Here is a 56,975-nt window from a genome sequence, read left to right as displayed (position 1 = left end):
AACAGCGCGCCACGGCCGCGGCGGCGTACGCCACCGTCGTTCAGTTCCACAGAAGCCCCCCCGGGCGTACACGCGTGCGATGCACGCGGACTCGCATTATGTCGAGACGACACAGCGGCTTCACAACGAAATTTGCCGACGCCTGCGTGACGTACGACACAGCCGGAGGGCAGAGGTGCCACCGGTACGGGTGCGGTGCGGCTCCGGGACGGCTGTGCGGCTCCGGGACGGCTGCGCCTACGCTGGCCGGATGGCGAAGAAGCTCGTGATCAAGGTGACGGCGGGCGCCGACGCGCCCGAGCGGTGCTCGCAGGCGTTCACGGTGGCGGCGGTCGCGGTGGCCAGCGGCGTGGAGGTCTCGCTCTGGCTGACCGGTGAGTCCGCGTGGTTCGCGCTGCCCGGCCGCGCGGCGGAGTTCGAGCTGCCGCACGCGGCGCCGCTGCCGGATCTGATCGACGCGGTGCTCGCCGCCGGGCAGGTCACCTTGTGCTCGCAGTGCGCGGCCCGCCGTGACATCAGGGAACAGGACGTCATCGCGGGCGTACGGATCGCGGGCGCGCAGCTCTTCGTCAGCGAGATCATGCCGGACGGCGTGCAGGCGCTGGTCTACTGAAGGCGCGGGCGCTACGGCGGACCGCCGCGGTCCAGCTCGTCCCACCACCGGTCGGACTCCGGGTCGCCGGACGAACCGTAGCTCTGGCGCTCGGACCGCGCCGGGGTCATCCTCCGGTGCTCCTCCATCGAGGTCGCGCCCGGCGGGGGCGGGTCATCGCGCTCTTTCCCGGTCGGCTTGCGCTCCTCGGGCCGCAGCGGCTCCTCGTCCCACCACCGGTCCTCAGGGCCCTTCCGGTTCGCCACGATCGCCGCGACCGGCGGGATCACCATCGCCACCAGGCACATCGCGATGGCCGCCGGCACCGACCAGATGCGGACAACCGACCACGCCATGACGAACAGCACCACGCAGGTGCCCATCATGGCGAAATACCAGTGACGGCGACGCGCGTTCACCCTTCAACGGTACGTCCGCCACGCCGGATCAGCACCCGCCGCGCACCCCCCGCCGGACGGAGTCCCGGAACAGCGAAGGGCCGCGCCCCCTTGCGCGGGGTGCGGCCCTTCACGGCGGGGTCAGACCGCGATGGCGACCTCGGACGGGGCGCCCTGCTGGGCGACGACGGTGCGGTCGACGGTGGCGCCGGGGACGAGGGCGCGGAGCGTCCAGGTACCGGGGGCCGCGAAGAAACGGAACTGCCCGGTCGCGGAGACCGGCACCTCGGCGGTGAACTCGCCGCCGCCGTCGAGCAGCCGGACGTAACCGGTGACCGGCTCGCCGTCGCGGGTCACCGATCCCTGGATGATCGTCTCTTTCGCCACGTCAACTCCTGCCAGATCGGGCCCACCGGCCTTGGCTCCACACATAACGTTCAGTCCTCCGGGGTCAGTTGGAGCCGAGCTCGATCGGAACGCCGACCAGCGAGCCGTATTCGGTCCACGAGCCGTCGTAGTTCTTGACGTTGGCCTGGCCGAGCAGCTCGTGCAGCACGAACCAGGTGAGCGCGGAGCGCTCGCCGATGCGGCAGTACGCGATGGTGTCCTTGGCCAGATCGACCTGCTCCTCGGCGTACAGCGCCGTCAGCTCGTCGTCCGACTTGAAGGTGCCGTCGTCGTTGGCGTTCTTCGACCACGGGATGTTGCGGGCGCTCGGCACGTGGCCGGGGCGCTGCGACTGCTCCTGCGGGAGGTGCGCCGGGGCGAGCAGCTTGCCGGAGAACTCGTCGGGCGAGCGGACGTCGACCAGGTTCAGCGAACCGATCGCGGCCACGACGTCGTCGCGGTAGGCGCGGATCGAGGTGTCCTGCTCCTTGGCCTTGTACGTGGTCGCGGGGCGCTCGGGCACGTCCACGGCCAGGTCGCGGGAGTCCAGCTCCCACTTCTTGCGGCCGCCGTCGAGCAGCTTCACGGAGTCGTGGCCGTACAGCTTGAAGTACCAGTAGGCGTAGGAGGCGAACCAGTTGTTGTTGCCGCCGTAGAGCACCACGGTGTCGTCGTTGGCGATGCCCTTGGCGGACAGCAGCGCCTCGAAGCCGGCCTGGTCCACGAAGTCGCGGCGGACCGGGTCCTGGAGGTCGGTCTTCCAGTCGATGCGGACGGCGTTCTTGATGTGGTTCTTGTCGTAGGCCGAGGTGTCCTCGTCGACCTCGACAATGACCACCTTGGGGTCGTCGATGTGGGCCTCGACCCAGTCGGCGTCCACCAGGACGTCACTGCGGCTCATCTTGTTTCTCCTCCGGGGCAGTACGGATGTGCGGTGCGCGACGGGCGCGCGGGGCTTGCGAGGGATACGCGATGCGCGTGATGCGCGGGGATTCGCCTGGCAGGCAGGGGAGGCAGGCTGCGCCGGGGGCCGTTACGGCCGGCATCGGCACGGAGGAACCGCCACCCCTAGGGCATGCGACAGAGCATGGCGGCGACGCGGCACAGGTCGACTGCCCGCCGCTTCGTGAGATCCGCCTGTCGCTTCATGGTCCCGATCGTAGGGATATCAACCCGTAGGTGTCACCGTCGTGTCATATACCGAGACAAGATTGTCCGCATGGCGGAATCACCATGCCACGCAACCCGTGTCTCGGCCCGTCCGGCGGCCTGCCGACGGCGTACGAGCGGCTTAATACCCCATGCCGGACCGTTCCGAACCACCCGATCGGGCGATACGGTCACCCCGCCCACCTGCGGAGGACTGCGGTACGGACACCGCCGTCTCAGTTGGCGAGAACGACGTTCTTGCCGCCCGCCGCCACCGACAGCCCGTCCGGCGTGCTGGTCACGGACGTCAGCGCGATCCCGGAGGGCAGGTGGGTGAGCTGCCGGGTGAAGTCGATCTGCTGCCGCACCTGGTCCTCCAGGCCCAGCTCGGTGAACGCCTTCGGCAGCTCGGCCGCCTGGAGGCCGATCTCGTCGGCGCCGCGCACCGTCACCTCGCTGAGCACGCTCAGCCTCGCGCCCATGAACTCGCCGGTGATCTTGACCAGCGCGCCGCCGTCCTTGCTCTTGGCGTCGCCCGCCGACGAGACCGTGATCCCGGTGGGCGCGGCCTTCGTCAGGTCCTCGTAGGTGAGGAAGGCGATGCCGTCGGCGGTGTCCGCGACCGCCCGCCGGTAGCTGTCGGAGAGCCGTACGCCGTGCAGGTCGGCGTGGAAGGAGTCGATCCGCAGGGTCTGCTCGCCGTTGCCCGCCGCGATGTCCTTCGCGGAGATCTTGACCTCGTCCAGCTTGCCGCCGGCGGCCTGGGTGAGGAACGGGAAGCCTTCGATGGACACCTTGGGCTTGGTGGTCAGGCCCTCGGTGAGCGCGGCGCGGTCGGCGGCCTTGTTCTGCGCCACCGACACCGTGATCCGGTCGGCCGCGACGAAGAGGCCGCCGAGGATCACCAGGACGATCAGAACTGTCCGCGCCACTCGCATGTGCTGTCGCTCCCCGCTCGTTCCCCGCTGATCTCCCCTCAGCCCTGACGGCGGGGCAGACCCGACGGTTCCCCGCGCGGCCAACCGTTACCGCGGCTCAATCCGCCCTTCACACGGTGCGCACGTGACCTGTGCGCCGCCTGTGCGAACAATTCACCGCCCACGGGGACGGACCACCGCCCAGGCAGACGGACCACCGCCCAGGCAGACGGATCACCGCCCGCGCGGACGGATCACCGCGCGGGCGGATCGAGCCGGTGGTCGCCGTCAGCCCGTGAGGACGCGGCCGAGGATGTAGACGGCCGGGGCCGCGGCGGTCAGCGGCAGCGCCACACCCGCGGTGAAGTGCACGAAGCGGGACGGGAAGTCGTAGCTGGCGACCCGCAGGCCGATCAGCGCGCAGACACCGCAGGCCGCGGCGAGCATGACGGCGTCCCCGCCGCTCATCCCGGTGGCCGGTCCGGTGGCGAAGCCGGTGGCCGCGGCGGCCAGCAGCGCCACGACGACGGAGGCGGCGCCCGGCAGCGGCAGGGCGCGGACGAGGGCCGCCAGGGCCACCGCGACGGCGCCGACCACGACCGGATCGGACCCGGCGTCGGAGGCCGCGGTGGCGAGGTAGCCCGCCGCGACGACCGTGAGCAGCGTGGACGCGGAGGTCGCCGTCAGCGAGGACATGCGTTCGTCGGCCGAGCCGTGGTGCCGCAGTTGCAGGACGAGCACGAGGAGCAGCCATACGCCGAGGGTGCCGATCAGCACCGCGGGGCCGTGGTCGTCACCGGCGATCAGCAGGCCGATGTCGGCGGTCACGCCGGACAGGAACGCCAGCGCGATGCCCTGCCGGGCGGGCCACATGCCGTTGAGCCGGAACCATCCGGCCGCCGTCACCGCCTGGAGCACCACCAGCAGCACCGCGAGGCCCGGCTTGCCGAGCGCCGCGCCGCCCGCCATCAGCAGGCCGAGCGCCGCCGTCAGCGCCGCGGGCTCCAGCCCGGGGGCGATGATCGGTGAGCCGGTCCTGACCGGTGCCTGCGGCTGCCCCTGGGCCTGGGACTGGCCCTGGCCCTGGCCCTGGTCGCCGTGCCTGCCCGGCGTCTGCTGCGGCAGGCTCTCGACCACCGGCAGCACGGCGGTCTGCTCGACCCCGCCCGCCTGCGGGTGCGGGTGCGCCGCCCCCTGGGCCCAGTCCGCGCCTCCCGCGTGCCCGCCCCACGCGTCCCCGGGCGTCGGCGGCGCGTACGGCGCCCCCGGCTCCGAGTACGGCGGCATGGGCCCGGCCAGCGGCTCCGGCACGTACGTCCGGCCCCCGTCCGGGTAGTCCCCGTATTCGCGCGCGCCATACCCCTCGTCGTGGCCGCCGACCGGATAGACCCCGGCCCCCTGACCGGCGTGCCGGCCGCCGCCGTCCTGACCGTCACCGGCGTACGCGCCACCGGGCGCCGCGTACCCCTGGCCCGCGTATCCCTGACCCGCGTATCCCTGGCCCGCGGGCCCGCCGGGTGCCTGGCCGCCGTACGAACCGCCGCCGGTTCCGCCGTACCCGGCGTCCTGGCCCGCGCCGTGGCCGCCGCCCGGATACGCGGTCCCGCCGTTGTCCCCGGGCGCTCCGTACCCCGCGGCCGGGTAGCCCTCGGGCGCCTGGCCGCCGTACGGGCCCCCGTGGGTGCCGTACCCGGAGTCGTGTCCCTCGGGTGCGTAGGAGCCGGGCGGGTAGGAGCCGGGGCCGTGGCCCTCGGCCGGGTACGTGCCGGGGAGCTGACCGCCGTAGCCGGGGTCGTAGCCACCGCCGGTACTCGCGCCACCCGGGGCTCGGTGCCTGGCGTGGTTCGGGTCGGACGGGGAGCGGCCGTCGTGGTCGCCCTGGGCGGTGTCCGGGTCCGCGGGCCGCCGGCCGGATTCGTCGCCGGGCTGGAAGCCGTGCCATTCGTTGGTCATGTCATCCTCCCGCGAACGGTGGGAGGACCTCCACCGTGCCGCCGTCGGCCAGTACGACCGAAGTGTGGTCCCGGGTGCCGACGGGGTTGCCGTCGACGAGGTAGGAGCTGCGCAGCAGGACGCGGGCGAACTCCGGGCGCTGGGCGTGCCGTTCGCGTGCGGCGGCCAGGGCGTCGGCGAGGGTCGCCGCGCGGTACGGCTCCTCCGCCGTGCCCGCGGCGGCCTTGGCGGCGGCCCAGTAGCGGATCGTGCCCGCCGCCGGGCGCGCGGCCGTGTCGGGTGCGGCCATCGCGGCTCCGTCCTTCGTTCTGTCCTGTGCTCGCCGTACGTGTCACTCGCCGTACGTGTCACTCGCCGTGCGTGTCTGACGTGTGGTGCGGCGTCCATCATGGCCCGTCCACGTCACCTCGCGGGAACGCGGCCCGTCAGCCAGTCGCCGATCCGGCGCAGCAGCGCGTCGTCCGCGGCGTTCTCCGCGTGGCCGAAACCGGGTTCGATCCACAGCTCCGCCCGGTCCCGCCCGGCCGCGTCGGCCAGCGAGAGCGGGTGGTCCAGCGGGAAGTAGCCGTCCCGGTCGCCGTGCACGATGAGCAGCGGGATGTCCGGGTCGATCAGCGGGACGGCCTCGACCGGGGAGAGCGGCACCGGGTCCCAGTCCGCCGCGCGGATGCGGGTCTTCAGGCCGAGCCGCGAGACCAGGCGGCCCGCCGGGCGGGTGATCGCCCAGTGCACGCGGCGCATGGGCGCGGTGCCGCGGTAGTACCAGCGGGCGGGCGAGCTGACGGAGACGACCGCGTCCACACGCGCCGGTGAATGCGCCGTCGTGCGCCCGTCACGCGCCGGGCGCACGACCCCCCGCCCGTCCACCCGCGCGTTCCGTCGTACGTCGCCACGTACGCCGTCCACGCCTGCGTCGTTGCCGCGTACGTCGTGGGGCCCCGCCGCCGAGCACACCGCCGCGTGCACCGTCTGTCCCGCCGCGTGCCGCAGGACCACGGAGCCGCCCATGGAGAAGCCGACGGTGGCCACCCGCCGGCAGCCGAGGCGGCGGGCCCAGGAGACGGCCGCGTCGAGGTCGAGCACTTCGAGATCGCCGACCGTGGACAGGCCGCCGGACCGCCCGTGACCGCGGAAGGAGAAGGTCACGACACCGGCCGAACCGCCGAGGACACGGGCCGCCCTGCGCACCGCGGGCCGCTCCAGCGCACCGGTGAATCCATGGGCCACGACGATCGCCAATTCGCGCTCTTCGGCCATCGATTCGCGCACTTCGGCCGCCGATTCACCCCTCGAATCGGCGGCCGATTCACGGGTCGTTTCGACGCGCCGGACATCACCTGTCCGGTCCGCCGTATCGACCGCCGATTCCGTGTCCGCGGGCCGGTGTTCCGCCTCGATCCGTACGCCGTCGGCCGTCAGGAGCGTTCTCCGCCCAGCGGCATTACCGTCGCCGGAAGTGATCGGTGCTACACGGAAACGCTGGTCATCGGTCTCGGCAGGGCTGTCCATGTGGGCTATTCTTCCGTGCAAGAGGACCTGGGCAATGTCGCCCCCGGGTCCTTTCGTGCTTTCCGGCACGAGGTACGTCCTCGCAGGGACCGAGGAGGGTTCGGAAATGAGCAAGCGCACCGCGTGCGGAAACCGCGCACAGCCACGAGCACACCGACGAAACGTCCGGACGACCGACGGGAGCTGCCGGTGAGTTCTCTCCTGCTTCTGACCAATGCCCTCCAGCCCTCCACCGAAGTGCTGCCCGCGCTCGGGCTGCTGCTGCACAGCGTCCGCGTGGCGCCCGCCGAGGGCCCGGCCCTGGTGGACACCCCGGGCGCCGACGTGATCCTGATCGACGGCCGCCGCGATCTGCCGCAGGTGCGCAGCCTGTGTCAGCTCCTGCGCTCGACCGGGCCCGGCTGCCCGCTGATGCTGGTCGTCACCGAGGGCGGACTCGCCGCGGTGACCGCGGACTGGGGGATCGACGACGTGCTGCTGGACACCGCGGGTCCCGCCGAGGTGGAGGCCCGGCTGCGGCTGGCCATGGGCCGCCAGCAGATCACCACGGACGACAGCCCGATGGAGATCCGCAACGGCGACCTGTCGGTCGACGAGGCCACGTACAGCGCGAAGCTCAAGGGCCGGGTTCTGGACCTGACCTTCAAGGAGTTCGAGCTGCTGAAGTACCTGGCGCAGCACCCGGGCCGGGTCTTCACCCGCGCCCAGCTCCTCCAGGAGGTGTGGGGCTACGACTACTTCGGCGGCACCCGCACGGTGGACGTGCACGTACGGCGGCTGCGCGCCAAGCTCGGCGTGGAGCACGAGTCGCTGATCGGCACCGTCCGCAATGTCGGCTACCGCTTCGTGACCCCGGAGAAGGTCGAGCGGGCCGCCGAGGAGGCCGCCAGGAGCGAGGCCGCGCAGGGCCGCGGGCCGCAGCGTTCCGACGAGCCCGCGGACGTCCCCGTCGAGCGGCTGAAATCCGCCGAACAGACCGTATGACGAGCCATGTGACGACTGGATAGACACGCGTAGACTGCGCGACGTGCCCAAGGTGACGCGTGACGACGTGGCAAGGCTGGCGGGGACGTCCACCGCGGTCGTCAGCTACGTCATCAACAACGGACCCCGGCCGGTAGCCCCGGCCACCCGCGAGCGCGTGCTCGCGGCCATCAAGCAGCTCGGCTACCGCCCGGACCGTGTGGCCCAGGCGATGGCGAGCCGCCGTACCGACCTCATCGGTCTGATCGTGCCCGACGCGCGCCAGCCGTTCTTCGCGGAGATGGCGCACGCGGTGGAACAGGCCGCGTCGGACCGCGGGAAGATGGTGCTGGTCGGGAACTCCGACTACCTCGACGAACGCGAGGTGCACTACCTGCGGGCCTTCCTCGGCATGCGGGTCTCCGGGCTGATCCTGATCAGCCAGGGCCCCAGCGAGAACGCGGCGACCGAGATCGACGCCTGGGACGCGCGTGTGGTGCTGCTGCACGAGCGGCCCGAGGCGATCGACGACATCGCCGTGGTCACCGACGACATCGGCGGCGCGCAGCTCGCCACCCGCCACCTGCTGGAGCACGGGCACGCGTACGTGGCCTGCCTCGGCGGCATGGAGAAGACGCCGGTGATCGGCGACCCCGTCACCGACCACGTGGTCGGCTGGCAGCGGGCCATGCAGGAGGCGGGGCGGTCCACGGAGGGCCGCCTTTTCCAGGCCCCGTACAACCGGTACGACGCGTACGAGGTCGCGCTGGGCCTGCTGGCCGGGCCCGACCGGCCGCCGGCCATCTTCTGCGCCACCGACGACCAGGCGATCGGCGTGCTGCGCGCCGCGCGTGAGCTGCGGATCGACGTGCCGGAACAGCTCGCGGTCGCCGGGTTCGACGACGTGAAGGAAGCCGCGCTCGCCGATCCGCCGCTGACCACGGTCGCCTCCGACCGGCAGGCGATGGCCAGGGCGGCGGTGGACGCGGTGCTCGACGACTCGCTGCGGGTGCCGGGCGCCCGGCGCGAGCGGCTGCGGCAGTTCCCCTCCCGGCTCGTGGTGCGGGGGTCGTGCGGCTGCCACGGGTAGCCGCGGGAGCCGGGGCGCACGGCCGCCGCGCGTAGCCGTACGCGCGGCGGTGCACGGGCGGCGGTGTACGGGCGGTCGCGGGCGGGCCGCGGTGTACGGGCGGTCGCGGGCGGTCGGGACCGGGGGTTCCCGATCTTGTTTATATGGGGCATACCCACTTCTGCCGGGCTTCTCAGCGAGTGCTCAGGAAGCTCTCATCTTCCGGGCACAGAGTCATTGTCATGACCGAGAGCAGCCGCACCGGCGGCGAACACCAGAACCCGGACGAACCGCAGCTTCCGCTCTACTTCGGCGATGAGGCCCCCCAGGTCTCCGAGCCGGAGGCCCCGCAGTACCGCCAGGCCCCCGACTACGACGCCCCCTCCGCGACCGGCTTCCCGCCGCCGCCCCCGTACGACCCCGCCACGCCCGCCGTCGCCGGGGCGTCGCCCGCTCCCCGCCGCAAGGCCCGCAAGCCCGTCGCGCTGTTCGCCGCCGTCGCGCTCGCGGCCGGTGTGATCGGCGGCGGCGCGGGAGCCCTGATCGGCAACGCGACGCACGACAACGCCACGACGACGACGGCCAGTTCGGCGGTCAACGCGAGCGTCGTGAACGGCAGCGTCAGCAGCGTGGCCAAGGCGGTCAGCCCCAGCGTCGTCGAGATCAACGCGACGTCCGGCGCGGGCAAGTCCACCGGCGCCGGTGTCATCATCACCAGCGGCGGCGAGATCATCACCAACAACCACGTGGTCGCCGGATCGACCTCGGTGTCCGTGACGTACAGCAACGGCAAGACGGCCACCGCGACGGTGGTCGGCACCGACTCCGCCAAGGACCTCGCGCTGATCAAGGTGCAGGGTGCCAGCGGACTGCCCGCGGCCACGCTCGGCGACTCCTCGAACATCGCCGTCGGCGACTCGGTGGTGGCCATCGGCTCCCCCGAGGGCCTGACCGGCACCGTCACCAGCGGCATCGTGTCCTCGCTCAACCGCGACGTGACCGTGTCCACCGACGAGAACCAGGGCCAAGGCCAGGGCGGCCAGGGCAACGGCCAGTGGCCGTTCTCCTTCGGCGGCAACCAGTACAACGGCGACACCGGCAACTCCACCACCACGTACAAGGCGATCCAGACCGACGCCTCGCTCAACCCGGGCAACTCCGGCGGCGCCCTGATCAACATGAGCGGCCAGATCATCGGCATCAACTCCGCGATGTACTCGGACGCGTCCTCCTCGGGCAGCAGCTCCGGCAGCGTCGGCCTCGGCTTCGCGATCCCGATCAACACCGTGAAGTCCGACCTCGCGAGCCTGCGCGCGGGCGGCACCAGCGGCAGCGGCAGCCGCACGACCGACAACAACGGCAGCAGCAGCGGCAACGGCAACGGAAGCAGCACCGGCGGTAACAGCAGCGGCGGCTTCGGCGGCTTCTGAGCCGACGGGACCGCGGGCACGCGGAACCGCTGAGGGGCCGCCCTCGCCTCTCGGCCTCACCCGACCCTCCGCATCACCGACTCTCCGCCTACCCAACCGTCCGTCCCCCCGCCCCTCCGGAAAGAACGGCACCACCCCGAACCACCCTGGGAGAACGCCATGAGCAGCAGCACCCTCACCGTCAGCGCCAACCGGCTGCGCCGCGCCCTCAGTGCCGCCGTCTCCTGGAGTCCGCACAGCGCGGCCGTCGCCACCGGGCCCGCCGATCTCGACCTGCCGCTCGCCCACATCGCCGCCGGCGCGGCCCGCGACGCGGCGGCGGACCGGGCCGTCCGGCGGGAGTCGGCCCCGCGCCCCGCCGAGGTCTCCGCCTCCGCGAAACCCGTGAGCCGCGCGCACCGCGGGACCGCACGACGCGGGACGCGCGCCGTGCGACGCTGAGAGAGTTCCGGCACCATTCCGATGTCCATCAGTGAGGTACCCGACACCATGAGCCCCGGCGACAGCGGCGAGGCCCCCGCCCGCATCCTGATCGTGGACGACGAGCCCGCCGTACGGGAGGCCCTGCGCCGCAGCCTCGCCTTCGAGGGGTACGACACCGCCCTGGCCGCGGACGGGCTCGCCGCCCTCGACCAGGCGGAGGCGTACCGCCCCGACGCGATCGTGCTCGACGTCCTCATGCCGCGCATGGACGGCCTCACCACGGCGCGGCGGCTGCGCGCCACCGGAGTGACCACCCCGATCCTCATGCTCACCGCGCGGGACACCGTCGGCGACCGCGTCACCGGCCTCGACGCTGGCGCCGACGACTACCTCGTCAAGCCCTTCGAGCTGGACGAGCTGCTGGCCCGGCTCAGAGCCCTGCTGCGGCGCAGTTCCTACGCCACCGTCGGCCACGAAGGCGACGGTGGCGGCCACGCGCTCACCTTCGCCGATCTGCGGATGGACACCACCACCCGCGAGGTCACCAGGGACGGGCGCCCGGTCGAGCTGACCCGGACCGAGTACACCCTGCTGGAGCTCTTCCTCACCCACCCGCGCCAGGTCCTCACCCGCGAGCAGATCCTCAAGTCCGTCTGGGGCTTCGACTTCGAGCCCTCGTCCAACTCCCTCGACGTCTACGTCATGTACCTGCGGCGCAAGACCGAGGCGGGCGGCATGCGACGGCTCGTCCACACGGTACGAGGAGTGGGGTACGTCCTGCGCGCCCCGGACGGCGGCCACGCGTGAAGCGGCTCCCCCTGAGGTCCCGGCTCACCATCCTCACCGCGGCGGCGGTGGCCGTGGCGGTGGCGGTGGTGTCGCTGGTCTGCTGGCTGCTGGTGCGCGACCAGCTCATGAGCGAGCTGGACAAGTCGCTGCGCCAGCCGGACATCGTGCCGGTACAGCAGATCTCGCGCACGCTCAACACCCAGGGCTGCCAGTCGAGCGTTCCGGCGATGAACAGCACGCAGGGCGCCAACGGCGGCTCCGTCGGCTTCATCACCACCAACACCCTGGCCCAGGTGGTGCTCTCCGACGGCACGCCCTGCTGGGTGCAGGGCCGTACGACCATCCCCGTCGGCCCCGCCGACCACGCGGTCGCGGACGGCCAGCGGCGCGACGCCCTCCACACGGTGACCGCGCCCAACGGCCAGAAGCTGCGCGTCTACACCTCACAGGCACGGATCAATCTCCAGCCGGCGGCGATTTCCGTGGCCCGGCCGCTGAGCGATGTCGACCGCCCGCTGACCACCCTGGCCTGGGTCCTGCTGGCCGTCGCCGGGATCGGCGTGGTCGGCGCGGCGAGCGCGGGGCTGTGGATCGCGCGGACGGGGCTGCGGCCGGTGGACCGGCTGACCGAGACCGTCGAGCACATCGCCCGCACCGAGGATCTGAACGTCAACATCCCGGTGGAGGGCGAGGACGAGATCGCCCGGCTGAGCGCGTCGTTCAACGCGATGACGGCCGCGCTGGCGTCGTCGCGCGACCGGCAGCAGCAGCTCATCGCGGACGCGGGGCACGAACTGCGCACGCCGCTCACGTCGTTGCGGACCAACATCGAGCTGTTGGAGCGCAGTGAGGCCACCGGCCGGGCGATCCCGCCGGAGGACCGGAAGGCGCTGATGGCGTCGGTGAAAGCGCAGATGACCGAACTGGCCTCGCTGATCGGCGACTTGCAGGAGCTGTCCCGGCCGGACGCCGTACCGACCCTTGAGGTGGTGGCGCTGCACGAGAGCGCGGAGACGGCGCTGGAACGGGCGCGGCTGCGCGGGCCCGACCTGAAGATCAGCGCGGAGCTGGCGCCCTGGTATGTGCGGGCGGAGCCCGCCGCGTTGGAGCGGGCGATCGTCAATCTGCTGGACAACGCGGTGAAGTTCAGCCCGCCCGGCGGCGGGATCGAGGTGCGGCTGGCCGACGGGCAGCTCACCGTACGCGATCACGGGCCGGGCATCCCGGAGGACGAACTGCCGCATGTCTTCGAGCGGTTCTGGCGGTCGCCGTCGGCGCGGTCGCTGCCGGGCAGCGGGCTCGGGCTGTCGATCGTGGCGCGCACGGTGCAGCAGTCGGGCGGCGAGGTCGCGCTGACCCGGGCGCCGGGGGGCGGCACGCTCGCCGCCCTCCGGCTGCCGGGAGCGCCGACCGCGCCGCCCGAGGGGCCCGCCGTGTCGTCCGGCGGCTCGACCGTATTCGCCGGTTTCGACGAATGACCGTGCTCTGAGCCCTACTTGATGACGGTGACCCGGTCGGCGGCGGGCGGGGCGAGGGGCGCCGCGGCCGTGGAGTGGGCGGTCAGGTAGGTGGCGAAGGCGGCCAGGTCGTCGCCGCCGATCAGCAGGGACGTGCCCTGGGCGAGGACGGGGAAGCCGTCGCCGCCGCCGGTCAGGAAGTTGTTCATCGCGACGCGGTAGCTGGCGGCCGGGTCGATCGGGGCGCCGTTGAGCTTGACGGAGTCGGCGACGACGCGCGCCGCGCCGGACTTGGTCAGGTCGAGCGTGTAGGTGAGCCCGGCCGAGATCTGGAGGATCTTCGTCGCCGCCTCGTTCGGCCCGCTGACCTGCTGCTGGAGCGCGGTCACGAGCTGCGCGCCGGTCAGCGTCTCCAGGTTCACGGTGTTGCTGAACGGCTGTACGGCGAAGCCCTCGGCGTAGGTGACGACGCCGTCGCCCTCGTTGCCGGAGGCCGCGTAGACCAGGTCGGTGCGGATGCCGCCGGGGTTCATGAACGCGATCTGCGTGGTCGGGTCGAGGGTCTTGGCGTATTCGAGCTGCGCGTCGGCGATGAGGTCGCCCAGCGGCGTCTCGTTGGTGCCGGTGCGGGCGATGTCGCCGCTGATCCAGCCGACGGTGCGGTTGGCGATCGGGGCGGCCAGCGCGTTCCAGCGGGTGATCAGCGAGGTCATGTCGGCGGCCTTGGGCTGGACGCGGTCCACGACGTGGTTGCTGCCCTTGACCGAGGTGCGCACGATGTCGCCGGTGCGCTTGTCGACCTTCATGTCCAGCTCGGTGTAGAGCCGCCCGAAGGACGAGGCGCTGGTGACCAGCCGGGGCTTGCCCGCGGGGTCGGGGATGGTGCAGACGTACGCGTTGTGGGTGTGGCCGGTGACCAGCGCGTCGACATCCGGCGAGATCTTCTTCGCGATGTCCACGATCGGGCCGGAGATGCCGGTGCCGGGACCGCCGCTGTCGCAGTCGTAGTTGTAGTTGCCGGAGACCGGGAAGCCGCCCTCGTGGATCAGCGCGACGACCGACTTGACGCCCCGCTTGCGCAGTTCGGCCGTGTACTTGTTGACCGTCTCGGCCTCGTCGAGGAACTTCAGGCCCTTCACACCGGACGCGGTGACGATGTTCGGGGTGCCCTTGAGGGTGACGCCGATGAAGCCGACGCGGACGCCCTTGACGTTCTTGATCGTGTACGGGGCGAGCAGCGGGCGGCCGGTCTTCTCGTTGACGACGTTCGCCGACAGGATCGGGTAGTCGGCGCCCTTGAACTTCTTGCCCTTCTCGTAGCAGCCCTCGACCGGGTGGCAGCCGCCGTTCTGGAGACGGAGCAGTTCGTCCTTGCCCTCGTCGAACTCGTGGTTGCCGACGCCGGTGACGTCGAGGCCGATCTTGTTCATCGCCTCGACGGTGGGCTCGTCGTGGAAGAGGCCGGACAGCAGCGGGCTCGCGCCGACCAGGTCGCCCGCGGCGACGGTCAGCGAACGGTCGTGGCCCTTGCGGGCGTTGCGCAGGCTGGTCGCCAGGTACTCGACGCCACCGGCGTCGATGGTCTTGACGGTGCCGTCGGCCTGCTGCTCGGTGACGCGGCCGGAGGAGCCGGCCGGGGGCTCCAGATTGCCGTGGAAGTCGTTGATCGTCAGCAACTGGAGGTCGACCGTGTTGCCGGACTGCCCGTGGCCCGGCTTTCCGGGGTGGCCGGGCCGGTCGTGGCCGCCACCGTGCTGGGCGGGCCCGGCCGCGACAAGCGCGCCGACGGCCACGAGCCCGACGGCCGCGACGGAGATTCTGCGCGTCAGAGACATGGATCCCCTCGGATCAAGGACTGGCGTCGGCTGGGGTCAGCCGCCGTCAGATGAAGTCAACAACTGGTCAAATACGGGTCACGCGGAGGGCAGCATAGAGTCAACGCGCGTAGCGCGGCAGGGGGGCGGGGGTTAAGACCCGGTTACCGCCCGGTGGGCCGGGATCGTCCGGGTGAGGTCCGGTGGCGCGATGTCGCCGTATCGGGTCTCACGATGCGAAACGAACTGTCTCAAACTGCGGAGCAGCCGCCATAGTTGGATGCACCACCCACTCACCGAGGAGGTGCTTCCGACGTGCGTCGTTGGATCATGCTGGCGCTGGGAACGGCCGCGCAGACCGCGGCCTGCGCCTTCGTGTACGGGGTCCCGTATCTGGCCGACGAGCTGCGCGGACAGCAGGGGCTGAGCCTCACGCGGGTCGGTTTCCTGGTGGCGTGCCCGACCGCGGGTCTGGTGCTCGCGCTCTACCTGTGGGGCGCGGCGGCCGACCGGTGGGGCGAGCGGGTGGTGATCGCGCTCGGCCTCGGCATCGCGGCCGGCGCTCTCGGCGGGGCCGCCTGGGCCGCGCACGGCATGGTCGCGCTCGGCGCGCTGCTGGTGCTGGCGGGCGCGTCCGGCGCCTCGGTCTACTCGGCCAGCGGACGCCTGGTGATGGGCTGGTTCTCCGCCGAGGAGCGCGGGCTGGCCATGGGCATCCGGCAGACCTCCACCCCGCTCGGTATGGGCGTGGCCGCCCTCGCCATGCCGCCGCTGGCCGCCGCGCACGGGCTGCGCGGCGCCTTCGGCTTCCTCGCCGCGATCTGCGCCGTCATCGCCGTGCTGATCGCGGTCTTCGCCGCCGACCCGGCGCGCGCCGAGGCCGCCGCGGCGGGCCCCGCGCCGAACCCGTACCGCGGCTCGCGGCTGCTGCCCCGCATCCACGGGTCGGCCGCGCTGCTGGTGATCCCGCAGTTCACCGCGGGGGCCTTCGCGCTGGTGCTGCTGGTTGACGTACGCGGCTGGTCGCCGGTGCACGCCGGGCAGCTCATCGCCGTCGCCCAAGGTCTGGGCGCGGTGTCCCGCATCCTGGTCGGCCGCTGGTCGGACCGGGTCGGCGACCGGCTGCGGCCGATGCGGCAGCTCGCCGTCCTGACCGCCGCCGTGGTGGCCGCCACCGCCGTGAGCACCGCCTTCCCCTCCCCGCTGACCCCCGTGCTGCTGGTCGCCGCCATCGCGATCACCTCAAGCACCAACGGCCTGTCCTTCACCTCCACCGCCGAGCACGCGGGCCCCGCCTGGTCGGGTCGCGCCCTCGGGGTCCACAACACCGGCCAGAATCTGACCGCCGCCGTCGTCCCGCCGGTCATGGCCGCCGTCATCTCGGCCACCGCCTACTGGCCCGGCTTCGCCCTCGCCGCCGCCACGACCTGCGTCTCCGCCGTCCTCATCCCGATCCCCCGCCGCGCCGCCCCCGCCGACGCCGAGGCCGCCCGCCGTACGGTCTCGGCCTGACCGACGTCCTCGGCTCCGCGGGCACCCGCCGCCGCCGATGCCGGGGGCACTCGCCGTACGATCTCCGCATGACCGACGCGCGGATCGAGGCCCTGACAGAACTGCCCGCTGACACCGCCGAAGCGGTGCTCGGCCTGATCGGGGCGGCGACCGCCGCGGACGGGCAGCCCGCCGTCTCCGAGAGCGGACGGCTCCATGTGCGCGGCGGCGCGCGCGAGGGCGTACGGCACCTGCTGCTGTGGACGCCGGGACACGACGGGGCCGAGGGGGCCGACGGGGCAGGGGCCGACCTCACCGGATACGCGCAGATCGACGGCTCGGACCCGGTCGAGGCGCCCTCCGCCGAACTCGTCGTCCACCCCGCGCGGCGCTCCCGCGGCCACGGCCGCACCCTGGCCGCGGCCCTTCTGGACGCCACCGGCAGGCGCGTACGCGTCTGGGCCCACGGCGGGCACCCCGCCGCCCGGCACCTCGCCGTCCAGCTCGGCCTCAAGCTCTTCCGCGAGCTGCGGCAGATGCGGCGGCCCCTGACCCCGGACGCCGCCGACCTCCCCGAGCCGCGGCTGCCCGACGGCATCACCGTCCGCACCTTCGTCCCCGGGCGCGACGACGCCGCGTGGCTCGCCGTCAACGCCGCCGCCTTCGCCCACCACCCCGAGCAGGGCTCCCTCACCCAGCGCGACCTCTCCGACCGCCTCGCCGAGCCCTGGTTCGACCCCGCCGGCTTCTTCCTCGCCTTCCGCGGCGACGACCTCGTCGGCTTCCACTGGACCAAAGTCCACCCCGAAGGGCTCGGCGAGGTCTACGTCGTCGGCGTCCTCCCCGCCGAGCAGGGTTCCGGCCTCGGCCGCGCCCTCACCGCCGTCGGGCTCCGCCACCTCGCCCGTGACCGCCGCCTTCCCGCCGCCCTGCTCTACGTCGACGCCGACAATCCCGCCGCCCTCTCCGTCTACGAACGCCTCGGCTTCACCACCCACGAGGTCGACCTCATGTACCGCACCGAAACTTAAGCCCCCCCCCGCAGGGCCTGCCCTTCCGGGGGGCGCGCCCCCCTTGGGTCCACCCCCCGCACGGCCTGCCCTTCCGGGGGCGCGCCCCCAGTGCCTCCACCCCCCGCACGGCCTGCCCTTCCGGGGGCGCGCCCCCAGTGCCTCCACCCCGCGCACGGCCTGTTTTTTTAGGGGCGCGGGGAACTGCGCGACCAGCCCCCACCGGGCTGTCAGCCCGAAAACAACCGCATCTGCCCCGCTGGGGCCGGTCTTCACCCGCGCCACCGCGCGGGCTGAGCGCGCAGTTCCCCGCGCCCCTAACTACACGGCGTGCCGCCTCGGCAGAAGAACCGCCCCAGGGCGCGCCCCTAAAAGATCGGCCCACCTCCCGGCAGAAGAACCGTCCAGGGGCGGCCCCTGGGAAGATCGGCCTACCCCCCCCGGCAGGGGACCCGCGGGGCCGCGCCCGTGGAAAGGGGCTCACCTGCGCGAGGTGGAGGGGGAGGGGGCGGACCGGAGGGTGCGGACGGGGCGCGGGCCGAGATTCGAAGGCACCCCCGCTGGAAGCGTCCCGCTTGCCTGACGGCAACGCTCTCGTTACCGGCGATTCAACCTCGCTTGCGAGCATCGCAGGATGCAGCCCGCTGCCCCCGCACCCCCTCCCCCGCCCGACCTGCCGAAACCCTCGGGTACACGGGACAATGGACCGACGGCCCACGGTCGCCCCGAGCCGGCCGCAGGCCGCCCCGTGCCGGACCAGGAGGAGGGCTCGCATCCCATGGCCCAGACGAATCACCCCAGTTTTCCCGCCCAGCCCCAGCAGTCGTTGGCGTCCGGGACGTTCCGCCCCCGCGTCGTACCGAATCCGGACCCGGGATCGTCGAGCCTGGGCGAGGCGAGCGAGGAATTCGGTGAGGAATTGCCGCAGGGCCGCTTCCTGGACCGCGAACGCAGCTGGCTGGCGTTCAACGAGCGGGTGCTCGAGCTGGCCGAGGACCCGGCGACCCCGCTCCTCGAACGGGCTAACTTCCTGGCGATATTCGCCAGCAACCTGGACGAGTTCTTCATGGTCAGGGTCGCGGGCCTGAAGCGGCGTATCGCGACCGGTGTCGCGACCCGCTCGGCGTCCGGCGCCCAGCCGCGCGAGGTGCTGGACCTGATCCTGACCAGGTCGCGGGAGCTGATGGCCAGGCACGCGGCCTGCTTCCAGAACGACGTGGCGCCGCAGCTCGCGGACGAGGGCATCCACGTCATCCGCTGGCACGAGCTGACCGAGAAGGAGCAGGCGCGGCTGTTCACGCTGTTCCGGCAGCAGATCTTCCCGGTGCTGACCCCGCTGGCCGTCGACCCGGCGCACCCGTTCCCGTACATCTCGGGTCTGTCGCTGAATCTGGCGGTGGTGGTACGGAATCCGGTCTCGGGCAACGAGCACTTCGCGCGGGTGAAGGTGCCGCCGATCCTGTCGCGCTTCCTGGAGGCGGGCCCGCAGCGGTACGTGCCGCTGGAGGACGTGATCGCCGCGCACCTGGAGGAGCTGTTCCCCGGCATGGAGGTGCTCGACCACCACATGTTCCGGGTCACGCGCAACGAGGACCTGGAAGTGGAGGAGGACGACGGCGAGAATCTGCTCCAGGCGCTGGAGAAGGAACTCATGCGCCGCCGCTTCGGCCCGCCGGTCCGCCTGGAGGTCGAGGAGTCCATCGCCCCGCGCGTGCTCGACCTGCTGGTGCACGAGCTGAAGATGAAGCACAACGAGGTGTATCCGCTGCCGGGTCCGCTGGACCTGACCGGGCTGTTCGCCATCGCGGGCCTGGACCGCCCCGAGCTGAAGTACCAGAAGTTCGTGGCGGGCACCCACCGCGACCTGGCGGAGGTCGAGTCCGCGTCGGCGCCCGACATCTTCGCGGCGCTGCGCCGCCGGGACGTGCTGCTGCACCACCCGTACGACTCCTTCTCCACCTCCGTGCAGGCGTTCCTCGACCAGGCCGCCGCCGACCCCGACGTCCTGGCGATCAAGCAGACGCTGTACCGGACGTCGGGCGACTCGCCGATCGTGGACGCGCTGATCGACGCGGCCGAGGCGGGCAAGCAGGTGCTGGTGCTGGTCGAGCTGAAGGCGCGCTTCGACGAGCAGGCCAACATCAAGTGGGCGCGCAAGCTGGAGGAGGCGGGCTGCCATGTCGTGTACGGCCTGGTCGGCCTCAAGACGCACTGCAAGCTGTCGCTGGTGGTCCGCCAGGAGGACGACACCCTGCGCCGCTACAGCCACGTCGGCACCGGCAACTACCACCCGAAGACGGCCCGGCTGTACGAGGACCTCGGTCTGCTGACGGCCGACCCGCAGGTGGGCGCGGATCTGTCGCACCTGTTCAACCGGCTGTCCGGCTACTCGCGCCGCGAGGTCTACAACCGGCTGCTGGTCGCGCCGCGCAGTCTGCGCGACGGCCTGATCTCCCGGATCATGGAGGAGATCGCGCACCAGCGCGCCGGGCGTCCCGCGTATGTCCGGCTGAAGGTGAACTCGATCGTCGACGAGCAGATCATCGACGCGCTCTACCGCGCCTCGCAGGCCGGGGTCCCGGTGGACATCTGGGTGCGCGGGATCTGCGCGGTACGGCCGGGCGTCGCCGGTCTGTCCGAGAACATCAAGGTCCGCAGCGTGCTCGGACGCTTCCTCGAACACTCGCGGGTGTTCGCGTTCGGCAACGGCGGCGAGACCGAAGTCTGGTTCGGCAGCGCCGACATGATGCACCGTAACCTCGACCGCCGCATCGAGGCGCTGGTCAGGGTCGCCGACCCGACCCACCGCGCCACCCTCAACCGCCTGCTGGAGGACGGGATGTCGGACACGACCTCCTCCTGGCACCTGGCGGCGGACGGTAATTGGACCCGGCACAGCACCGACCCGGACGGGAAGCCGCTGCGCAATGTCCAGGAGATGCTCATCGACGCCCGGAGGCGCCGGCGTGGCCCAGCAGCAGCTACCTGACAGCCCCCCGCTGACCCCCGCGGGGAGCGGCGACCCGGGCCCACCGGCCGCCGCCCCCGCACCGGGCGGCACGACGGGGACACGTACGACGCAAGCGCGTACACCGCAGTCGCGGACGGCCGCGGCGCCCACGGCCGACGCGGGCCCGACGCCCGCGGGCCCGCCCGGCGGTACGGCGGGCGGCACCCTCGCGCGCTATCTGCACGACCAGGCCACCTCCTTCCTGCGGGCCCTGAGCCTGCGGGGCGAGCACGAGGGCGACGCCGACGAACTGCTGCGGGCCAGCGCCCGGCGGATCGGCGGGGTCCTGCACATCTACGCGCCGCTGACCGACCCGGTGTGGGCAGAGTCGCTCCGCGCCGAACTGGGCTGGCTGGCCACCACCTTGGCCCGCGAGCCGCAGTACACCGCCCGGCTGGCGCGGCTGCTGGAGGCGCTGCGGCGGCTGTCGGCCGCCGCGGACCCGGACCCGGACGCCGGCGGCAAGGCCCCCGCCGACACCGGCGACGTCCCGGGGCCGCCCGCGCCCGCGGTCCCGCCGCCCCCGGCCGGGAGCGGTCCGCTGGCGCTGGGCGCCGCGCGCGCCGGGGCGCTCCTGGAGCGGCAGCTCACCCTGGCCCGTACCCGGGCGCACTCGGCGACGCTCCAGGCGATGGGCTCCTCGCGTTTCCACGCGCTCGCGGACAACATCGCCGTCCTGGCCTCCGAGGTGCCGCTGACCGCGGCGGCCGAGGGACCGGCCGCGACCGTACTGCCGCCGCTCGCCGCGCAGGCCGACCGGCGGCTGGCCGACGCGGCGGGCGCGCTGCCGCTGCTGCGCGCGGCGCACCCGTACAACGCGGAGGCCGTCCAGGCGGCGCTCGGCACCGAGCTGACGGCCGACCTCCAGGACTCGCCCTGGCACCAGGTGCGGGTGCTGCTGCGGCTGAGCCGTTACGCGGCCGAGGTCTGCCGGGGCATCGACCCGGACGGCGAGGCGGCGGCGCAGCGGCTGGCCGAGGCGGCCGTGCTGCTGGCCAGGCACCGCGAGGCAGCCGAGTGCGCGGCGGCCGTCGCGGCGGCGGCCCGCACCCCGCGCATAGCTCCGGCGACCGCGTACGCGCTGGGCGTGCTCCACGCCGACCAGCGGCACGAGGTGGAAGCCGCGCGCTTCGCCTTCTCGCGGCTGTGGCAGCCGGGCTCTGGCGCCTCTCGGCCCGGTCCGCCCGGTCCCGCAGCGAGCGCCGCGCCGGGGTCCGCACCGGGCCCTGGGCCGAATTCCGTACCGGGGGCGCGCACGGAATGAAACGCGCGGGCGACAAGAGCGGAACGACCGTACGAGCGGCGGGCGTCGTGCTGTGGCGCGTCTCGCCGTACCACGGCGGGATCGAACTGGCGCTGGTGCACCGGCCGCGTTACGACGACTGGAGCCTGCCGAAGGGCAAGCTGAAGCGCGGCGAGGAGTTCCCTGCCGCCGCGCTGCGCGAGACCCGTGAGGAGACCGGCCTGGGCTGCTCACTCGGCGCCCCGCTGCCGACGTCGCGCTATCTGGTGGACGGCCGCCCCAAGGAGGTCCGCTACTGGGCGGCCGAGGCGTGGGAGGGCTCTTTCGTCCCCAACGACGAGGTGGACCGGATGATCTGGCTGCCGCCCTCCGCTGCCCGCCGCAGGCTCACCCACGACCGCGACCGGCCCCTCGTGGACGCGCTGCTGCACGCGCTGGCGGGCTGACGGCCGTCGTCGGAGCGGTCCCACAGCGGGCTCATCGGGCCGCCCGTACCGGCTCGCGGGGCCCGAGCGGGGGCACGAGCGGACGCCCGAGCGGGTGGACGGCCGGTGAACCGGCGTACCACCGCGTGCCGATCGGCCCGCCCGGCGGCCGTAACCGGCCCGTGTCACCCCCGTGACCTGCCCGTGTTCCTTTGTGACACAACGACAGCCCCGGATACCACTTCGTCACCACGGCGCGCGTAACGCGCGTAGCGGCACCACCCTGATAGACGAGGTTCACCTGGCGTTCACTCCCTTCCGTCGGTCGCTTCACTTCATCTGCCTAATTTCGGGCTTACCGGTGAGCATCACGCGACGCCGGGTGGATGCAGAACCCATAACCCTCTGCTTCGCCGTCCACCGGCGGGCTTTTGGAAGGAACACACGAAGGTGAAGCTTCAGCGTAAGAACGGGCTGCGGGCCCTGACCGTCGGCGCGGTCGCGATTACCGGCGCGCTGGTCCTGAGCGCCTGTGGTTCGGACAACAACAACGACTCCACGTCCACGCCCAGCGGCAGCGCCTCGGCCAGCTCGTCCGACAGCAGCGCCAACGCGAGCGGCATCGCCTGTGAGAAGGGCCAGATCCTGGCCTCCGGCTCCAGTGCCCAGCAGAACGCGATCGAGTCGTGGGTCAAGGACTACCAGCAGGCCTGCTCGGGCGCGACGATCAACTACAAGACCTCGTCCTCCGGTGAGGGCATCGTCGACTTCAACCAGGGCACGGACGCCTTCGCGGGCTCCGACTCGCCGCTGAAGCCCGAAGAGGTCACCGCCTCGAAGAAGGTCTGCACCAACGGCCAGGGCATCAGCATCCCGATGGTCGGCGGCCCGATCGCCGTCGGTTACAACCTCTCCGGTGTGAGCAACCTGGTTCTGGACGCGCCCACCCTGGCGAAGATCTTCAACTCGAAGATCACCAACTGGAACGACGAAGCGATCAAGAAGCTCAACCCGGGTGTCACCCTGCCGAGCTCCAAGATCCAGACCGTGCACCGCCAGGACGAGTCCGGCACCACGGACAACCTGACCAAGTACCTGAAGGGCGCCGCTCCGGCCGACTGGCCGTACGAGCACGCGAAGGCGTGGATGGGCAAGGGCGGCCAGGCCGCCGCGAAGTCCGCCGGTGTCGCCGCGCTGGTCAAGCAGACCGAGGGCTCCATCGGTTACTTCGAGCTGTCCTACGCGACCGCCAGCACCATCCCGACGGTGAAGATCAACACCGGTGCCTCCGCGCCGGTCGAGGCCACCTCGCAGAACGCGTCGGCCGGTATCGCCTCCGCCAAGGTCGTCGGCACCGGTTCCGACCTGTCCCTGGACCTGGGCGCCGCGTACACCACCAAGGCGGACAACGCCTACCCGATCGTCCTGGTGACGTACGAGATCGCCTGCGACAAGGGCAACAAGGCCGACACCCTGCCGCTCACCAAGTCCTTCCTGACCTACATCGCCAGCGACGCCGGTCAGGCGAAGCTCTCGGCGGCCGGCTACGCCCCGCTGCCGACCGAGATCGCCACGAAGGTCCGCTCCACCATCACCGCCCTGTCCTAGTCGAGTCGGCGGGCCCCGCGGTCCTGGCGACCGCGGGGCCCGCCGTACATCCGGTGCACCGCCGCCGGGGGACCGAACGTCCCCCACCCAGACCGGAGAAATCCCTATGACCACCACCGCCCCTCCCCCTACCGCGCCACCGGTGGAGACGAAGACCGTCACCCGGCCCGGCGACCGGATCTTCGCGGGACTCTCCCGCGGGTCCGGCATCTTCCTCCTCGTCGTGATGGCGGCCATCGCCATCTTCCTGACGGTCCGCTCGGTGAGCGCGATCTCCAAGGACCACGGCAACTTCCTGACCACCTTCGAGTGGAACGCCAGCCTCAACCCGCCGGTGTTCGGCATCGCCGTACTGGCCTACGGCACGGTCGTCAGCTCGGTCATCGCAATGGTCATCGCGGTCCCGATCGCCGTCGGCATCGCCCTGTTCGTCACGCACTACGCACCGCGCCGCCTGGGCGGTCCGATCGCCTACGTGATCGACCTGCTCGCCGCCGTGCCCAGCATCATCTACGGCCTGTGGGGCGCGCTCTTCCTGGTGCCGCACCTCAAGGGCCTCAACCTCTGGCTGGACAAGTACTTCGGCTGGACCGTCATCTTCGAGAAGCAGGACCCGAACTCGGCCGCCCGGTCGCTGTTCACCGTCGGCATCCTGCTGGCGATCATGATCCTGCCGATCATCACCAACGTCAGCCGCGAAGTGATCCGCCAGGTGCCCAAGATGCACGAGGAGGCGGCGCTCGCGCTCGGCGCGACCCGCTGGGAAGTCATCCGCCTGTCGGTGCTGCCCTTCGCGCGCTCCGGCATCATCAGCGCCTCGATGCTGGGCCTGGGCCGCGCGCTCGGCGAGACCATGGCGGTGGCCACCGTGCTGTCCGCCTCGCCGCAACTGTCCGCGCACATCCTGGACCCGCTCGGCGGCACCTTCTCGCAGAACATCGTCGCCAAGTTCGGTGAGGCCGACGAGTTCGGCCGCGACGCGCTGATCGCCTCCGGCCTGGTGCTCTTCTTCATCACCCTGCTGGTCAACGGCGCGGCCCGACTGATCATCGCCCGCCGCAAGGAGTACTCGGGGGCCAACGCATGAGCGACCTGATCGTGGACGACAAGCCGCCGGCCCCGGCGGAGGCTCCCGCCACGCCGCCGCTGGCCTCCCGTCAGCTCCCCAAGTGGGCTCCGCTGGCCATCGCGGCCGGAGCCGTCGTCGTCGCCGGAGCGATCGGCGCGGGCTTCGGGCTCGACAGCAAGATCCAGTGGGGCCTGATCGCGCTGCTCCTCTTCGTCGCCGGTTCGTACGTCATCACCGCGCAGGTCGAGGGGCGCCGCCAGGCCAAGGACCGGGTGGCCACCAGCCTCGTCTGGTCCAGCTTCATCCTGGCCGTCATCCCGCTCTACTCGCTGGTCGAGACGACGATCAGCAAGGGCGTCAAGGTCCTCGACGTCAACTTCCTGACGCACTCGATGAACAACGTGCTGACCATCCAGCCCGGCGGAGGCGTCTACCACGCCATCATCGGCACCCTGGAGCAGGTCGGCATCGCCGCGGTCATCGCCGCGCCGCTGGGCATACTCACCGCGATCTACCTGGTCGAGTACGGCAAGGGCGCGCTCGCGAAGTGGGTCACCTTCTTCGTCGACGTCATGACCGGCATCCCGTCGATCGTGGCCGGTCTGTTCATCCTCTCGATGTGGTTCGTGCTGATCGGCAAGGCCCCCGCGACCGGTTTCGCCGGCTCGCTGGCCCTGGCCATCCTGATGATGCCGATCGTCGTCCGCTCCACCGAGGAAATGCTCAAGCTCATCCCGAACGAGCTGCGCGAGGCCTCCCTCGCCCTGGGCGTCCCGAAGTGGCGCACCATCGTCAAGGTCGTCATCCCCACCGCGATCGGCGGCATCACCACCGGCGTCATGCTCGCCATCGCCCGCATCGCGGGCGAGAGCGCGCCGATCGCCCTGCTGGTGTTCGGCAGCAACCTGATCAACACGGACCCCTTCAAGGATCCGCAGTCGTCGCTGCCGTTCTTCATCTACCAGCAGTACGGCAACGGCAACGAGCCGAGCTACGACCGCGCGTGGGCCGCGGCTCTGGTGCTCATCGCCTTCGTGATGATCCTCAACCTGGTGGCCCGCGGCATCGCCCGCTGGAAGGCCCCGAAGCATCGATGAGCGGCTCCGCCGCGTGGCAGGTCGCTGACGCGGCCGACATCAGACGACCTTGAGAAGAGAAGTGATCCCCATGGCCAAGCGAATCGACGTCAGCGGCCTCACCGCGTACTACAGCGCCTTCAAGGCCATCGAGGACATCTCGATGACCGTGGAGCCCCGCACCGTGACCGCCTTCATCGGCCCGTCCGGCTGCGGCAAGTCCACCTTCCTGCGCACCCTGAACCGCATGCACGAGGTCACCCCCGGCGGCCGCGTCGAGGGCAAGGTGCTGCTGGACGACGAGAACCTGTACGGGACGGGCGTCGACCCGGTGACCGTACGCCGCACGGTCGGCATGGTCTTCCAGCGGCCGAACCCGTTCCCCACCATGTCGATCTACGACAACGTGGCGGCCGGTCTCAAGCTCAACGGTGTCCGCAAGAAGGGCGAGCTGGACACCATCGTCGAGAAGTCCCTCAAGGGCGCCAACCTCTGGAACGAGGTCAAGGACCGGCTCAACAAGCCCGGTTCCGGCCTGTCCGGCGGCCAGCAGCAGCGGCTGTGCATCGCCCGCGCCATCGCGGTCGAGCCGCAGGTGCTGCTGATGGACGAGCCGTGCTCGGCGCTCGACCCGATCTCCACCCTGGCCATCGAGGACCTGATCGGTGAGCTGAAGACCCGCTTCACGATCGTGATCGTCACGCACAACATGCAGCAGGCCGCCCGTGTCTCCGACCGCACCGCGTTCTTCAACCTGGCCGCGGTCGGCCAGCCCGGCAAGCTCATAGAGATCGACGACACCGAGCGCATCTTCTCCAACCCGTCGGTCCAGGCCACCGAGGACTACATCTCGGGCCGCTTCGGGTGACAGGACCGCCGCGCGGTGCTGCATGGCGGTGCCACCGCAAGGCGCAGGCCCCGCTTCCCGGTGACGGGAAGCGGGGCCGAACCCATGTCAGGGGGCGTCGCCTTGATGCGCGCGACGGGTCAGCCGAAGATCAGCCGGGATCGCACGACGGGTGGGTCGGAGACCAGCCGGGGTCGCCCGACGGTCAGCCGAAGATCAGCCGCACCAGGTAGAAGCCGATGGCGGCCACGAGACCGGCGGCGGGCATCGTGATGAACCATCCGGCCACGATGTTCTTGGCCACCCCCCAGCGCACCGCCTTGACCCGCTTGGTCGCACCGACGCCCATGATCGCGGAGGTGATGACGTGGGTCGTGGAGACCGGCGCCTGGAAGATGTACGAGGTCGCGTAGAGGATGCCCGCGGACGTCGTCTCGGCGGCGAAGCCCTGCGGCGGGTCGAGGTCGATGATGCGACGCCCCAGCGTCCGCATGATCCGCCAGCCGCCCGCGTACGTACCGAGCGACATCATCGCGGCGCACACGAACTTGACCCAGATCGGGATGCCGTACCCGTTGCTCGGGTCGTGGATGACCAGGGCGAGGACGACCACGCCCATCGTCTTCTGCGCGTCCTGGAGACCGTGGCCGAGCGCCATCGCCGCCGCGGAGACGGTCTGCGCGATACGGAAGCCGCGCTTGGCCTTGTGCGGATTGGCGCGGCGGAAGAACCAGAGGATCGCCAGCATCACGAGGTAGCCGACGACCAGGCCGACCACGGGCGAGACGAACATCGGGACGATGACCTTGTCGACCACGCCCGACCAGTGCACGGTGACGCCGCCGGCCAGCGCGGCGCCGACCAGACCGCCGAACAGCGCGTGGCTGGAACTCGACGGCAGACCGAAGTACCAGGTGACCAGATTCCAGATGATCGCACCGGCGAGCGCGGCGAAGAGGATGCCCATGCCGTTGCGGCCGGTGGGGGTCTCGATCAGCCCCTTGCTGACGGTCTTGGCGACGCCGCTGCCCAGGAACGCGCCCGCGAGGTTCATCACGGCGGCCATGGCCAGCGCGGCCTTGGGGGTCAGCGCGCGGGTCGACACCGAGGTGGCGATGGCGTTCGCCGAGTCGTGGAACCCGTTGGTGTACGTGAAGAAGAGCGCGACCCCGATGGTCGCGACCAGAGCGAAGGTGTCCACGTAGGTCAGGACTCCTTGACCGCGATGGTCTCCACCGTGTTCGCCACGTGCTCGAAAGCGTCCGCGGCCTCTTCCAGTACGTCCACGATCTGCTTGAGCTTGAGCACCTCTATGGCGTCGTACTTGCCGTTGAACAGGTGCGCGAGCAGCTTGCGGTGGATCTGGTCGGCCTGGTTCTCCAGCCGGTTGACCTCGATCCAGTACTCGGTGAGGTTGGACATGGTGCGCAGGTTCGGCATGGCTCCCGCGGTCAGCTCGGCCGCCCGTGCCAGCACCTCGACCTGCTGCTCCACGCCCTTCGGCAGCTCCTCGACCTTGTAGAGGACGACCAGGTCAACGGCCTCCTCCATGTAGTCCATGATGTCGTCGAGCGACCCGGCGAGGGTGTAGATGTCCTCGCGGTCGAAGGGGGTGATGAAGGAGGAGTTGAGCTGGTGGAAGATCGCGTGGGTCGCGTCGTCCCCCGCGTGCTCCGCCGCCCGCATTCTCTCGGCGATCTCGGTCCGGGTAGCCGAATCGGCCCCGAGCAGTTCCATGAGGAGCTTCGAACCGGTGACGATGTTGTCCGCGGACGCGGCGAACATGTCGTAGAAGCTCGTCTCCCTGGGGGTCAGACGAAAGCGCACGTGAGGTCCTCGGTGTGCATCGGATTCGGTCTCGTTGATGCTAGGCGCATCATCCGGCCACGGCTAATGGGCGTCACCCAGTGTCGCCCATCCAGAAGTGTCCCCCTCACCGGGGATGCGTCGCACAAGGTGTCGATTCGGTACGATATACCCGGCAGGGGTATAACGGGACAGGAAGGGCGGGGTTGACGATGACGACGGAGGCCAGGGAACCGGCCGGGGTTGAGGCGGAGATCACGCCGGAACAGTCACCTCGGGACGCGGGGGCGGACACGGGTTCCGGCCCATCTTCGCGCCCCCAGGGGCCGCATGGATACAGCCATGACAAGGAGTCCCACCTCAAGCGGCTGCGCCGGATCGAGGGGCAGATCCGCGGCTTGCAGCGGATGGTCGAGGAGGACGTCTACTGCATCGACATCCTCACCCAGGTGTCGGCGAGCACGAAGGGCCTCCAGTCCTTCGCCCTCCAGCTCCTGGAGGAGCACCTGCGGCACTGCGTGGCCGCGGCGGCGGTCGGCGGCGGACCGGAGATCGACGAGAAGGTGGCGGAGGCGACGGCGGCCATAGCGCGGCTGCTGCGGACGTAGGCGGGGGCGGCTCTTCCGGGGGTTCCAGGGGGTTCGGGGATTCCAGGGGTTCGCAGGGGTTCCGGGAGCGGCTTTCCCGGTCGTTCCGGGGGGCGTACGGGCGGCGCGCCCCGGTGTCAGCCGGTTGCGCGGTCGGAGAGCGGGGCGCGCACCAGGAGCGCGGGCATCGACTCTCGGTCGCACGCGACCCCCAGCACCTCGTCGATCCGGGCGAAGCTCAGCCGCTCCTCGTCGGCGGTGGACGCGGCGATCATCAGCTCACCGCAGAGTTCGATCTCCGCGAGGGCCACCGGATCGTCCTGGACGACCAGCATTCCGGGCGACGGCGCCATACGCGCACCACCTCCTCGTCCACGAGTGCCTGGCTCTTGGCTGTCTGCCACTGCCTCAAGCCAGGGTAGGGACCGGCACCCGGTCCGCGCATGGCACGGATGGACCATTTCGACAACGCCCTTTCCGGTGAGGGCCGTTACCGCGAAGACCCCTTACCCCTGCTGGGAAGAAACGATCTTGCCCGTCCAGATGTCGGCAGCTCGGGGCATGGTGACGGGGACGGCGCGGCCGAAATCGTCGAAGCGAGTGGTAGAGACCACGGTGACGTCGGGCGCGGCGGCGCTCGTCGTACGGCCGCCGGCACCGGTCGTCGTACGGGGGGTGTCGAGGCCGCCCTTGGCGTTCTCGCCGGTCTGCTTGTCGTTCTGTCCGGCCTGCTTGTCGTCCTTCTTGTCGATCTTCTTGTCCTTCTGGTCGTCCGAGCTGAAGGTGAACCGCTGGCTCACCTGGCGCAGCCGCCCCGCCTCGTCCAGCCACGCGTCGAAGGGCACCCGGGTGACCGTGAACCCCTTGGCCGCCGCCTGCAAGGGCCCGCGTACGCCGGGCGCGGCGGCCTTCGCCGCGCGCCCGATGTCGGCGGTCCCCCGGTAGTGCCACACCTTCGTACCGCGCAGGGTCTCGACGCCGACCAGCTCGACGTCCTGGGCGCCGCGCAGCAGTTCGGCGGCGGCCAGCGGCTCGGTGGCGCCGCCGGTCACCAGATTGCCGTCCGGCAGCCGGTCGGTGTCGACGCGTACCCACTTCCCCTCGGGCACGCCCTCGCCGCGGTCCTTCATATAGAGGGCGCCCGGCGTGAGCAGTTCGATGATCGGCTTGTGCTCCTCGGCGCCCGCCGCGTCCCTGGGCAGCAGCAGCCGCAGTTCGCCCTGCCGCTTCACGTAGTCGAATCCGCCGGTGCCGGTGATGGTCAGCCAGGTGCCGCCACTGGCCATCCGCATCGAGGTGTCCACGTGCGAGCTGCCCGCCCGTACGAGGACGTCCGCGGCGCCGCGCACCGCCTGCGCCGGGTCGTGCCCCTTGGCGTCCCTGCCGCTCTCGGCCGCCGCGCCCTGCCCGACGCAGCCGGTGAGCAGGGCGGCCCCGCAGGCGCAGCCGAGCGCCGCGGCCATGGCGGCCTTCGTACGTCCTCGGCGCCGCCGTACTGCCGTCGCGCGCCGTACCGTCGCTACCCCCGGGGCCATCGCCGCCACCATCCCTGAGCCATTCCTGGAGCATTCCTGGACCGGCCTCGACCGGCCGGGGCCTTATGGCGTCTAACGACTGTCGGAAGTGCCCCGTCACGCCCGCTACGGTGGTCTCGTGCTCAACTTGCGTGCCGAGCAGGATTCCGCCAGGGCCTCCGTCACAGCTTCAGCCGGAACTCCATCGGGAACTCCGGCCGACGCTCCGGACGGTGGCCACCGGACGTCGATCGTCGAGCGCGGCTCCTTCGCCGTCGCCCGCTGCTCGTGTGGCTGGAAGGGTCCGGCCCGGCGGGCCAGGGACCGCGCGAGACGCGATGCGGAGGAGCACATCTCCGGCTGACGCGCGCCGCGTTCCCGCCCTTCGCGCCGGTCGCGCCGGTCACGCCCGGCTGTACTGCGCTCACCCGGCCGTACCGTCCCCGCCCCGCCGTACTGTGCTCACCCCGCCGTACCGTTCCCGCCCCGCTGTAGTCTTCTCGCCCCGCGCCTCGCGCTCCGCAACCGGGCTCATGATTCGCACGTCTACGGATAGGCGAAGGCGGTGGGGCAAGTGAGTCGTGTGGAGCCTGCGGTCCTGACGGACCCGGAGGACCGAAGTGACCGGGGTGACCGTATGGACAAGGGCGACCGGGTCGAGCGCAGGACCGCGCTCAAGGCGGGCGGGGCCGTACTGGCCGCCGCCTGGCTGACCGGCTGCGGACCCGACAGCGGCGACGACGCCAAGGGCGGTACGTCCGCGCCCCCGTCGTCCTCCGGCGGTTCCGCCACGCCGACCGCGGCCACCACCGCGCCCCCCGTCAAACCCGACTGGCCGGCCCTCGCCACGTCCCTGGACGGCGGCCTCGTACGCCCGGACGACAGCGCGTACGCCGCCGACCGGATCCTGTACAACACCCGCTTCGACGGCCTGCGTCCGGCGGGCATCGCGTACGTCACCGGCACCTCCGACATCCGCGCCTGCCTGGACTTCGCCCGCCGCACCGCCACCCCGCTGGCCATCCGCAGCGGCGGCCACTCCTACGCGGGCTGGTCGAGCGGCGACGGCCGCCTGGTCATCGACGTCTCCCGGCTCAACTCGATCCGCCTCGACGGCACCACCGCCACGGTCGGCGCGGGCGCCAAGCTCATCGACGTCTACTCCGCGCTCGGCAAGCGGGGCCGGACGATCCCGGCCGGGTCCTGCCCGACCGTCGGCGTCTCAGGACTCGCGCTCGGCGGCGGCCACGGCGTCATGAGCCGCTCCATGGGCCTGACCTGCGACAGCCTCGTCGGCACCACCATCGTGACCGCCGACGGCCGGATCCTCGACTGCTCCGCCGACTCCCAGCCCGAGCTGTTCTGGGCGCTGCGCGGCGCGGGCAACGGCCAGTTCGGCGTCGTCACGTCACTGCGCTTCGCCACCCACCCGATGCCCGACGGCGTCGTCACCGGCTACCTCACCTGGCCGTGGAGCCGGGCCGCCGCCGTGATCCGCGCCTGGCAGCGCTGGGGCCCCGACCAGCCGGACCACATCTGGTCCGCCCTGCACCTCGACTGCGACGCCGGCGGCTCCCCCACCGTGGCCGTCCCGATGCTCTCCACCGGCTCCCGCGACGACCTCGCCGCCGCCACCGACCGGCTCGCCGCCGCCATCGGCGCCGACGCCAGCACCGTCTCGCTGCGCCCGCACAGCTACCTCGACGCGACCTTCTCGTACGCGGGCTGCGCCGGTCTGTCCGCCGCCCAGTGCCGTCTGACCCCCACCGGGCACCTGCACCGGGAGACCTACACCGCGCGCTCCGACTTCTACGACAAGGACCTGCCGGACGCGGGCATCTCCACGCTGCTCTCGGCCGTCGAGCGGCTCTCCGCCCGGTCCGGCGACGGCGCCGGCAGCATCGCCCTCACCGCCCTCGGCGGCGCGGTCAACCGCCCGTCCCCCACGGACACCGCCTTCTGCCACCGCACCTCACGCGTCCTCACCCAATACCTGGCCTCGGACGCCCTCTCCACCACCGGCTGGCTCGACACCACCCACAAAGCCATGTCCCCCTACGCCTCGGGCGCCGCGTACCAGAACTACGCCGACCCCACCCTCCCCACCTGGCGCACCGCCTACTACGGCCCCAACGCCCCCCGCCTCACCACCCTCAAATCCCACCTAGACCCCCACCGCCTCTTCACCTTCCCCCAGGCCCTCTAGCCCCCGGGGGAAACCCGAGCAAAGGTGAAGCGACCCACCGCGATTCAGCGGTTGACAGCCTGAATCTCCTGCACGGTGACGTCCTGCGGCAGGTCGAAGACACCGGGGGCCAAGGTCCCGCCTGTGCCTCCGCTCCCAGTCCACGTGATCGCCCAAGTGATGGTGGCGGTCAGGGTGAACGTTCCCTGCCCCGACGACCTCCGGTACGTCAGCCCGCAGGGCGGCTCGGCATTCCCGTAGCCGGTTTGATATGCCTTGCCGACCGAACCGTCACCGTTCAAAGGGCAATCGCCTGAGGATGGGAAATACTTCGCATCCGGTGTCCCGGCATCGAGATGCAGCCCGGCAGGCTTCGCTGTGACAGTCGCCCAGATCCCGAGTGAGTTCAAGCGCGCGGTGACGGAGACTGGCGGAATGTCCGCGCTTGCCAGCCACGCCCAGATGTTGAAGTTCACCGTCTGCGTATGCTGCGCGTCCGGCGACAAGGTCACCACCTTGTCCGGGATACGGATTCGATCGTAGGCCGATTCCGCGAGCATCTGGGGCGTCACCGCCGGGCCGGTGGGCGGAGCATCGCCATCCAAGACCCAATCATCACGCTCTTTATCGCAGGACAGTGACGCGGGATCAGCGATCCTGTTGGGATTGGGCTGTCCGTTCCACCAAAAGCCCTTGTCCGCGTTCGCGATCTCAAAATCCTTGTGCGGATGTCCCTCGACGTAGTACGCCCGCTCCGCCGCGTCCCACTCGTACCCCGTGGATTCCAACGCCCACGTGGCCTCCCGTTCCTTCTTCAACTGGTCCGGTGTGGCCACAGGTGCCATCCAGCAGGGGGGCGGGGTCCATCCGCTCGCCGCGACCACGGGATGCCCCGCCGGCGGATTCGCCGGCTCGTACTTGACCTGGAAGGCACTGGCGTCCAGAGTCCGGCCCTGATGCTCGACTTTCGTCCCCTGTCCGGGCGTCTCGTTCGCCGACGCAGGGGCGATCGACGGCAGCAGCAGGGCGAGAGACGCGGCCGCGACCATTGCGGCGCTCACCATCGAATGCGTTACCTTCGGCACTGCTTCGCCCCCTCGATCACGGTAATCTGCGAGGACTGCCAAACGCCGTTCGAGGCGGCGTCCTTGGTCAGGAGAAGGTTGTACAGAATGAAGCTGTCGTCGTTGGGCGCGCTGCGAAGCACCTCACCGGTCTTCACCTTCTTGCTGAACACCTTGCTCTGATCCCGGCAGAAACTCAGCGTCGCGGATCCGGACCGCACGATGCTGACCTTGGCGCTGTAGTAGTGGTCCTCACCGGTGGGCGCGAATCCGCCGTCGACATTCGCCTTGATCTGGTCATGGGCGTAGGTCAGGGCGGCGTTGCGCGAGTAGAACTGGTAAGCGGGGTCCTTGAGATCGTCCCTGGCGCTCGCACGCTTGAGGGCCCTCAGATACTGCTCGCCGTCGTTCAGGACCGCGTCCTTCGTCGCGTCACCGGTCTTGGGCCACTCGAATGCCATCGTCAGGTCCTTCGGCAACTCTGTCGACGGCCGATTGACGCCGTCTCCCGCCGCCTGCGTAGGCGAAGCCGTCGTCGCCGTAGGCGCCGCCGTCGTCACCGTCCCCGACGGCTGAATCTTGTCCGAGCTGTCCGACCCACCCCCACCGCAAGCGGTCAGCAGCAGGCCCGCCGACGCTGCGAGGGCGACGGCGATGGGCAGGGATGAGCGGGTCACGATGAGATCCCCCGTGAGTCGTCCAGTTACCGAGTCAGTTGCGCGTAGCCCTTGACATTACCGGCGCGCGTCGTGGGGCTGTAGGGCCCTCCCGTGATCGGTACCGGTTCGCAGCACACTTCACACACCCTTCACTCCCGGAATCGCGCCCACCCCAGGGGCCCCACTTGTCACGTCAATCACCGTACGTATAGCGTCGATCACTCGAACACCAGAGCTTCGGGCGGGGCGGGGAGGGTGGGTTCGATGGGGGACGCGCGGGCGGGGAAGTTCCCGCTGCTCGGATTCGACCCGACGCCGGGGGACGTGGACAGGACGCGCGCCCTGGCGCGCCAACTGGGCGATCTACACGGAGAGTTGACGGCGACCGTCACCGAGCTGGACCGGCTCGACTGCGGCTACTGGAAGGGCGAGGCCGCCACGGCCTTCGTCTCCCACATCGACAGCGACATCGCGCCCCTGATCAAGAAGGCGCACGACTCCTTCGGCCGCGCCTCCAGCGCCCTGTCCCGCTGGGCCGACCAACTCCACGGTTTCCAGGCCGAGGCCGACGCCCTCGAAAAGGAAGCCGCCACCAAACAGGGCTCCCTCGACCACGCGAAGTCCGCCGCCGACCCACCCCACCCCCCAGGCGACCGGCCCGCCTTCGCCACCCCCGCCCAACTCGGCAAGGACGCCAAAGCCCAACAAGCCGTCACCGACGCCACCAACGCCCTCGACGGCGTACGCCACCGCGCCGAAGAACTCCACAACCGCTTCACCACCGCCGCCACCTCCATCAGCCACGACCTCGACAAGGCCGGCGACATCGCCCCGGACAAACCGGGCCTGTTCAGCCGCCTGGCCCACGGCGTCGAGGACGCCTGGAACGACACCGTCCAGTGGGTCAAGGACCACGCCGATCTCATCAAACTCATCGGCGACCTGCTCAGCGACCTCAGCGGCATCCTCGGAATGCTGGCGATCCTGACGCTGCCCTTCGAGCCCATCGGCGCGATCTTCGCCGGGCTGGCGGTGGCCACGAGCGCCTTGGCGCTGGCCACACACTTGATCGCCAAATTGGCGGGCGCGGACGTGAGTTGGCTGAGTATCGGCTTCGACGCGCTCGGCTCCGTTCCGGGACTCACCGCGTTCACCAAGGGCGCGTCGACGGCCGTGAAGGGGGTGACAGCCGCGGAACGGGCAGTTCAGCTCGGCAGGGCCTACAAGGTGGGTTCGGCGATCACGAAGGGCGCCACGGAGGGGATCAACTGGGTGGGGAAGGCGGACGAAGTCGTCTCCGGAGGCGTCAAGTTCAAGAACATCGCCCTGTGGGGGAAGAAGAGCGTGGAGGGGATCAGCGCGACCGGGATGAAGGGGCGCCTGGCCATGGTGGCGGAGAACAACATCGCCAAGGGCCAGCTCATCGGTACGAAGGGATGGAACCTCATCGCCAAGGAGAGCCGACTCGCCGTCGATCCGTTGACCGGCCTCGGCCGCAACATCGACGCCGGGCTCAAGCTCGCGCCGAAGGTGTGGTCCATACCGCAGCACATCGGCGAGGCTGTACACCTGGGGGACCGCTTTCATCAGTCCGCGAGCGACCACTGAGGTTGGGCACAGGGAATGACATGGCAGCCGGCGCCCGGTGAGGTGCTCCAGATCCGATGGCCGATCGAATTCGCGACGGGTGTGTCCCGCCTCGTGGAGGGGCGACGGTCGTTTCGCGGCACTGACAGGCGCGACATCGAAGCGGAGTTGCAGGCCGACGAGGCCTGGCCGGCGCGGCCGGAGTTCGCGGTGCTCGACGCCTCGGAGCAGCGCGAGCAGCGCGCGGTGAACGGAATGCTGCGGTGGGTTCCCGCGGTGGTCGGAGCGATCGTCAATCTGGGCGGGCCGTCAGGGGTGGGCGGTGGGCGCGAGCCGCAGGGGCCGCGCGAATCGCAGGACCCGGAGAACGAGGTCGAGGACTTCCCCGTCATGTGGGCCGAGCGTGGCGCGCTCGCACGGAACGCGCCATGGGAGCTGGACCCCGACCGGGTGCCGCGCCGCGCGGGCGTGGCCCTCCTCGCCACGGACCTCGCGGTCACCGACCGGAGCGTGTACGTCGTCGGTTACGGGCCGAAGAGCCCGAACGAGGCCGAAGTCCTCTGGTCGACGCCGCGTTCCACGATCACGCACGCCGAGGTCATGCCGTATTCGGGCGCCCATCCCGATCTGCGTCTCACGTTCACCGACGGTTCGTGGATACGGCTGAACGCGAAGGCCACGAGCCAGGCCAAGCTCCTGGTGAACGCCGTCAACGGCGCCTCGCGTGTCATCACCGAGGCCGATCTCACCGACGGCCAGCGCGCACAGGTGACCGAGACGGCCAAGCGCTTCAAGGTCGACGCCGGCCTTCCCCGGGTCTTCACCCGGCTGCCGAGCGGTCTCGTCCAGGCGGAGCTGTGGCGTTCTTCACACCGGACGGGGCAGTCCGTCTCGGTGTGCATGACCGACGACGGCTCCCCGGCCGCTCCTCACCCCGACGACATGTGACGACGTGCCCGGGGCGCGTGAGGGAGCGTCAGGCGGCGAGGTCCTTGTCGTGGGCGCTTTGGTGGGGGTAGTGCTGGCCGCGGCGCGGGGGTGCGGGGGTGGTGGTGGCGAGGCGGTGGCGGGAGTGGATGAGGGAGGCCGCGCGGGAGTGGGAGACCGCGGTGGTGAGTGAGGTGAGGAGGGCCAGGGCGAGGGGGGCGAGGAGGAGGGCCGTGGCGGCGCCGAGGGCGAAGCCGCCGATGACGTCCGTGGGGTAATGGACACCCATGTAGACGCGGCAGAAGCCCTCGCCGAGGGCGAGCAGTATGGCGACGGTGCCGACCTTGCGGCTGACCATGAAGAGGGCGACGGCCATGGCGGCGGTCAGCGTGGCGTGGTCGCTCACGAAGGAGTAGTCGGTCTTGCCGTGGACCAGGACGTCGATCCCGTCGTGGTCCACGAAGGGTCTTGGCCGCTGGACCAGGGCGCGGATCGGGATGTTGAGCAGCAGGGCGATGCCGGCGGCGAGGCCGGACCACAGCACACCGGCGACGGCGGCCGGGGCGTCCGGGACCGGGGCGCGGCGGGCGACGCGCCACCAGCACAGGGCGGCCAGCAGTACGGTGAGGCCGATCAGCCCGTACTCGCCGATGAACTCCACGGCCCGGTCGACACCGCGCGGGGCGTGCTTGGCCAGGTCGTTGATGTCGCGGAGCAGGCTGATGTCGGGGTTCACGCTGTCATTGGCGACCGCTGCCATGGGTGGTGCCCCTTACCTAGCAACTCACTGACTGTGCCTGTACGGCTCGGCTCGTCTGCAACCCCCGTCGCTTGCGTCCCGCGCCATTCTCCCCCGTACAACGACCGACACGCTACGTAGCGTTCCGGTCTTCGCCAGAAGATCACCATGCCGTTATCCAAGGGTGACCGGAGAGGACGATCTGGCCCATTTGCGGCCCGGCGCACAGGCCAGAGCCTTACGCAGAGCTGACACGAAAGCCGCGTCGGGCGGCGTGCACTTACAGAGCCGTCGGCAGCGCCGCCGCACCGTCACGCGTGACGCGGGTCGCCCCGATGTAGTCCGCCGAGCCGATCGGGTCGAAGCGGATCTTGGCCCCGGTGTGCGGCGCGTCGATCATGTAGCCGCCGCCGACGTAGATCCCGACGTGGTGGATGGTGCGCGGGTCGGTCAGGTCGGTGGCGAAGAAGACGAGGTCGCCGGGGAGGAGTTCGGCCCGCGACGGGTGCGCCCCGGCGTTCCACTGGTCGTTGGCGACGCGCGGCAGTTCGATCCCCACCGAGTGGTACGCGGCCTGCGTCAGCCCCGAGCAGTCGAACCGCCCGCCCTGCGCCGCCGTACCCTCACCGCCCCACAGATAGTCGGTGCCGAGCCGCTGCTGCGCGTAGTAGATCGCCCCGGCCGCCTGCTGCGACGGCGCGACCCGGCCGACCGGCGCGGCGAAGCTCTTCGACAGGCTGGTGATGATCTTCACGTAGTTCTGGGTCTCCGCGTACGGCGGGACACCGCCCGCCGTTATCACCGCGTACGCGCCCGCGTTGTACGACGCCAGCATGTTCGCCGTCCGGTCGCCCGGCACGTTCTTCACGTACGACGCCAACTCGCAGTCGTACGAGGCGGCCGACGGGATCGCGTCCTCCGGGTCCCAGACGTCCGCCTTGCCGTCACCGTTGGCGTCGATGCCGTGGGTGGCCCAGGTGCCCGGAATGAACTGCGCGATGCCCTGCGCGGCGGCCGGACTCTGCGCCCGCGGGTTCCATCCGCTCTCCTGGTAGAGCTGCGCGGCCAGCAGTGCCGGGTTGAGCGCGGGGCAGAGATTGCCCCACTTCTGGACGAGCGACTGATATATGGCCGGAACCGATCCCTTGGCGAGCGTCACCGTCCCGCCGCCGCCACCGCCCGCGAGCCCGGCCGCGGCCGAGTACGTGCCCACCACGAGCAGCGCGAGGAACGAAAAGCACAGGCCACAGCCGATAATGACGGGGAGCCAGATCTTCCGCGCCACAGGGCGACCCTTCCTCTCGGTTCCCGAACACGCACTCGTACGGTCTCGTACGTTCCTATCGTTGCCCTACGGTGACGCTCGTGATACACAGAGTAGTCGTCTACGTCCTATCGAACACCGGTCCGCGCACTATTTTGACGGCTACGGGCCGGATCACACGGACGATCCGCCGAGAAAGTCGTTGAGTCGACATGCAACAGCGTCATCCTCGGCCAAGATAGACCCTGGACCCTTGCGCCCCGGCGAGGGAGCCAACTGATCGAGCGGGGTGGTGAGTTACATGTTCGTGGCAGCCGCTAAGGGCGACATCAACACCATCATCGGTGGCATCGCACCGGACTGGGGACCCTTCGGGTCCCTCGGCAATGAAGCACGCGTGATGATCGAAGTGGTCATGGCGGTGGCGATCCTGCTGTGCCTGGCCATCGCGATCTGGGGCGCGGCGAAACAGAGGATCGGCGCGACCGCGCTGCGCGACACCTTCAGCGCGGAGCAGGGCAAGGGATTGATCATCGCCGGGCTGACCGGCGTGTTCATCATCGGATCACTCGGCACGCTGTTCACCATCGTGTACGGGATGGCCGTCTAGACCCGAGACCCGAGACCCGCTGGAAACAGCCGCCCGTCCCACTTCGTATCCGCTTCTCCGTCGACGTCCCTGGAGCCCGTCCCAGGCTCCACCTTCCCACCTGAGGCTGCGTGCTGATGCCCACTCAACCAAGCAGCGGTGCCGTCCGTGCCACACGCCGCTCCGGCGTGCCCGCGGCGCGGGCGCCCCAGGGGGCGAAGGCACGATGAGCCTCGGCCAGGACGGACCCCCGACCAGGACCCGGATGCCGGAGGGCCACGGCGGCCACGGAGGCGGTGCCCGCCGCCCCCAGCCCCGGCGCGCCCTGGTCACCGTCGTCAGCATCATCGCCCTCCTCGTCGCGGCTCTGGCCTTCGCCAACCGCGGCTCCCACCCGTCCTCCTCCGGCTCCGCCAACAACGGCACGGCAGCCGGTTCCGGCGCCACCGCCGGCTCCAGCGGCGGTGGCGGGGGCGGTGGCAAGACCGGCACGGACGCCCCGACCGCCCCCTCCGGCCAGAAGCCGGTCACCGGCAAGAGCGGCGGCATCCCCTCCGGCTTCGCCCACAGCGGGGAGGGGGCGCAGTCGGCGGCGGCGAACTACGCCGTCTTCCTCGGAGGCGACGGCATGTACTCCGCCGCCCGCCGCCACGAGATCGTCGACACCGTGTACGCGGCCGACACCGCCGCGAAGGTGCAGAGCGATCTCGACAAGGTTTACTCCGACGCGGCCTTCCTCCAGCGGATAGGGCTCAAGCCCGACGGCACGGCACCGGCCGGGATGACGTTCATCTCCCGGGTCAACCCGGTCGGCGCCAAGGCGGAGAAGATCAGCGGGGACACGGCCACCGTGAGCGTCTGGTTCTCGTCGCTGTTCGGTCTGGCAGGCGAGGGGTCCACCAACCCGGTCGCCGAGAGCTGGTACACGAACACGTTCGAGATGAAGTGGGTCGGCAACGACTGGAAGATCGTCTCCTTCCAGCAGAAGGACGGCCCCACTCCGGTAGGACGTGACCAGGCCGCCTCGTCGGCCCAGGACATGACCAACGCAGTGAACGGGTTCGGAGGCTTCACCTATGCCCGGTAGTCGTCGTGTCCTGACCCTGGCCGCCGTTCTGGGCAGTGTTCAGGTCTCCGCGGTGCTGCTCGCCACGCGCGCGCTGGCCGATCCCTCGCCCAGGGCCACGGCCCCGGGCTCGGGTACGGCGACCAAAGACCCCTGCGCGCTCATCCGCGGCCCGGCCAAGTCGTACTGCGAGAACGGCGCGCCCTCCACCTCCACCAAGGGCGGGACCGATTCCAGCACCACGCTCGACCCGCTCACGTCCCTCGGGCGGGGCTGCGCCGACGCCGCCGCGTGGACGATCGACAAGCTGTCCCAGGCGGTGACGAAGACGACGCAGGTCGACTTCACGAACACCGCGTTTCTGCGGCAGTACGCGGTGGTGTTCGCGGCGTCGACGATTCTGACGCTGGTGCTGTGGCTGCTGGCGGTGGCGAAGCGGGCAGTGCGCGGGGTGCCGTTGACGGAGGCGCTGACGGAGGCCGTCGGGTTTCTGTGGCTGACGGTGCTGGCGTCGGCGTTCACTCCGCTGGTGCTGTACACGGTGGTGACGGCGACGGACGCGGTCACGGAGGTGATCTCGTCGGGGACGTCGTCGAACACGGATGTGTTCTTCGGGTCGTTCTCGGGGGCGCTGACGAAGGGCAAGGACATCGGCGGCGGCCCGATCATGCTGATCGTGGTGTCGATGGTGTCGATCCTGGCCGCCGGTGTGCTCTGGCTCGAACTGGTGATCAGGGCGGCCCTGCTGTACGTGGGGGCGCTGCTGGGCACCGCGGTCTACGCGGGTCTGGTGGACAAGAACATGTGGGGCCACGTGCGCCGCTGGGCCGGGATCATGATCGCGGTGATCCTGGTGAAGCCGGTGATCGTGATCGTGCTGGGTCTGGCCGGGGCGTTGTCGTCGTCCAAGGACGGGCCTGACGCGTTCTCAGCGGTGGTGTCCGGCCTGTCGATCATCCTGCTGGCGATCTTCGCGAGCGCGATGATCTACCGCTTCGTGCCCGGCTTCGGCGACGACGTGGTGAATCTGCGGAACAACCGCAAGGCCAGTGGCCAGAGCCAGGCCGCCGCGGTGATCTCGTCGCCCGCGGCGCTGGTGCGGCAGGGCATCAACACGCACAGCGCGCGCGGCGGCCCGCAGGAGCAGGCGCAGGGCGGCGGCTCGCAGCCGTCGAACCCGGTGGCGGGCGGGGTGGCCGCGCACAGCAGCCGTACCGGCAATCCGGGACCGTCCGGCGGGAGCGGCGGCTCCGGCGGTGGCTCACGTACCGGTGGCAACGGCTTCGGGGGCGGAAACTTCGGCTCGAACTTCGGCAGAGGCTCGGGCTCAGGATCGAACAACGGCAATTCGCAGGGAGGTGATCGCCGGTGACGACCCAGCCCTTCACCCAGCCGCGCCGTACGTATCTGATCGGCAAGGCCCGGCCCAACGCGATCGTGGGCAAGAACCGGGAGACCGGCGAGATCGCGCTAATCGTGGCCGGAGCGGGCCTCGGCATGCTGTGCGGCCTGCTGGTCCCGGTGCTGCTGCTGCGCATCGTCGGCCTGGTCGGCTGGCCGATGCTGGCCCTGGCCGCGGTGTACATGCCGTACCGGCGGCGCACGTTCTACCGCTGGTTCGAGATCAACCGCACCTTCCGCCGTACGCTGCGCGTCTCTCCCACCTACCGGTCGGGGATCGAGGAGGCCGGGATCGGGCTCGACGGGCGCGAGGTCGAGGTCGGGCCGCCGCCGGGGATCGGGCGGATCAGTTGGCTGGCGGCGCCGTTCGGGCCCGACGAGATCGCGGTGCTGCTGCACGTCGACCGGCGTACGGTGACGGCCGCCATCGAGATCGAGGGACCCGGCGTCGGGCTGCGCGACAGCGAGGACCAGGAAGCCCTGGTCGAGCGGTTCGGCACCCTGCTGAAGCATGTGGCCAACGGCGACGGCTTCGTGACCCGGCTTCAGATGCTCGCCCGCACCCTGCCCGCCGACCCTGACGCCCACGCCAAGGACGTCGCCCAGCGCGGCGACCCGGCGGCAGAGAACTGGCTCAAGGACTCCTACGACCAGCTCCAGTCCATGGTGTCGACCTCCTCCGAGCAGCACCGCGCGTATCTGGTGGCGTGCATGCACTTCACGCGCGAATTGGCCGCCGAGGGCAACGCGATGGCACGCGCCACCTCGGGCCGCGGCGTGAAGGTCGACAAGGACGCGGGACTCGCCGCGGTGATGGCCCGTGAGCTCAACGACATCTGCGCCCGTCTCGCCGAGGCCGACATCCGCGTCAGGCAGCCGCTGGGCCAGGCCAGGCTGTCGTCGCTGGTGCACTCGATGTACGACCCGGACCACCCCATCGACCACATCCAGGCGATGACCCGCCGCAACGCCTGGCCGGCCGAGCTGGACGCGACCGAGCCGACGTACTTGCAGGCCAAGACCCGTGAGTCGTCGACCCGCGCACCCTGGAACCACTCCACCGCGTGGGTCAAGGAGTGGCCCATGACGCCGGTCGGGGTGAACTTCCTGGCGCCGCTGCTGGTGCACACCCCCGATGTGATCCGTACGGTCGCGGTCACCATGGACCTCGAACCCACCGATGTGGCCATCGAGCGGATGCTGACCGAGAAGACCAACGACGACGCCGACGCCAGCCGCGCCGCGAAGATGAACCGGGTCGTGGACCCGCGCGACGTCGCCCACCACGGGCGGATCGACCAGCGTGGCGAGGACCTGGCGAGCGGCGCCGCCGGCGTCAACCTCGTCGGCTACATCACGGTGTCCTCGCGCTCCCCGGAAGCGCTGGCGCGCGACAAGCGCACCATTCGCGCTTCCGCCGGTAAGTCGTATTTGAAGCTTGAGTGGTGCGATCGTGAGCACCACCGGGCATTCGTTAATACGTTGCCGTTCGCGACCGGCATCCGCCGCTAGTCCGCCCGTACGAGGAGGCCACCGCCATGCCCATGCTGGACCCTCTTGCGGCGCTCACGGACGCCTTCACGAGCTTCCTGTTCGGCCGGGTCGAGTCGACGCGGCTGCCGGTGCGCACCTCCACCGGCCAGGCCCAGGCGGTGTACCTGCCCACCGCCGCCCCCGGCCTCGGCGACTCCGGCGTCATCATCGGCCGCGAGGTGTACTCGGGCAAGGGCTACATCTACGACCCCTTCCAGCTCTACGGTCAGCAACTGCCCGCCCCGCACTGGCTGGTCCTCGGCGAGTCCGGCAACGGCAAGTCGGCGCTGGAGAAGACCTACGTGCTGCGCCAGCTCCGCTTCCGCGACCGGCAGGTCGTGGTGCTCGACGCGCAGGGCGAGGACGGCGTCGGCGAGTGGAACCTCATCGCGAAGTCGCTGGGATTAACTCCCATCCGGCTGGACCCGATGGCCGCGCTGGACGGCGGCATCAAGCTCAATCCCCTGGACCCGGCGATCACCCTCACCGGTCAGCTCGCGCTGCTCCGGACGATCATCGAGGTCGCGATGGGCCGCGGTCTCGACGAGCGGTCCGGCTTCGCGCTGAAGGTCGCGCACGCCTATGTGATCGAGACGATCACCGACCGGCAGCCGATCCTCACCGACATCGTGGAACGGCTGCGGCACCCGCTGGAGGAGTCGGCGGAGGCCATGAACGTCGACCTGGACGACGTCCGCGCCTGGGGCCTGGACGTGGCCTTGGTGCTCGACCGGCTGGTCGACGGTGACCTGCGGGGCATGTTCGACGGGCCCACGACCGTCGGCATCGACCTGGACGCGCCGCTGATCGTCTTCGACCTCTCCCACATCGACCGCAACTCGATCGCGATGCCGATCCTGATGGCGATCGTCGGTGTGTGGCTGGAGCACACCTGGATCAGGCCCGACCGGAAGAAACGCATCTTCCTCGTCGAGGAGGCCTGGCACATCATCAACTCGCCCTTCGTGGCCCAGCTCTTCCAGCGGCTGCTGAAGTTCGGCCGCCGCCTGGGCCTGTCCTTCGTCGCTGTCGTCCACCACCTCTCGGACGTCGTCGACGGGGCCGCGGCGAAGGAAGCCGCCGCCATCTTGAAGATGGCCTCCACCCGCACCATCTACGCCCAGAAGGCCGACGAGGCGCGCGCCACCGGGCGGGTGCTCGGCCTGCCGCGCTGGGCGGTGGAGATCATCCCGACGCTCACCCCCGGCATCGCCGTCTGGGACGTCAACGGCAATGTGCAGGTCGTCAAGCACCTGATCACCGAGGCGGAACGGCCCCTGGTCTTCACCGACCGCGCGATGACCGAGACCTCCCTGGAGCACGAAGCGGAGGTCGAGGCCGAAGCGGCGTCGGAGGCGGAGGCCGAGGCCCGTGCCGAGGCACACGCCGCCGCCGAGGTGGCGCTGGCCAAGCAGTTGGCCGACGACGCGGTGGCATGAGAGGTGGGGTGACATGGCCGGGAGGAAACGCGAGTCCTCTGGGGGCCTGCCGGACGGCCTGATCGTCGGCGTCCTCGGCTTCCTGCTGGGCGTGACGCTGCTGGTGTGGACGGCCACCGGCATCGCGGGGGTCCTCTCGCACGGCGGCTGGCCCGCCGAGGTGCACTTCACCCGCACCCCCCAGGCCATGCGGCACCTGATCGCGGAACCGCACGACGTCGCCGCGGCCTGGCCCGACTCGCCTCCCGGCCAACTGCCCGGCTCCGGGCTGTTCTGGGGCATCTTCATCAGCCAGTTCATGGTGCTGTTCGTCCTGACCGTCTTCGTGCTGAACGCGGTGGCCCGTACCCGCGCCCGCCTCAGGGCACCCCGCCAGGCCCCGCCCGCCCCGGCCCCTGAGGCGGCGCCCGCGCCGGTGGAGCGCGCCCCGCTGCCCTCGCCGCGCCGCCGCCGCGGCCAGCCGGTCGGGTCCAAGGCCGCGGGCGACGACGGCCTGGACGCCTGGTTCCGCTCCGTGCCGGGCGCGGCGGGCCCGCGCGAGGACGCGCCCACCACGGCCTTCGAGCCGATCCCCGCCACGGCCACCGAAGCGACCGGGCCCACCGCCGCCGGAGCCACCGGCACCATGGCCGCGGCCCCGATCCCGCACCCAGTCGCCGACCCACTGCCCGGCGGTGAAGTCACCCGCACCTATGCCCTGTTCGCCAGCCCGCGCGGCGACAAGTCCAAGCGCATCGTGCAGCCCGCCGTCCTGGCCGCCGCGGGACCCGCCGTGGTCACCACCGCGGACCCGGACACCTATCAGCAGACCGTCGGCAACCGCAGCAAGCTCGGTCCCGTCCACGTCTACGATCCGGCGCACCTCCTCGATGTGCCCGGGCGGCTGCGGTGGGCGCCGCACGGCGGCTGCGAGCGACCGGAGACCGCCGGGATACGCGCGGGCGCACTGCTGGCGCCACTGCGGCCCGCACGCGCCGACGAGGCCATCGTCCACGACACCGCCGTGACACTGCTGCGCTGCTGGCTGCACGCGGCGGCCCTGGACGGCGGGCCATTCCGCCAGGTGCAGCGCTGGGCGGCGAGCGCTTCAGCGGCCGGTGAGGCGGTGCGGATCCTGCGTACCGACACCGAGGCCGCCTCCGGCTGGAGCGGCGAACTGGAGTCGGTGCTGCACGCCCACCCCGAACGCCGGGACGCGGCGCAGGCGTTGATCCGCCAGACCCTCGAACCGCTGAACGCGGTGCACATCCGCGACGCCTGCAATCCACCGCGCTCAGGTGGCCTCGACATGGAGTCATTCGTCGCGGAAAGGGGCACACTTTACGTAGTGGGTGAGCGCATCGAGGATCCGCGGACCCACTTGGGTGCGATGCCCCTGCTCACCGCACTCGTCTCCAGCGTGGTCGAGCACGGCCGGCGCATGGCCGCAACGTCATCCGCCGGTCGGCTCGACCCACCACTGACCTTCGTCCTGGACGACGTCGCCGCGCTGGCCCCGCTCCCGGGCCTGTCGGACCTGCTGAGCACCGGTCACCACTCCGGTCTGCCCACCCTCGCCGTCCTGCGCTCCCCCGAACAGGCGCTCGCGCGCTGGCACGCGCCGCTGTGGCAGCACGCCGACATGCGCCTGGCCCTGGGCGATGAGACGGCCGACACGCTCCCGCCGTCGATCCCGGACGCGGTCCGCATCCGCTGATTCCGCGCGCGGGCGCCCGGCCGCACGCCCGCGCCCACGCGCCCGCCCGCGTGTGCGCACACGCGGGCGAGAACGCACGGGAGAGATGCCCCCCGGCGGGAACGCGGGCGCGGCGCCCGCCCGCCCGGCCGGTTCGCGCCCCTGCTCCCTCTGCTCCCTGTTGAGTTGTCAATGTCCGCTTGTCCCTGATCATCAGTATCCGCTCCACACCGTCCTCGTGGGGCAACTGATTTCCAGCCTGTGGATAACTCATTCGCCGAAAGTCGCCCTGTGGAAAACTCCGCGAGCGAATCCGCCGACCCTGTTACCGTTCGAGAGTCGACCGCGGGACTCCGTCGCGACTTCCGGAACCTGCCTCTGAAGCAATGATTCGCAGCTCGCGCCCTCATTCCCCGGTCGACGCCGAACACCTCGAACACACCAGCACTCGACGCCCCAACACATCTACGCGAGAACAGGAGTCACGTCATGCAGCCAGAAGGACTGATCGCCGCCGAGGACGTCCTCCTGTTCGCCAATGCCGCGACCACATCCACCGCCCAACGCGAATTCCACTCCGACGCCGACACCCAGCACCTCTCGCTCGACTTCCTGCACGCGTACATGCTGGGCAACTACCGCGATCTGTACGCCGCCGCGCTCGCCCTCGACATCAACGACCACAACGCCGCGCTGATCATCCGCCGACTGCTGGAGAGCGCCACCGAAGCGACCCCCGAACAGCGCCGCACCGAAGGCCGGTTGATCGCCCGACGGCTGACCGCACTGCCCCCGCAGCGGGTCTACACCCTCTTCGCCGCGCTGCGCCGGGCCAAGGTCAACAACCGCCGCACCCGCGCGATCATGCGGGACTGGCTGGCCGCCCGCCCCGACCCGGCGTTCGACGCCGTCAAGTACCGGACCGGGGTGAAGACGGCGCTGCGGCACGCCCACCTGCCCGCACGAGAAGCCGAGTTGGGTGACTTCCTGTTCGCCCCGCGCCGCCGCACGCGCTACGGGACGCCGCTGCTGGAGACCTGGCGCCGCGCGCACTACGAGCAGGCGGCGGTCTACGAGCTGCCGTTCACCGTCGCGGAGGGCTTCGCGGCCCGGCACGGCATCGCACGCGCGGCTTTCCTGGAGCGGATCGCGCCCCGGATGACCCGGCTCGAACGGCTCCGTTTCCAGGACTCGGCGCGCCGCCACGGCGCGACCGCCGTCCGGACCGACCTGACGCGGATGCCGCTGACCCGGCTTGCCTCGTACGTCCTCGGGCTGTCCCTGGACGAACGAGCCGGGCGGCGGACGGAGTTGACAGCGGCGCTGCGGGCCGCCGCGCGCCGGGCCGCGCGCGGCGAGCGCGGCTGGGGCCGGGTCGCGGCAGTCCTGGACGACAGCTTCTCCTCCTACGGCTCCGGCCAGAAGCGGCGCCGCCCGCTCGCGGTGGCGCTCGCAGCCCACCACCTGCTGGAGGCACTCGCCGACTCGTACACACCCCTGTGGACATCGGGACGGAGCGATCCGCTGCTGGCGTTCCCGCACGGGGCGACCCCGCTCGGCGAGCGGATTCTGGACGCGCTGGAGACCGGCGCGGACCGGTTGCTGATCATCTCCGACGGCTGGGACAACGCACCGCCGGGGCTGGCCGCCGAGGTGCTGCGCGTATGGCGGACCCGGCTCGACCCGGACGGGCGGGTCACCGTCGTACACCTCAACCCCGTGTACGACGCGGACGACTTCGACGTGCGCCGCCTGGCCCCGACCGTACCCACCGCGGGCATCCGCGACGCCGAGGACCTGCCGTCGCTGGTCGGCCTGGCGCGGTTCGCCAGCGGCAGCACCGGCCTGCCCGAGCTGCGCGCCCACCTGAACAGCCGTATCACCGCGTTCCTGACCGCACCCGAGGAGGCCCGATGACCGCCACCGGCACCCTCCGCCTCGACCTGGCCGGACTCACCACGCGCCCTTCGCAGGTCTGGGGCGGCATCCGCCTCGTCCCGCTGGTCCGCGCCGAACCGCTGCCGGGCCTGCGGCTGCACGCCGAGCTGTACGGGGACGGCATCGGTGTGGTGACGGTCGCGCCGCGCACCACCTACACCTCGTACATCCCGCACGGCTTCGTCGCCGACTGGGGCGCGGACAGCGGTCATGCGGGCGCCGCGGCGGCGTACGGGACACAGTTGCGCGGCGACCGGGGCGCCGAGCCCGTGACCGCGATGCCGCTGCGCATCCACCGCCGGATGGCACGCCGAGAGGCCAAGCACCGACTGCGGTTCCTGCCGCTGCACCTCGCGCTCGACGGTTATCTGGCGCTGCACTTCGGCGGCCCGACCATCGCGTGGGAGGAGTGGTCGCAGCGGGCACTGCGGCAGGGCCTGTCGCCTCGGGTGGAGGAGGCGTACATCGGCGTGACCGTGCGCGGGCTCGGTGACGCGCTGAAGGTGTTCGAGATACACCCGGGCCAGTGCGGGGTGCTGCTCTACGCGGCCGACGCCCTCGCCGCGGCCTTCGTCGTACCGCACCCGGAGGACTACCGGGCGCTGCACGCCACGCTCGTCCAGGATCTGTACGGGGAACTCATCTACCAATACGCCCTGTTGAGCGCGGCCGTGCCGGACTTCGTGCCGAGGATCGACGAGACGCGGGTGCGGACGACGGCGGATCTGCGAGCGGCGGTGGCCGCGGAACAGCGGGCGTGGGCGGAATTCCACGACGGGACGATGGCGGCGGGGCTGCTGAATACCGAGTACGCGACGCGGAAGGTGTACCGGGCGGGCGGGTTCACGCTGTCGCGATTCATACCGGCCTTTCGGCCCCGCGAGGAGAACCACATAGGTGAGGTCATCACCGCGGCGGACGGTCGGCTCGCGTATCTGAAGACCTTTCGTCTGTCCGAGACGCAGATTCGGCGCGGACATCTGTTGGAACGGTTGGCAGCGCACGACTGGCACCTGGGCCGGACGGCGGAGGAATTCGGGCTGGACGAGAGGGAATTCGCTTCGCGCCTGCGGGCGGCGGGATTCGGTTCACTGCTCCGCCAGGGATGAGGACGCCTCCGCGGAGGGCCGCACCCGAGAAGAACTCGGGGACCGCCGACCGCGGGAGCGAACGCGAAGGACCGCGCTCCTAAAGCGCTGACTCCTCCGCCGTGAGCCGTCGCACGGACTCCCGCAGGACGATGTGCGTGCCCAGGAGATGGCGGGTCTGGGCGGTGCCGCGGGCGGAGCCGGGGAGGCCGGCGTCCTCTTCGGCGAGGGCCAGGCGGACGGCGGCGCGGCCGAGCTCGTAGGAAGGAATGTTGACGGTGGTCAGGGGAGGGTTGAGGTCTTGGGAAACATCGTCGTTGTTGTAGCCGACCACCGAGATGTCCTCGGGGGTGCGGAGCCCGCGCTCGCGCATGGCGGCCATCGCGCCCGCGGCGACCAGGTCGTCACCGGCGAAGACCGCGGTGAAGTCGGGGTTGCCGTCGCACCGCACGAGCAGGTCCCGCATGGAGTTGTAGCCATTGGTGCGACCGAGGCCGATACCCGCGATCCGCTGGTGCTCCGGCCCGAGCCCGTGGTCGGCCAGCGCACGCTGGTAACCGCGCACGCGCGGCTCGGCCGTGCTGTGCCCCGGCATCGTGCCCAGGTAGAGGATCCGCCGGTGCCCGGCGGACAGCAGGTGGCTGACGGCGGCGTACGCACCGGCCTCGTTGTCGTACTCCACCGCGATGACCGGGGTGTCGGGGCTCGGCGCGGGGCGCCCGCACAGCACGAGCCGGGAGCCCGCGGCGGCGAGCCCGTGCGCGTACTCGGTCAGCCGCACGCGGTACGCCTCGTCCTCGACCGCGCCGCCGACCAGGATCACGATCTCGGCGCGTTGCTCACGCATCATCTGCACCAGCGCCAGCTCGCGCGCCTCGTCACCGCCGTGGCTGCACACCATGCACAGCCGGCCGCGCGCGGCGGCCTCCTGCTCGACGCCCTGGGCGACGGCGGCGAAGAAGTAGCTGTCGACCGACATCATGATCACCGCGACCGTCTTGGGCCCCGTCCCGGCCAGCGCCCGCGCCCGGCCGTCGATCACGTAGTCGAGGTCCTTGACCGCCCGCAGCACCTTGGCTCGCGCGGCGGCCGACGTCGGGTAGTTCCCGGCCAGCGCCCGCGAGACGGTGGCGACCGAGACACCCGCCCGGACGGCGACATCGCGGATGGTGACACGCCGGCTCCCGCCGCCCGCACCCGCCGCGGTCCCCGCACCCATGGGGCTTCCCGCGCCCGGCCCGTTACCCGGCCCCGGCTCTGGTGCAGTCTCCGCCATCCCCGCCATCCGATTCCTCAGCGGCCCGCGGCTCCGGATCCGCGACGGCCAACACGCGACGCAAGGACCGACCCACGGCCCGGCGCCAGGCTCAGCGCAGGGCCGGGTCCCACGCCCGACGCTTCGTTCAACACATCGTTCGACGCGGCGCCCGGCGCCCCCCGCGCTGCCGCCCAGCGTAGTAGTGCGGGGCCGGGCGGCAGGCACAGGGCGTCAGTGGTTGGCCGCGTAATCCGCCGCGTACTCGTCGGCGATCTTGTTCAGGCCGTCGCCGCGCATCTTCTTCACCGCCTCGTCCCACGCGCTCAGCGGCTTGCGCCCGGCCACGATCGCGCCGATCGTGTCGAGCCGGTACTGTCCGATGGTGGCTCCCGACCGGGTGAAAGTCTCCGACTGGAGGCCGAACCGCGGATTGCGTACGAGCATCGGCGCGATCTTCACCTGCCAGGCGTGGCTGCGCTTGACGTCGTCCGGCCGCCCCGGCAGGTAGAGCACCTGCGGCGCGTCGGACAGGTACTTGATCGGAAGATTGACGGTGCTCTCCACCAGACCGAGGTCCGTCGGTATCGGCGAGCCCTCCGCGTCACGCGTGAAGTGCGTGCCCTCGATGCCGAAGTGCGTCAGCTCGTACTCCTTGGTGCCGAACGGCGCCGCCAAGTAGTCGAGCACCCGCAGGATCAGCTTGATCCGCTCGGGCGCGGCCTTCTTCAGCACCGTGTAGCCGAAGATCCCACGCGCCCGCTCCATGCCGGGCTTGCCACCGCCCGACGGCGTGTACGGCACCGCGCCGTCCAGGACGAAGGCGTCCTTGATGCTCGGGATGCTCGTGGTCAGCGCCCCGAAGCCGTCACCCATCGACGCGACCGTGCCGTTGTAGAAGAGCGTCTTGCAGTCGACGGTGGAGGTGCTGAGCGCGTTCGGCAGGTACGTCCCCGCCTGCCGCAGCTTCAGCATGAACTCCAGGCCCGCCTTGTACTCGTCCGTGCCGTACGCGTCGACGAAGTGCCCGCCGTCGAGCTTCCACTCCTGCGGCGCGCCGAACGCCATCGTGTGCACCGCGAAGCCGAAGCCGGTCTGCTGCGCCGCGCCCAGCGCGTACTTCTTGCCGTGCGTCGCCTCCTTGGCGACGGCCATGAAGTCGTCCGACGTCCAGCCGTCCTTCATGCCGGCCGCGCTGAAGATGTCGTTGTTGATCCACAGCGTGGTGCCGGGCGCGGACCGCTGCACCGGAATGCCGAGGATCCGCCCGCTGATCCGGCCCATGTCCTCCCACGCGTAGGTGGGGATGTTCGCCAGATTCGGGTAGTCCTTGACCGCGTCGCCCGCCAGGTACTCGCTCAGGTCCGCGCACTTGGCCTGCACGAATTGCGCCTCGCGGGGCAGTACGTGACCACCGCCGAGGTTGATGACGTCCGGCAGGTCGTTGCCCGCCATCAAGGTGGCCATCTTGTTGTCGTAGTCGGAGTCCGGCACGACCGTGAACTCGATGTTCACCCCCAGCGCCTTGTTGACCGCCGCCCAGAACTTGTTCTCCGACGCGGGCTTCGGCGGCGTCCCGTACGAGATCGTCATCACCTTGATCGTCTCGCCGTTGCCCGGCTTGTCGGCGACCGCGCTGACCAGGTTCTTGGGATACGTCAGATAACCCGGCTGCACCCCGTCCGCCGTCCCCGGCAGATCGGGCGCGGGCCCGCTGACCGGCTTGTACGTCGGCCAGGGTGCGAGCTTCTTGCCCGCGTTGCTCACATCGTGGCCGCCGGACGAGGAGGACGAGCAGGCGGCGAGAACGGATGGGGCGGCCAGAGCGGCGCCACTTGCGGCGATCGAGCGCAGCAGCGTACGCCGCGAGAACGACGAGGTGCTCACGGTCAGTCCTTTCAGGGGTACGGGTGCGATGCGGGTGCGGTGATACGGGTACGGCGGCACGGTCTGCGGCCACGCGGCCGCTCGGCCCGCGTACGGCTCAGCTCTTGATGGCGCCGGTCAGCACGCCCTTGGTGAAGTACTTCTGGAGGAAGGGGTAGACGACGAGGATCGGCACGGTCGCCACCACCAGCACCGCCATCTGGATCGTCTGGGGCGACGAGACCATCCCCGCCTCGCTGGCCCCGGAGTCCGCGAGCTGCGCGCCCCCGATGACATACGTGCGCAGCACCTGTTGGAGCGGCCAGTGGTCGGAGTTGAGGTAGATCGACGCGTAGAACCAGGCGTTCCAGTACGAGACCGCGTAGAAGAGCCCGACGACCGCGAGGGCCGCCTTGGACAGCGGGAGGACGATCCTGCGCAGGATCAGCCACTCGCCCGCGCCGTCCAGCCGGGCCGCCTCGTACAGCTCCTCGGGGATCGACTGGAAGAAGCCGCGCAGTACGACGAGGTTGAACACATTGATCAGGACGGGTGCGATCAACGACTCGTAGCTGTCGAGCATGTTCAGGCCCTTGACCAGCAGGAAGCCGGGGATCATGCCGGGCGGGAAGAGGAAGGTGAACAGGATCAGCAGCAGGATCGGCTTGCCGCCGAAGACCTGCGGACGGCTGAGCGCGTACGCCAGACCGATCGTGCAGGCGAGGCTGAGGGCCGTGCCGATGATCGTCACACCGGCGCTCACCCACAGCGCGTGGGTGACGATGCTGCCGTCGAAGATCTCCCGGTAGGCGCGCAGGGTGGGGTGTTCCGGCCACAGCACCCAGCCGCCGTTGGCGACCACGTCCTTGTTGGACGCGAAGCTGGTCGACACGATGATCAGGAACGGGACGGTGACCAGCAGGACGACGGCGACCAGGGCCACCGCCTTGGCCGCCTGGGTGACGGGCTTCGGCTTCTCCATCCACGAAGGACGGACGGGACGGACCGGGCGACTCGAACGACGCGGGCGGACCGAACGGAACGGGCCGGTACGAGGCGTGCGACCGGCGGACTGAACGGCGCTCATCGGTAGACCCCCTGCTCGCCCAGCCGGTGCGCGACCTTGTTGGCGGTGAAGACGAGTACGGCGCCCACGACGCCCTTGAAGAGACCGGCCGCGGCGGCATAGCCGAAGTCGCCGCCGATGATGCCCTTGTAGTAGACGAAGGTGTCGATGATCTCGGCCGCCTCAGGCCCGACCGCGGGCCGTTGGAGCAGCATCTGCTCGAAGCCGACCGACAGGATGTCGCCGAGCCTCATGATCAGCAGAAGAACGATGATCGGCCGCAGCGACGGCAGGGTGACGTGCCAGAACCGCCGCCACGGACCCGCGCCGTCGATCGCCGCGGCCTCGTACTGCTGCTCGTCGACCTGCGACAGCGCGGCGAGGAAGATGATCGTGCCCCAGCCGCAGTCCTTCCAGATCACCTGGGCCACGACCAGCGGCTTGAACGCGTCGGGGTTGCCGATGATGTTCACGGTGTGCAGGTGGGCGTCGCCGAGCACGCTGTTGAGCAGCCCGGTCTCGCCGAGCACCTGCTGGAAGAGGGCCACCACGATGACCCACGACAGGAAGTGCGGCAGATACGCCACGCTCTGCACGAACCGCCGCACGCTGTCGCGGGTCAGGCTGTGCAGCAGCATCGCCAGCGCGATCGGCACGGGGAAGAAGAAGACGAGCTGGAGCAGCGCTATCCACAGGGTGTTGACGACCGCGGCCCAGAAGTCCGGGTCGCCGAACATCCGCTGGAAGTTCGCGAAGCCCACCCACTGGCTGGCCCAGAGCCCGTCGAAGGGCACGTAGTCCTTGAACGCGATGACGTTCCCGACCATCGCGCCGTAGTGGAAAAGCAGGAAGTACGCCACGCCGGGCGCCATCAGCAGGACGAGGGCGGCATCCCGGCGCAGCCGCTTGCGGCGCGAGCCGGGCTCGGGCTTCACACGGTTCGCCCCGCCCCTACGGGCCAGGCGTTTCGCGCGTCTCACGCGTCGTTCGGACGCGCCCCCCGCATCGGCGCGGCTGGTGGCGTCCTGTTCGGCAATCGCCATCGCGTCCTCCTCGACGCTTAAGGTGGGACGGAACCTAAACCGGTTACTACGACAGGTCAACCCCTCCTGCAGCCCAAGACGTTGACCTCTGATGGCGTCGGCCCTAATCTCATAGCCAGAGAAAGAAACCGATTACACCGTGGTGCGCGGACAGCGGCCCGCACGCACGGCGCCGCACACGCACGACGACGAACATGAACACGAGCAGGACCACGAACACGAGCACGTCACCGTGCACAGACCCACGCAGACCTGCGGACACGTGAGGGGTAGACATGGCGGAGCGTCCGAATCTGGTGCTGGCGATGCGTCCGGACATCCTCGACCTGGTACTTCCGGCCCCCCTGCGCACCCGGCTCGACGCCCTCGCGGCCGTCCACCCCGCCCTCGTCACCGACACCACGACGCCCGCCGCGCGGGCGGCGCTCGCCGACGCCGACGTGCTGCTCACCGGCTGGGGCGCGCCCGCCGTCGACTCCGCCGTCCTGGCCCTCGCACCCCGGCTCGGCGCCGTCATCCACGCCGCCGGCACCGTCAAAGGCCATGTCGGGCCCGAGGTCTGGCAGCGCGGCATCGCCGTCTCGTCGGCGGCCGACGCCAACGCCGGTCCCGTCGTGGACTTCACCATGGCCACGGTCGTCCTCGCCGCCCGCCGCGCGCTCGGCACCGCCGCCGAGTACACCGACGGCCAACTCCTCGGCTACCGCGACCGGCGCGGCGCGGACGGCGCCGTCGTCGGCGTCATCGGCGCCTCCCGCATCGGCCGCGGCGTGATCGCCCGGCTCCTCGCCGCCCCCTCCGACTTCCGCGTCCTGCTCGCCGACCCGTACGTCTCCGCCGCCCAGGCCACCACTCTCGGCGCGGAACTCGTGGACCTCGACGAGCTGTGCGCGACCTCCGACATCGTGACCGTGCACGCACCCGATTTGCCCGAGACCCACCACCTGCTCGACGCCCGCCGCCTGGCCCTGATGCGCGACGGCGTCTCCGTCATCAACACCGCGCGCGGCCGGCTGGTCGACACCGCGGCCCTCACCCGCGAATGCGCCGCGGGCCGCCTCGACGCCTACCTCGACGTCACCGACCCCGAACCACTCCCCCGCGGCCACCGGCTGCACAGCCTCCGCAACGTCCTGCTCACCCCGCACATCGCGGGCTGCCAGGGCACGGAGGTCCAACGGCTCGGTGCCTACGCCGTCGATGAGGTCGAGCGCTGGACACGCGGCGAGGCCCTCCTGGGAGCCGTGCTGGCGGACGACTTGGCGCGCATCGCGTAAGGCGGCGTGAAGCGCGTACGGCGGCGTGCAGCGGTACGGCGGTACGGCGGTACGGTGCCGGATTCGTCGTCGTCCGGCGGCGCGGCCTAGCGGTCCCTGAAGAGCACCATCTCGTACTCCGTCTCGGACGGGTTCAGCGGATATTTCATCGTCTCGCCGGTGCGGATGAAGCCGAAGCGCTGGTAGAAGGACTCGGCACGGCCGTTGTCCTGGTGGACCCACAGGTACACGCGGTCGGTACGGTCCCAGGCCCAGGCGATGGCGGCGGCGAACAGGCGCTCGGCCAGACCGGTTCCGCGGGTCTCGGGGATCAGATAGACGGCGTTGACGGAGAAGTAGTCGGGGCGCTCCACGACGACGGTGAGCATGCCGACCCAGGCACCGCCCTGGTGTCCGTCGGTCTCGTCGGGTTTGCGGACCGCGTCACGGTCGATGGCGACGAACTGCTGGGATCCGGCACCGGACGCCCGTCGCTGCCAGACCGTGTCGCTCAGCGCGGCCTCCTCCTCGAAGGTCCGCGCGAAAGCCATGCTGCTGACCGGGTCCTGAAGCGCTGCCAACCGCAGTGCCCGGATCCGCTGCCACTCCGCCGGTGCCACCGGCCGTATCTCGTACCGCATCACCCGACGGTACAACGCAAAAAAGCTCGGGTCCTCCGAATTAAATTCGGAGGACCCGAGCTGAAAGATTGTTCGGCGGTGTCCTACTCTCCCACAGGGTCCCCCCTGCAGTACCATCGGCGCTGAAAGGCTTAGCTTCCGGGTTCGGAATGTAACCG

The 56,975-nt window shown here is 70.9% G+C and carries 52 protein-coding genes and 1 rRNA gene (1 of these 53 running past the window's edge); 29 read left to right on the top strand and 24 right to left on the bottom strand.

The genetic code is table 11. The features are described 5' to 3' along the window. Positions 1-50 carry the start of a hypothetical protein gene (locus tag ACFY9V_RS32545; protein WP_391164033.1) on the bottom strand. Its footprint begins 694 nt before the window's first position, so the window shows 50 of its 744 coding nt (coding positions 1-50); it begins with the start codon at positions 48-50; the stop codon falls past the left edge of the window. A 200-nt stretch (positions 51-250) separates the two neighbouring features. Between ACFY9V_RS32545 and ACFY9V_RS32540 the strand changes: the two genes are divergently transcribed. After that, positions 251-613: a DsrE family protein gene (locus tag ACFY9V_RS32540; protein WP_391164032.1), complete on the top strand. Its 363-nt coding sequence runs from the start codon at positions 251-253 to the stop codon at positions 611-613. Between the two features lie 11 nt (positions 614-624). Here ACFY9V_RS32540 and ACFY9V_RS32535 read toward each other — a convergent pair whose 3' ends face one another. The 8 genes from ACFY9V_RS32535 to ACFY9V_RS32500 all read right to left on the bottom strand — a co-directional run bounded on the left by ACFY9V_RS32535 (position 625) and on the right by ACFY9V_RS32500 (position 6,653). Further along, on the bottom strand, positions 625-1,011 hold the full coding sequence (locus ACFY9V_RS32535) for a DUF3099 domain-containing protein (RefSeq protein ID WP_355341917.1): 387 nt from the start codon (positions 1,009-1,011) through the stop codon (positions 625-627). 120 nt (positions 1,012-1,131) lie between these two features. Next, the gene (locus tag ACFY9V_RS32530) at positions 1,132-1,422 is read right to left on the bottom strand and encodes a DUF1416 domain-containing protein (RefSeq protein WP_355341914.1); all 291 of its coding nucleotides are present in this window, start codon (positions 1,420-1,422) and stop codon (positions 1,132-1,134) included. Positions 1,423-1,441: 19 nt separating this feature from the next. Next, positions 1,442-2,278: a sulfurtransferase gene (locus ACFY9V_RS32525; protein WP_355341911.1), complete on the bottom strand. Its 837-nt coding sequence runs from the start codon at positions 2,276-2,278 to the stop codon at positions 1,442-1,444. 167 nt (positions 2,279-2,445) lie between these two features. Next, positions 2,446-2,526 carry a putative leader peptide gene (locus ACFY9V_RS32520; RefSeq protein WP_355342331.1) on the bottom strand — a complete coding sequence of 27 codons (81 nt, stop codon included), beginning with the start codon at positions 2,524-2,526 and terminating at the stop codon, positions 2,446-2,448. A gap of 236 nt (positions 2,527-2,762) precedes the next feature. Then, positions 2,763-3,464 carry a DUF2993 domain-containing protein gene (locus tag ACFY9V_RS32515; RefSeq protein WP_355341908.1) on the bottom strand — a complete coding sequence of 234 codons (702 nt, stop codon included), beginning with the start codon at positions 3,462-3,464 and terminating at the stop codon, positions 2,763-2,765. A gap of 267 nt (positions 3,465-3,731) precedes the next feature. Further along, on the bottom strand, positions 3,732-5,396 hold the full coding sequence (locus ACFY9V_RS32510; protein WP_391164031.1) for a hypothetical protein: 1,665 nt from the start codon (positions 5,394-5,396) through the stop codon (positions 3,732-3,734). A gap of 1 nt (position 5,397) precedes the next feature. Further along, entirely contained in the window at positions 5,398-5,685 is a 288-nt protein-coding gene (locus tag ACFY9V_RS32505; protein ID WP_391164030.1) for a MoaD/ThiS family protein, read from the bottom strand. A gap of 113 nt (positions 5,686-5,798) precedes the next feature. After that, positions 5,799-6,653: an alpha/beta fold hydrolase gene (locus ACFY9V_RS32500; protein ID WP_391164029.1), complete on the bottom strand. Its 855-nt coding sequence runs from the start codon at positions 6,651-6,653 to the stop codon at positions 5,799-5,801. A 441-nt stretch (positions 6,654-7,094) separates the two neighbouring features. On the opposite strand from ACFY9V_RS32500, the gene ACFY9V_RS32495 reads away from it, so the two are divergent. From ACFY9V_RS32495 to ACFY9V_RS32470, 6 genes are all read left to right on the top strand, one after another. Then, positions 7,095-7,889, top strand: coding sequence for a response regulator transcription factor (locus ACFY9V_RS32495; protein WP_355341896.1), 795 nt, complete (start codon positions 7,095-7,097; stop codon positions 7,887-7,889). 43 nt (positions 7,890-7,932) lie between these two features. Continuing rightward, complete coding sequence (locus ACFY9V_RS32490) at positions 7,933-8,958, top strand: LacI family DNA-binding transcriptional regulator (protein WP_355341893.1); 1,026 nt, start codon at positions 7,933-7,935, stop codon at positions 8,956-8,958. A 221-nt stretch (positions 8,959-9,179) separates the two neighbouring features. Continuing rightward, complete coding sequence (locus tag ACFY9V_RS32485) at positions 9,180-10,367, top strand: trypsin-like peptidase domain-containing protein (protein ID WP_391164028.1); 1,188 nt, start codon at positions 9,180-9,182, stop codon at positions 10,365-10,367. Positions 10,368-10,526: 159 nt separating this feature from the next. Beyond that, complete coding sequence (locus ACFY9V_RS32480) at positions 10,527-10,808, top strand: hypothetical protein (RefSeq protein WP_391049745.1); 282 nt, start codon at positions 10,527-10,529, stop codon at positions 10,806-10,808. A 48-nt stretch (positions 10,809-10,856) separates the two neighbouring features. Beyond that, complete coding sequence (locus ACFY9V_RS32475) at positions 10,857-11,597, top strand: response regulator (RefSeq protein WP_391049797.1); 741 nt, start codon at positions 10,857-10,859, stop codon at positions 11,595-11,597. Beyond that, the gene (locus ACFY9V_RS32470) at positions 11,594-13,057 is read left to right on the top strand and encodes a HAMP domain-containing sensor histidine kinase (RefSeq protein ID WP_355341884.1); all 1,464 of its coding nucleotides are present in this window, start codon (positions 11,594-11,596) and stop codon (positions 13,055-13,057) included. Before ACFY9V_RS32475 ends, ACFY9V_RS32470 begins: the two co-directional genes overlap by 4 nt. Before the next feature lie 14 nt (positions 13,058-13,071). On the opposite strand, the gene ACFY9V_RS32465 is transcribed toward ACFY9V_RS32470, so the two are convergent. Continuing rightward, positions 13,072-14,871, bottom strand: coding sequence for a 5'-nucleotidase C-terminal domain-containing protein (locus tag ACFY9V_RS32465; RefSeq protein ID WP_391164027.1), 1,800 nt, complete (start codon positions 14,869-14,871; stop codon positions 13,072-13,074). A 294-nt stretch (positions 14,872-15,165) separates the two neighbouring features. On the opposite strand from ACFY9V_RS32465, the gene ACFY9V_RS32460 reads away from it, so the two are divergent. From ACFY9V_RS32460 to pstB, 9 genes are all read left to right on the top strand, one after another. Beyond that, positions 15,166-16,362, top strand: coding sequence for an MFS transporter (locus tag ACFY9V_RS32460; RefSeq protein WP_391049747.1), 1,197 nt, complete (start codon positions 15,166-15,168; stop codon positions 16,360-16,362). 68 nt (positions 16,363-16,430) lie between these two features. Further along, positions 16,431-17,372 carry a mycothiol synthase gene (mshD, locus tag ACFY9V_RS32455; RefSeq protein ID WP_391164026.1) on the top strand — a complete coding sequence of 314 codons (942 nt, stop codon included), beginning with the start codon at positions 16,431-16,433 and terminating at the stop codon, positions 17,370-17,372. 757 nt (positions 17,373-18,129) lie between these two features. Further along, entirely contained in the window at positions 18,130-20,340 is a 2,211-nt protein-coding gene (locus ACFY9V_RS32450; RefSeq protein WP_355341872.1) for an RNA degradosome polyphosphate kinase, read from the top strand. Further along, a complete protein-coding gene (locus ACFY9V_RS32445) occupies positions 20,318-21,625 on the top strand; it encodes a CHAD domain-containing protein (protein WP_391164025.1) in 1,308 nt (435 codons plus the stop codon). Before ACFY9V_RS32450 ends, ACFY9V_RS32445 begins: the two co-directional genes overlap by 23 nt. Continuing rightward, entirely contained in the window at positions 21,622-22,050 is a 429-nt protein-coding gene (locus ACFY9V_RS32440) for an NUDIX hydrolase (protein ID WP_355341866.1), read from the top strand. Before ACFY9V_RS32445 ends, ACFY9V_RS32440 begins: the two co-directional genes overlap by 4 nt. 429 nt (positions 22,051-22,479) lie before the next feature. Further along, positions 22,480-23,637 (top strand): phosphate ABC transporter substrate-binding protein PstS, encoded by a 1,158-nt coding sequence (gene pstS / locus ACFY9V_RS32435; protein WP_355341863.1) that lies wholly within the window; start codon positions 22,480-22,482, stop codon positions 23,635-23,637. Positions 23,638-23,743: 106 nt separating this feature from the next. Beyond that, positions 23,744-24,724, top strand: coding sequence for a phosphate ABC transporter permease subunit PstC (pstC, locus tag ACFY9V_RS32430; RefSeq protein ID WP_355341860.1), 981 nt, complete (start codon positions 23,744-23,746; stop codon positions 24,722-24,724). Beyond that, positions 24,721-25,803 (top strand): phosphate ABC transporter permease PstA, encoded by a 1,083-nt coding sequence (gene pstA, locus ACFY9V_RS32425; protein WP_355341857.1) that lies wholly within the window; start codon positions 24,721-24,723, stop codon positions 25,801-25,803. Before pstC ends, pstA begins: the two co-directional genes overlap by 4 nt. Positions 25,804-25,873: 70 nt before the next feature. Then, positions 25,874-26,650 carry a phosphate ABC transporter ATP-binding protein PstB gene (gene pstB, locus ACFY9V_RS32420; RefSeq protein WP_188285540.1) on the top strand — a complete coding sequence of 259 codons (777 nt, stop codon included), beginning with the start codon at positions 25,874-25,876 and terminating at the stop codon, positions 26,648-26,650. A gap of 184 nt (positions 26,651-26,834) precedes the next feature. Here pstB and ACFY9V_RS32415 read toward each other — a convergent pair whose 3' ends face one another. After that, on the bottom strand, positions 26,835-27,830 hold the full coding sequence (locus ACFY9V_RS32415) for an inorganic phosphate transporter (RefSeq protein WP_355341853.1): 996 nt from the start codon (positions 27,828-27,830) through the stop codon (positions 26,835-26,837). 5 nt (positions 27,831-27,835) lie between these two features. Then, on the bottom strand, positions 27,836-28,456 hold the full coding sequence (locus tag ACFY9V_RS32410; protein WP_188285542.1) for a DUF47 family protein: 621 nt from the start codon (positions 28,454-28,456) through the stop codon (positions 27,836-27,838). Between the two features lie 191 nt (positions 28,457-28,647). Between ACFY9V_RS32410 and ACFY9V_RS32405 the strand changes: the two genes are divergently transcribed. Beyond that, complete coding sequence (locus tag ACFY9V_RS32405) at positions 28,648-29,043, top strand: metal-sensing transcriptional repressor (protein WP_391049799.1); 396 nt, start codon at positions 28,648-28,650, stop codon at positions 29,041-29,043. Between the two features lie 116 nt (positions 29,044-29,159). Here the strand turns inward: ACFY9V_RS32405 and ACFY9V_RS32400 are convergent, their stop codons facing one another. After that, positions 29,160-29,375 (bottom strand): hypothetical protein, encoded by a 216-nt coding sequence (locus ACFY9V_RS32400; protein WP_355341850.1) that lies wholly within the window; start codon positions 29,373-29,375, stop codon positions 29,160-29,162. Between the two features lie 153 nt (positions 29,376-29,528). Beyond that, complete coding sequence (locus ACFY9V_RS32395) at positions 29,529-30,485, bottom strand: hypothetical protein (protein WP_391164024.1); 957 nt, start codon at positions 30,483-30,485, stop codon at positions 29,529-29,531. Positions 30,486-31,173: 688 nt separating this feature from the next. Between ACFY9V_RS32395 and ACFY9V_RS32390 the strand changes: the two genes are divergently transcribed. Beyond that, entirely contained in the window at positions 31,174-32,742 is a 1,569-nt protein-coding gene (locus ACFY9V_RS32390) for an FAD-binding protein (RefSeq protein WP_391164023.1), read from the top strand. Positions 32,743-32,786: 44 nt separating this feature from the next. Here the strand turns inward: ACFY9V_RS32390 and ACFY9V_RS32385 are convergent, their stop codons facing one another. Next, on the bottom strand, positions 32,787-33,785 hold the full coding sequence (locus tag ACFY9V_RS32385; protein ID WP_391049758.1) for a hypothetical protein: 999 nt from the start codon (positions 33,783-33,785) through the stop codon (positions 32,787-32,789). Positions 33,786-33,793: 8 nt separating this feature from the next. Then, positions 33,794-34,462, bottom strand: a complete 669-nt coding sequence (locus tag ACFY9V_RS32380; protein WP_391164022.1) for a hypothetical protein — start codon at positions 34,460-34,462, stop codon at positions 33,794-33,796. A gap of 246 nt (positions 34,463-34,708) precedes the next feature. Between ACFY9V_RS32380 and ACFY9V_RS32375 the strand changes: the two genes are divergently transcribed. Continuing rightward, positions 34,709-36,052, top strand: a complete 1,344-nt coding sequence (locus tag ACFY9V_RS32375) for a putative T7SS-secreted protein (RefSeq protein WP_391164021.1) — start codon at positions 34,709-34,711, stop codon at positions 36,050-36,052. 15 nt (positions 36,053-36,067) lie between these two features. After that, positions 36,068-36,979, top strand: coding sequence for a hypothetical protein (locus tag ACFY9V_RS32370; RefSeq protein ID WP_391164020.1), 912 nt, complete (start codon positions 36,068-36,070; stop codon positions 36,977-36,979). 28 nt (positions 36,980-37,007) lie between these two features. Here the strand turns inward: ACFY9V_RS32370 and ACFY9V_RS32365 are convergent, their stop codons facing one another. Together ACFY9V_RS32365 and ACFY9V_RS32360 are read right to left on the bottom strand one after the other, a co-directional pair. Next, complete coding sequence (locus ACFY9V_RS32365) at positions 37,008-37,718, bottom strand: phosphatase PAP2 family protein (RefSeq protein WP_391049765.1); 711 nt, start codon at positions 37,716-37,718, stop codon at positions 37,008-37,010. A gap of 259 nt (positions 37,719-37,977) precedes the next feature. Continuing rightward, positions 37,978-38,982, bottom strand: a complete 1,005-nt coding sequence (locus ACFY9V_RS32360) for a bifunctional lytic transglycosylase/C40 family peptidase (RefSeq protein ID WP_355341827.1) — start codon at positions 38,980-38,982, stop codon at positions 37,978-37,980. A gap of 280 nt (positions 38,983-39,262) precedes the next feature. Between ACFY9V_RS32360 and ACFY9V_RS32355 the strand changes: the two genes are divergently transcribed. The 8 genes from ACFY9V_RS32355 (at position 39,263) to ACFY9V_RS32320 (ending at position 49,711) form a co-directional block, all read left to right on the top strand. Then, positions 39,263-39,571, top strand: a complete 309-nt coding sequence (locus ACFY9V_RS32355; protein ID WP_093717809.1) for a hypothetical protein — start codon at positions 39,263-39,265, stop codon at positions 39,569-39,571. Positions 39,572-39,776: 205 nt separating this feature from the next. Beyond that, positions 39,777-40,637 carry a hypothetical protein gene (locus ACFY9V_RS32350; protein WP_391164019.1) on the top strand — a complete coding sequence of 287 codons (861 nt, stop codon included), beginning with the start codon at positions 39,777-39,779 and terminating at the stop codon, positions 40,635-40,637. Further along, positions 40,627-41,988 (top strand): hypothetical protein, encoded by a 1,362-nt coding sequence (locus tag ACFY9V_RS32345; RefSeq protein ID WP_391164017.1) that lies wholly within the window; start codon positions 40,627-40,629, stop codon positions 41,986-41,988. The genes ACFY9V_RS32350 and ACFY9V_RS32345 overlap by 11 nt, the downstream gene beginning before the upstream one ends. Further along, entirely contained in the window at positions 41,985-43,529 is a 1,545-nt protein-coding gene (locus ACFY9V_RS32340) for an SCO6880 family protein (RefSeq protein WP_188285554.1), read from the top strand. The genes ACFY9V_RS32345 and ACFY9V_RS32340 overlap by 4 nt, the downstream gene beginning before the upstream one ends. A 32-nt stretch (positions 43,530-43,561) precedes the next feature. Then, the gene (locus ACFY9V_RS32335; RefSeq protein WP_188285564.1) at positions 43,562-44,989 is read left to right on the top strand and encodes an ATP-binding protein; all 1,428 of its coding nucleotides are present in this window, start codon (positions 43,562-43,564) and stop codon (positions 44,987-44,989) included. 13 nt (positions 44,990-45,002) lie between these two features. Beyond that, on the top strand, positions 45,003-46,685 hold the full coding sequence (locus tag ACFY9V_RS32330) for a type VI secretion protein (RefSeq protein WP_391164015.1): 1,683 nt from the start codon (positions 45,003-45,005) through the stop codon (positions 46,683-46,685). A 468-nt stretch (positions 46,686-47,153) separates the two neighbouring features. Beyond that, positions 47,154-48,581 (top strand): hypothetical protein, encoded by a 1,428-nt coding sequence (locus ACFY9V_RS32325; protein ID WP_391164014.1) that lies wholly within the window; start codon positions 47,154-47,156, stop codon positions 48,579-48,581. After that, positions 48,578-49,711: a hypothetical protein gene (locus ACFY9V_RS32320; RefSeq protein WP_391164013.1), complete on the top strand. Its 1,134-nt coding sequence runs from the start codon at positions 48,578-48,580 to the stop codon at positions 49,709-49,711. The genes ACFY9V_RS32325 and ACFY9V_RS32320 overlap by 4 nt, the downstream gene beginning before the upstream one ends. 79 nt (positions 49,712-49,790) lie before the next feature. Here ACFY9V_RS32320 and ACFY9V_RS32315 read toward each other — a convergent pair whose 3' ends face one another. The 4 genes from ACFY9V_RS32315 to ACFY9V_RS32300 all read right to left on the bottom strand — a co-directional run bounded on the left by ACFY9V_RS32315 (position 49,791) and on the right by ACFY9V_RS32300 (position 54,749). After that, positions 49,791-50,909 (bottom strand): substrate-binding domain-containing protein, encoded by a 1,119-nt coding sequence (locus ACFY9V_RS32315; protein ID WP_391164012.1) that lies wholly within the window; start codon positions 50,907-50,909, stop codon positions 49,791-49,793. Between the two features lie 270 nt (positions 50,910-51,179). Further along, complete coding sequence (locus ACFY9V_RS32310) at positions 51,180-52,832, bottom strand: extracellular solute-binding protein (RefSeq protein WP_355341804.1); 1,653 nt, start codon at positions 52,830-52,832, stop codon at positions 51,180-51,182. A gap of 97 nt (positions 52,833-52,929) precedes the next feature. Beyond that, a complete protein-coding gene (locus tag ACFY9V_RS32305; protein WP_188285559.1) occupies positions 52,930-53,793 on the bottom strand; it encodes a carbohydrate ABC transporter permease in 864 nt (287 codons plus the stop codon). A 101-nt stretch (positions 53,794-53,894) separates the two neighbouring features. Beyond that, complete coding sequence (locus tag ACFY9V_RS32300) at positions 53,895-54,749, bottom strand: sugar ABC transporter permease (protein WP_188285565.1); 855 nt, start codon at positions 54,747-54,749, stop codon at positions 53,895-53,897. Between the two features lie 446 nt (positions 54,750-55,195). On the opposite strand from ACFY9V_RS32300, the gene ACFY9V_RS32295 reads away from it, so the two are divergent. Next, positions 55,196-56,197 (top strand): NAD(P)-dependent oxidoreductase, encoded by a 1,002-nt coding sequence (locus ACFY9V_RS32295; RefSeq protein ID WP_391164010.1) that lies wholly within the window; start codon positions 55,196-55,198, stop codon positions 56,195-56,197. An 86-nt stretch (positions 56,198-56,283) separates the two neighbouring features. On the opposite strand, the gene ACFY9V_RS32290 is transcribed toward ACFY9V_RS32295, so the two are convergent. Together ACFY9V_RS32290 and rrf are read right to left on the bottom strand one after the other, a co-directional pair. After that, complete coding sequence (locus ACFY9V_RS32290; RefSeq protein WP_391164008.1) at positions 56,284-56,817, bottom strand: GNAT family N-acetyltransferase; 534 nt, start codon at positions 56,815-56,817, stop codon at positions 56,284-56,286. A gap of 70 nt (positions 56,818-56,887) precedes the next feature. Beyond that, positions 56,888-56,975: ribosomal RNA gene (gene rrf / locus ACFY9V_RS32285) — 5S ribosomal RNA — on the bottom strand; the annotation flags it as partial.

Origin of the sequence: Streptomyces sp. NPDC008317 (assembly GCF_042955955.1) — a bacterium.
Classification (GTDB): Bacteria; Actinomycetota; Actinomycetes; order Streptomycetales; family Streptomycetaceae; genus Actinacidiphila.
This window is presented reverse-complemented; position numbering and strand designations above follow the sequence as displayed.

Bases quoted from the DNA above. Each gene is read 5' to 3' on its own strand.
- ACFY9V_RS32540 (WP_391164032.1), top strand. From the start codon at position 251: ATGGCGAAGAAGCTCGTGATCAAGGTGACGGCGGGCGCCGACGCGCCC.
- ACFY9V_RS32530 (WP_355341914.1), bottom strand. From the start codon at position 1,422: ATGTGTGGAGCCAAGGCCGGTGGGCCCGATCTGGCAGGAGTTGACGTG.
- ACFY9V_RS32525 (WP_355341911.1), bottom strand. From the start codon at position 2,278: ATGAGCCGCAGTGACGTCCTGGTGGACGCCGACTGGGTCGAGGCCCAC.
- ACFY9V_RS32520 (WP_355342331.1), bottom strand. From the start codon at position 2,526: ATGAAGCGACAGGCGGATCTCACGAAGCGGCGGGCAGTCGACCTGTGC.
- ACFY9V_RS32515 (WP_355341908.1), bottom strand. From the start codon at position 3,464: ATGCGAGTGGCGCGGACAGTTCTGATCGTCCTGGTGATCCTCGGCGGC.
- ACFY9V_RS32510 (WP_391164031.1), bottom strand. From the start codon at position 5,396: ATGACCAACGAATGGCACGGCTTCCAGCCCGGCGACGAATCCGGCCGG.
- ACFY9V_RS32505 (WP_391164030.1), bottom strand. From the start codon at position 5,685: ATGGCCGCACCCGACACGGCCGCGCGCCCGGCGGCGGGCACGATCCGC.
- ACFY9V_RS32500 (WP_391164029.1), bottom strand. From the start codon at position 6,653: ATGGCCGAAGAGCGCGAATTGGCGATCGTCGTGGCCCATGGATTCACC.
- ACFY9V_RS32485 (WP_391164028.1), top strand. From the start codon at position 9,180: ATGACCGAGAGCAGCCGCACCGGCGGCGAACACCAGAACCCGGACGAA.
- ACFY9V_RS32480 (WP_391049745.1), top strand. From the start codon at position 10,527: ATGAGCAGCAGCACCCTCACCGTCAGCGCCAACCGGCTGCGCCGCGCC.
- ACFY9V_RS32475 (WP_391049797.1), top strand. From the start codon at position 10,857: ATGAGCCCCGGCGACAGCGGCGAGGCCCCCGCCCGCATCCTGATCGTG.
- ACFY9V_RS32465 (WP_391164027.1), bottom strand. From the start codon at position 14,871: ATGTCTCTGACGCGCAGAATCTCCGTCGCGGCCGTCGGGCTCGTGGCC.
- mshD (WP_391164026.1), top strand. From the start codon at position 16,431: ATGACCGACGCGCGGATCGAGGCCCTGACAGAACTGCCCGCTGACACC.
- ACFY9V_RS32450 (WP_355341872.1), top strand. From the start codon at position 18,130: ATGGCCCAGACGAATCACCCCAGTTTTCCCGCCCAGCCCCAGCAGTCG.
- ACFY9V_RS32440 (WP_355341866.1), top strand. From the start codon at position 21,622: ATGAAACGCGCGGGCGACAAGAGCGGAACGACCGTACGAGCGGCGGGC.
- pstC (WP_355341860.1), top strand. From the start codon at position 23,744: ATGACCACCACCGCCCCTCCCCCTACCGCGCCACCGGTGGAGACGAAG.
- pstA (WP_355341857.1), top strand. From the start codon at position 24,721: ATGAGCGACCTGATCGTGGACGACAAGCCGCCGGCCCCGGCGGAGGCT.
- pstB (WP_188285540.1), top strand. From the start codon at position 25,874: ATGGCCAAGCGAATCGACGTCAGCGGCCTCACCGCGTACTACAGCGCC.
- ACFY9V_RS32405 (WP_391049799.1), top strand. From the start codon at position 28,648: ATGACGACGGAGGCCAGGGAACCGGCCGGGGTTGAGGCGGAGATCACG.
- ACFY9V_RS32400 (WP_355341850.1), bottom strand. From the start codon at position 29,375: ATGGCGCCGTCGCCCGGAATGCTGGTCGTCCAGGACGATCCGGTGGCC.
- ACFY9V_RS32395 (WP_391164024.1), bottom strand. From the start codon at position 30,485: ATGGCCGCGGCGCTCGGCTGCGCCTGCGGGGCCGCCCTGCTCACCGGC.
- ACFY9V_RS32390 (WP_391164023.1), top strand. From the start codon at position 31,174: ATGGACAAGGGCGACCGGGTCGAGCGCAGGACCGCGCTCAAGGCGGGC.
- ACFY9V_RS32385 (WP_391049758.1), bottom strand. From the start codon at position 33,785: ATGGTGAGCGCCGCAATGGTCGCGGCCGCGTCTCTCGCCCTGCTGCTG.
- ACFY9V_RS32375 (WP_391164021.1), top strand. From the start codon at position 34,709: ATGGGGGACGCGCGGGCGGGGAAGTTCCCGCTGCTCGGATTCGACCCG.
- ACFY9V_RS32370 (WP_391164020.1), top strand. From the start codon at position 36,068: ATGACATGGCAGCCGGCGCCCGGTGAGGTGCTCCAGATCCGATGGCCG.
- ACFY9V_RS32365 (WP_391049765.1), bottom strand. From the start codon at position 37,718: ATGGCAGCGGTCGCCAATGACAGCGTGAACCCCGACATCAGCCTGCTC.
- ACFY9V_RS32355 (WP_093717809.1), top strand. From the start codon at position 39,263: ATGTTCGTGGCAGCCGCTAAGGGCGACATCAACACCATCATCGGTGGC.
- ACFY9V_RS32350 (WP_391164019.1), top strand. From the start codon at position 39,777: ATGAGCCTCGGCCAGGACGGACCCCCGACCAGGACCCGGATGCCGGAG.
- ACFY9V_RS32345 (WP_391164017.1), top strand. From the start codon at position 40,627: ATGCCCGGTAGTCGTCGTGTCCTGACCCTGGCCGCCGTTCTGGGCAGT.
- ACFY9V_RS32335 (WP_188285564.1), top strand. From the start codon at position 43,562: ATGCTGGACCCTCTTGCGGCGCTCACGGACGCCTTCACGAGCTTCCTG.
- ACFY9V_RS32330 (WP_391164015.1), top strand. From the start codon at position 45,003: ATGGCCGGGAGGAAACGCGAGTCCTCTGGGGGCCTGCCGGACGGCCTG.
- ACFY9V_RS32325 (WP_391164014.1), top strand. From the start codon at position 47,154: ATGCAGCCAGAAGGACTGATCGCCGCCGAGGACGTCCTCCTGTTCGCC.
- ACFY9V_RS32320 (WP_391164013.1), top strand. From the start codon at position 48,578: ATGACCGCCACCGGCACCCTCCGCCTCGACCTGGCCGGACTCACCACG.
- ACFY9V_RS32315 (WP_391164012.1), bottom strand. From the start codon at position 50,909: ATGGGTGCGGGGACCGCGGCGGGTGCGGGCGGCGGGAGCCGGCGTGTC.
- ACFY9V_RS32305 (WP_188285559.1), bottom strand. From the start codon at position 53,793: ATGGAGAAGCCGAAGCCCGTCACCCAGGCGGCCAAGGCGGTGGCCCTG.
- ACFY9V_RS32300 (WP_188285565.1), bottom strand. From the start codon at position 54,749: ATGGCGCCCGGCGTGGCGTACTTCCTGCTTTTCCACTACGGCGCGATG.
- ACFY9V_RS32295 (WP_391164010.1), top strand. From the start codon at position 55,196: ATGGCGGAGCGTCCGAATCTGGTGCTGGCGATGCGTCCGGACATCCTC.
- ACFY9V_RS32290 (WP_391164008.1), bottom strand. From the start codon at position 56,817: ATGCGGTACGAGATACGGCCGGTGGCACCGGCGGAGTGGCAGCGGATC.